This window comes from Pseudomonas sp. GW823-FHT02C02 (assembly GCF_058797635.1).
Window position 1 is genome coordinate 1 of record NZ_JBXAJV010000027.1, and the last position, 56580, is coordinate 56580.

The following is a 56580-nucleotide window of genomic DNA, read 5'->3' on the forward strand; positions in this document are numbered from 1 at the left end:
CCCCCCCTCCCCCCCCCCCCCCCCCCCCCCCCCCCCCCCCCCCCCCACCCTGGCTCCTACAGATACCGTGTTCTACCAGCGAGATATTCACGGCGAACATGAAGCTTTTGTCATGAAACTCAATGCCCTGCGACCGAATGCCACGTGTTTGGCGGGCTGCAGGACTATTGTCGGTTTCGCAAAAATTCGTTACCGAACTCAGTCGTTTACTTAGCAGGCTAACCAAACATATAACAGAGTCCTGCACACGCCTTGCTGCAGATAACAGAGATTGGAGCTAGCAGATGACTGTAAAAGTAACTGAACGCGACGATTCACATAAATCCCATGAAGGCATAGCTGCCGGTATCCGTATCTGGGATGTACATCAACAAGACATGCTGGTGGGGATGTTTCATTCCGAAACCGACGCCCACAGCTACAAGGCTGAACTGGAAAAACAGGAGCAGCAACGAGCGCTCCGATCTGCATAAGCAATGACAGCATTGAAAACGACAAACCCCGCCATGAGCGGGGTTTGTCGTTGTTGAAGCCGTTAAAGGCTTACCACATCAGATCATCAGGGATCTGATAGGCCGCGTATGGATCATCTTCGGCAGCGACTTCTTCAGTCTTGACGTTCAGCTGCACGATGCGCCGAGGATCGCGCTCCTGAATCTTCAGGGCCGCCTCACGCGGGATCACTTCGTAGCCGCCGGCATGGTGCACGATCGCCAGGAAGCCATTGCTCAACTGGTTGCGCATCAGCGTGTTGACGGAGATACGCTTGACCTTCTTGTCGTCAACGAAGTTGTAGTAGTCCTCGGTGGTCAGCTTCGGCAGGCGCGAGACTTCGATCAATTGCTTGATCTGCGCCGCGCGAGCCTTGGCCTCGACTTTCTCCTGTTGCTGACGGTTCAGCTCCTGGTCGCGCTTGACCTTCTCGGCCATGGCTTCCTGGGCGGCACGCTGCTGCGAGTCATCGAGTTCAATCTGGCCTTTATGGGCCAGGCGTTGCTGCTTCTGCTTCTCTTTGCCGACCTGTTTGGCCTGCTTTTGGTTGACCAGCCCTGCTTTGAGCAACTGGTCGCGAAGGGAAATGCTCATGGTGCTTATTTCTCACTTAGGCCACTGCTCAACCGCAGCTGGGCAAATTCTTTTCCTGACGTTTGGCTTCGCCCCACAAGGCGTCCAACTCTTCGAGGGTGCAATCTTCCATGGGACGGTGGGTGTCGCGCAATGCCTGTTCGATAAAACGGAAGCGTCTTTCAAACTTGCTGTTGGCGCCACGCAGTGCAGTTTCCGGGTCGACTTTCAAATGACGCGCCAGATTGACCACGGAAAACAGCAAATCACCCACCTCATCGGCAATCGCTGCCGAGTCATTGTCGGCCATGGCTTCGAGCACTTCATCGAGTTCTTCGCGCACCTTGTCCAGCACCGGCAAGGCGTCCGGCCAGTCGAAACCGACTTGCCCCGCGCGCTTCTGCAACTTCGCCGAGCGGGACAATGCAGGCAGCGCGGCAGGCACATCGTCGAGCAAGGACAGCTGTTCGGGCGCGGATGATTTTTCGGCGCGCTCCTCAGCCTTGATCTCTTCCCAGCGCTGCTTGACCTGCTCTTCACTCAGGCGCGGAACATCCAGCGGCGCGTACAGATCACCGGTTGGAAATACGTGAGGATGGCGACGGATCAGCTTGCGGGTGATGCTGTCGATCACACCGGCGAATTCGAAGCGCCCCTCTTCCCGGGCCAACTGACTGTAATAAACCACCTGGAACAGCAAATCACCCAACTCGCCCTGCAAGTGATCGAAGTCACCGCGCTCGATGGCGTCAGCGACTTCATAGGCTTCCTCAAGGGTGTGCGGGACGATGGTGGCGTAGGTTTGCTTGATGTCCCACGGGCAACCGAACTGCGGGTCGCGCAGACGGTTCATCAGGTGCAGCAAGTCTTCAAGTGAATACATCAATCAATCTCTACATCTGCAATGCGGTATGTCGGCCCAACCGTGCCCCTGTAGGAGCGAGGCTTGCCCGCGAAGGCGTCATACCTGACACACCGCCATCGCGGGCAAGCCTCGCTCCTACAGGGATCATCATCACGGTGTACGGTTACGCCGGGTTTCGATGATGTTCGGCAACTGGGAAATCCGTCCCAGCAACCGCCCCAATGCATCCAGCCCCGGAATCTCGATGGTCAGGGACATCAGCGCGGTGTTGTCCTCCTTGTTCGAGCGGGTGTTGACCGCCAGCACGTTGATCCGCTCGTTGAGCAGCACCTGCGACACGTCACGCAGCAAACCGGAACGGTCGTAGGCGCGGATGATGATGTCCACCGGGTAGGTGAGTACCGGCACCGGGCCCCAGCTGACCTGAATGATCCGCTCCGGCTCGCGCCCTCCCAGTTGCAGCACCGAGGCACAGTCCTGACGGTGAATGCTCACGCCACGGCCCTGGGTGATGTAACCGACAATGGCATCACCCGGCAACGGCTGGCAGCAACCGGCCATTTGCGTCATCAGGTTGCCGACACCCTGAATCTGAATGTCGCCGCGCTTGCCCGGTTTGTAGCCGGTGGCTTTGCGCGGGATCAGCTCCAGCTGCTCATTGCCGCGTTCCGGCTCGACCAGTTGTTGCGCCAGGTTCACCAGTTGCGCCAGGCGCAGATCGCCCGCGCCCAACGCGGCGTACATGTCTTCGGCGGTCTTCATGTTGGCCTTGTCGGCCAGCTTGTCGAAGTCCACCGCTGGCAAGCCGAGACGACTGAGCTCACGTTCGAGCAGGGTTTTACCGGCCGCGACGTTCTGATCACGCGCCTGCAACTTGAACCAGTGAACGATCTTTGCCCGTGCCCGCGAGGTGGTGATGTAACCCAGGTTCGGGTTCAGCCAGTCGCGGCTCGGAGTGCCGTGCTTGCTGGTGATGATCTCGACCTGTTCACCGGTTTGCAGGCTGTAGTTGAGCGGTACGATGCGCCCGTTGATCTTCGCGCCACGGCAGTTGTGACCGATTTCGGTGTGCACGCGGTAGGCGAAGTCCAGCGGGGTCGCGCCCTTCGGCAGGTCGATGGCGTGACCGTCCGGGGTGAAAATGTAGACCCGGTCCGGCTCGATATCGACCCGCAGCTGTTCAGCCAGACCGCCGATGTCACCCAATTCTTCATGCCACTCGAGGACCTGGCGCAGCCAGGAAATTTTCTCTTCGTAGTGGTTGGACCCGGATTTGACGTCGGTGCCCTTGTAGCGCCAGTGCGCGCAAACGCCCAGCTCGGCTTCTTCGTGCATGGCGTGGGTGCGGATCTGCACTTCCAGCACCTTGCCCTCGGGGCCGATCACCGCGGTGTGCAGCGAGCGGTAGCCGTTCTCTTTCGGGTTGGCAATGTAGTCGTCGAATTCCTTCGGAATGTGCCGCCACAACGTATGGACGATGCCGAGCGCGGTGTAGCAGTCGCGCATTTCCGGCACCAGCACACGAACGGCGCGCACGTCGTAGATCTGGCTGAACTCCAGCCCCTTGCGCTGCATTTTGCGCCAGATCGAATAGATGTGTTTGGCCCGGCCGCTGATGTCGGCGTCGATGCCGGTGGCCTGCAACTCGACTTTCAGCTGGTTCATCACATCGGCAATGAAACGCTCGCGATCCAGACGCCGCTCGTGCAGCAACTTGGCGATCTGCTTGTACTGATCGGGCTCAAGGTAACGGAAGGACAAATCCTCCAGTTCCCATTTGATATGACCGATACCGAGACGGTGAGCCAGCGGCGCGTAGATGTCGAAGACTTCACGGGCAACGCGATTACGCTTTTCGTCGTCAGCGGTTTTCACCGCACGGATCGCGCAGGTGCGCTCGGCCAGTTTGATCAGCGCGACGCGCACGTCGTCGACCATGGCCACCAGCATTTTGCGCAGGTTTTCGACCTGGCCCTGGGTGCCCAGCACCAACGATTGACGGGGGCTCAGGCTGGCGCTGATCGCCGCCATGCGCAACACGCCGTCGATGAGTTTGGCGACCACCGGACCGAAGCGCTGGCTGACCGCCGGCAGTTCGATCTGGCCTTCGCGCACGCCGCGGTACAGGACCGCTGCGACCAACGAATCCTGATCGAGTTTGAGGTCGGCGAGAATCTCGGCGATCTCAAGGCCGGTGCGGAAACTCGAGGTCCCTTCGGACCATAGATTCTTCGCCGCATTGGCCTGTTGTTCAGACACGCGAGCGAACTCGCACGCTTCCTTCAAGGCTTCGCGATCCAGTGCCAGATCGACACTGACCGCATGATCGAGCCAAGCCTCGAGATTGATACTGCCGTCAGTGTTGATCGGCTGGTGTGCTCTCACCTGTACCATCTTGCTTACCTTCCCTACGACGCAGATTCAATGCGTCAATTCGCTGACCTTCATTGCCCGATTGCCCTCACGGGGCTACTGCAAGAGCGGCACGGGCGGCCAGTCGGACCAGACGAGCCGTCCTAGCTCGCTTCAAATAACGCCATGGCCTCGACATGTGCCGTCTGAGGAAACATATCGAGAATCCCGGCACGTTTTAACCGGTAGCCCTGCTTGATCAATTCGACCGTATCGCGCGCCAGCGTTGCCGGGTTGCACGATACGTACACCAACCGTTTGGCGCCCAGGGACGCCAGCTTGCGCACGACCTCGAAAGCACCGTCACGCGGTGGGTCCAAGAGTACCGCACAAAAGCCTTCGCGCGCCCATTCGGCATCGGTCAAAGGCTGGGATAAATCGGCCTGAAAAAAAGTCGCATTATGAAGATTGTTGCTAGCTGCATTCGCGGCTGCTCGCTCGACCATCGCCTGCACACCTTCCACTGCCACCACTTCGCGAACGACCTTGGCCAGCGGCAATGCAAAGTTACCCAACCCACAGAATAGATCGAGAACCCGTTCCTCCGCTGTCGGCTTCAGCCACTCCAACGCCTGGGCGATCATCGCTTCATTGACCCCGGCGTTGACCTGGATGAAATCTCCCGGTCGGTACGCCAGATTCAAGTTCCACTGTTCAAGTCGATAACCCAACGACTGGTCAGTCTCGACCGGTTGCGGTTCACCGTCTCCGTGCAGCCACAGTTGGGCTTCATGGAACGCGCAGAAATCCTTGAGGATCGTCATGTCGGCGTCGGACAGCGGCGCCATGTGCCGCAGCAACACCGCCAACGACGAACCGCTGAACAATTCCACATGCCCCAGCGCCTGAGGTTTGCTCAAGCGTCGAAGCATTTCCGGCAAGCGGGTCATGATCGGCTGCAAGGGCTGGACCAACACCGGGCATTCGTTGATGGCCACGATGTCCTGACTGCCCGCCGCGCGGAAACCGACTTCGAGCTTCTTCGCTTTCATGTCCCAACGCACCGCCACTCGAGCGCGACGGCGGTAACCGAATTCCGGACCGCTCAACGGCGCTGCCCACTCTTGGGGTTCGACACCGGCGACCTTGGACAGTTGTTCGGCGAGCATGCGCTGTTTCAGGGCAAGTTGTTCAGTGTGCGGCAGATGTTGCACGCTGCAACCGCCACAGCGGCCGGCATGCGGGCACGGCGCCGGACGACGCAACTCGCTGGCCTGGAACACCCGTTCGGTGCGCGCCTCGACCACTTTGCCGTGGGCACCCAACACGCGCGCCTCGACGTCTTCGCCCGCCAGCGCGCCGAGGACGAACCAGGTGCGACCTTCGAAAAACGCGATACCGCGACCGTCATTGGCCAGGCGCTCGATGCTCAAGCGCTGCTTTTTGCCGGTCGGAATTTGCGGGGCCTTGCTGCCGCCAGTGGGTTGGAAGCGCAGGCCTCTCTCTTGCTTGGCCATCAGTTGGGCGCGTCGAAAATGCCGGTCGACAAGTAACGGTCGCCACGGTCGCAAATGATCGCGACGATCACCGCGTTTTCAACTTCCCGGGACAGGCGCAGCATCGCTGCCACCGCACCGCCTGAGGAGACGCCGCAGAAGATACCTTCTTCGCGGGCCAGACGACGGGTCACGTCTTCAGCTTCGCTTTGCGCCATGTCGACAATGCGGTCGACACGATCGGCTTGATAAATCTTCGGCAGGTATTCCTGCGGCCAGCGACGGATACCCGGAATCGCCGAGCCTTCCATCGGTTGCAGGCCGATGATCTGCACGTTGTCGTTCTGCTCTTTCAAGTAGCGCGAGACACCCATGATGGTGCCGGTGGTGCCCATCGAACTGACGAAATGAGTGATGGTGCCCTCGGTCTGGCGCCAGATTTCCGGGCCGGTGGTGGTGTAGTGTGCTTCGGGGTTATCGCCGTTGGCGAACTGATCGAGCACCTTGCCACGGCCTTCGGCTTCCATTCGCTGAGCGAGGTCGCGCGCGCCTTCCATGCCTTCTTCCTGGGTGACCAGGATCAGCTCGGCGCCATAGGCCGTCATCGCGGCCTTACGTTCAGCGCTGGAGTTGTCCGGCATGATCAGGATCATCTTGTAACCCTTGATCGCGGCAGCCATGGCCAGCGCGATACCGGTGTTACCCGAAGTCGCTTCGATCAGCGTATCGCCGGCGTGGATCTGCCCACGCAATTCAGCGCGGGTAATCATCGACAGCGCCGGCCGGTCCTTGACCGAACCCGCCGGGTTATTCCCTTCGAGCTTGAGCAAAAGGGTATTGCTGGTGGCGCCAGGCAGGCGCTGCAAACGGACCAGCGGGGTGTTGCCGACGCAATCGGCGATGGTTGGGTACTGCAAGGTCATGGCGTATTCGCAATCCAGACTGCGGGGGCGCCTATCATACCGGCAAACGCGAGCAGGCCATATCACGCAAAGTGCGGTGCTTATGGCTTATGGGAATAAGGGGCTGTTTCAGCGTTACGCTCCCACAGGGTGCGGGGCCGATCAGACGATTTGTGGTCGGCAAAGATCCACTGTGGGAGCGAGCCTGCTCGCGATGGCGTCGTCACTGACGCCATCACTCTCAGCCACTAACCGAATATTTAGCCGCAGCCCACGCCCAGTGTTCTGTGCCCAAAGACTCCCGCCCTGACGTTTCACAGCATTCCTCGCAATGCTCAACCCCAAGCCGAATCCGCCATCCCCCGGCCGCGAGCCGTCGAGTCGAATGAACGGACAGAAGATCCGCTCCAGATCCGCCTCAGCCACTCCTCCACCCTCATCTTCCAGCCACAAATGCCAGAAGTCGCCGTCACGTTGCCCGCTGAAACGAACGATACCGCCACTCGGCGAATGACGAATGGCATTGCGCAGAATGTTCTCCAGCGCCTGCGCCAAGGTGTTGAGATTGCCCCGAACCCAACAGGACGAATCCACCGCGCACTGCAACTGGCTCGCCGGCCAGGTACTTTCATAACAAGCGTTTTCCGTGAGCATTTCCCACAGCGCCTGGACCTGGATCGCTTCGTCGGGCAACGGTGCGCGCTCGGTGTCGAGCCAGGCCAGTTGCAGAGTGTCTTCTACCAGCCGCTGCATGCCATCGACTTCCCGCCCGATGCGCTCGCGCAATTGCGCCAGCCCCTGCTCGCTTTCGCTGGCGACCCGCAGACGGCTCAGCGGCGTGCGCAGTTCGTGGGACAAGTCGCGCAGCAATTGCTGCTGCAGGGCCACAGTGCTTTGCAATCGCTCGGCCATGTGGTCGAAGGCCCGACCCAGCTCTCCGAGTTCATCCGAACGCTTGGTGGTGCTGCTCGACAGACGCACATTCAACTGGTCGGCGCGCCAGGCATTGGCCTGCTCGCGCAATTGATTCAACGGTACGACCAGCAGCCGATACAGGCCGACGCACAGCAACAGCGTGAACAATCCCGGGATGATGCCGTTGGTGATCACGCGCCAGAACAGCCTGTATTGGCCGGGCATGAAGCGCTGGGGCAGTTCGATGACCAGGCTGCCAGCCGTCGAATCGCCGGGAAACGGCACGCGCAGCCACGGCAGGCGTTTCTTGTGAATGGGCCAATCCAGGCCGCGCAGGAAAGTCAGTCGCTCGATTTCCTGGTCAGTGAGCGGCTGGCTGCTTAGGGACTGCAAATCACCGCTGATGACGCCAACCCAGCCTGTTTCACGCTGTTTCATGCCTTGCAGCCAGGCATCGACGCCCGCGCTCTGCTCCGAACGCCACGCCTGCTCGGCCTCGGCGGCATACCCCGTCAGCGTGACTCGGGCCTGATCCGACAGAAACTGGTTTCGCTGCTCCATGTAGCGCCCCCAGGACCAGCTCAGCCAGATCATCAGCAGACAGAACGCCACTAACAGACACGCCAGTTTCCAGAACAGCGAGTGTCGGCCCGGCAAGTCAGACCATTTCATCGCCGGCACTCAACACGTAACCCTTGCCCCAGACCGTACGCACTTGCCGCTCGGTGTAGCCGATGCCTTTGAGTTTGCGGCGGATCTGACTGATGTGCATGTCGAGGCTGCGGTCATGGGCGGCAAAACCGCGTTGCAGCACGTGCTGATAAAGGAAGGCTTTGCTCAGCACTTCATCGCCATTGCGATTCAAGGTGTCCAGCAATCGATACTCGCTGCGGGTCAGGCCGGCGGCGAGTTCGCCATAGGAAACGTCACAGAGTTCGTCATCAAAACGCAGGCTGTCGACCGAGGACGTCGCCGCTGCCGGCTCCGGCCGGCGGTCGAGCGCCACCCGGCGCAGGATCGCTTCGATGCGCACACGCAACTCGGCCATGCTGAAAGGCTTTGGCAGGTAATCATCGGCCCCCAGGCGAAAACCGCTGATGCGATCCGCCTCGGCGCCCAGCGCCGACATCAGCACCACCGGGGTCGAATGGCTCTGGCGCAGTTGCGTCAGCACGTTCAACCCGTTCAGCCCTGGCAGCAAAATGTCCATCAGCACCACGTCGAAGGGTTGCTGGCGGGCAATGTCCAGGCCTTCCTGGCCGTTCTGGCACCAGGTCACCTGAAAACCGCACCGGCCCAGATGCTCGTGCACATAAGCGCCGAGCACGAGATCGTCTTCAATGGACAGGATGCGGGGATGGCCAACAGAGATGGGAGTCATGAGTATCTGCAAATAATTCTCAGTTGGCGATTATTCAAGATTGCCTGACGTTGGGCAACCCAAGGTTTGCCCGTGGGGCGAAAGCGCCGGTCCGGCCGAAGAATGACGACATCAATTTTACGAAGATTGCCTGCCTGCAAATCGCTACACTGGCCCGATGGCACGTGCCGGACGCACGTGCAGGTCAATCAATAGCTGGATGCAGGAGAGATGCGTGCTCAAGAAACTGGGAATTAAAGGCCGCGTGCTGTTGCTGACCCTGTTGCCGACCAGCCTGATGGCGCTGATCCTGGGTGGCTATTTCACCTGGATGCAGCAATCCGACCTGCAAACCCAACTGATGCAGCGCGGTGAGATGATCGCCGAACAGCTCGCGCCCTTGGTGGCCCCGGCCATGGGCCGCAAAGACAACGAGCTGCTGGAGCGTATCGCCACCCAGTCGCTGGAAACACCGGACGTGCGCGCCGTGACCTTCCTCGCCGCCGACCGTACGCCCGTAGCCCACGCCGGCCCGACCATGCTCAACCCGGCGCCGTTGGGCAATGGCTCAAAGATGCTGCGCCACAGTGGCAACGATGCGACACGCTATCTGCTGCCGGTCTTTGGCAAGCACCGCAACCTTGCCGGCGACCTGATACCGGATGAAGCCGACCGACTGTTGGGCTGGGTCGAACTCGAACTGTCCCACAGCGGCATGCTGCTGCGCGGTTACCGCAGCCTGTTCGCCAGCCTGCTGCTGATCGGCGCGGGCCTGGCTGGCGCGGCGCTGCTCGCCTTGCGCATGGGCCGGACCATCAACCGGCCGATCAGCCAGATCAAACTGGCGGTAGCGCAACTCAAGGACGGCCATCTGGAAACCCGTCTGCCACCCCTTGGCAGTCAGGAACTGGATGAGCTCGCGTCCGGCATCAACCGCATGGCCGGCACGTTGCAAAACGCGCAGGAAGAGTTGCAGAACAGTGTCGATCAGGCCACCGAAGACGTGCGCCAGAACCTGGAAACCATCGAGATCCAGAACATCGAACTGGACCTGGCGCGCAAGGAAGCCCTGGAAGCGAGCCGGATCAAATCCGAGTTCCTGGCCAACATGAGCCATGAAATCCGCACCCCGCTCAATGGCATTCTCGGCTTTACGCACCTGCTGCAAAAAAGCGAGCTGACCCCGCGTCAGCTCGACTACCTGGGCACCATCGAAAAGTCCGCCGACAGCCTGCTGGGGATCATCAACGAGATCCTCGACTTCTCGAAAATCGAGGCCGGCAAGCTGGTGCTCGACAATATTCCGTTCAACCTGCGCGACCTGCTGCAGGACACCCTGACCATCCTCGCCCCGGCCGCCCATGCCAAACAGCTTGAGTTGGTGAGCCTGGTGTATCGCGACACGCCGTTGTCGCTGGTGGGCGATCCGCTTCGGCTCAAGCAGATCCTCACCAACCTGGTGAGCAACGCGATCAAGTTCACTCGCGAAGGCACCATCGTCGCCCGGGCCATGCTCGAAGAAGAACACGAAGACAGCGTGCAACTGCGCATCAGCATTCAGGACACCGGCATCGGCCTGTCGAACCAGGATGTGCGCGCGCTGTTCCAGGCGTTCAGCCAGGCTGACAATTCGCTGTCCCGACAGCCAGGAGGCACGGGCCTGGGTCTGGTGATTTCCAAGCGCCTGATCGAACAGATGGGCGGCGAGATCGGTGTCGACAGTACGCCGGGCGAAGGTTCGGAATTCTGGATCAGCCTCAGCCTGCCCAAGACCCGCGACGACGCCGAAGACCTGCCCGGCCCGCCGCTGCTCGGGCGCCGCGTCGCGGTGCTGGAAAACCATGAACTGGCCCGTCAGGCCTTGCAGCATCAGCTGGAAGATTGCGGCCTGGCTGTCACGCCGTTCAATACCCTGGAAAGCCTGACCAATGGCGTGACCGGCGCGCATCAGACCGATCAGGCGATCGATCTGGCGGTGCTCGGCATCACCAGCAACGACATGCCACCGGAGCGCCTCAACCAGCACATCTGGGACCTCGAACACCTGGGCTGCAAAGTGTTGGTGCTGTGCCCGACCACCGAACAGACACTGTTCCACCTCTCGGTGCCCAACCCGCACAGTCAGCTTCAGGCCAAGCCGGCCTGCACCCGCAAGTTGCGTCGGGCATTGTCCGATCTGGTCAACCCGCGCCAGCAGCGCAGCGAGCCCGGCGAACCGGTATCGAGCCGCGCGCCGAAGGTGCTGTGCGTCGACGACAACCCGGCCAACTTGTTGCTGGTGCAAACCCTGCTCGAAGACATGGGTGCCAAGGTGCTCGCGGTCGAAAGCGGTTACGCGGCAGTCAAAGCAGTGCAAAGCGAGACTTTTGACCTGGTGCTGATGGACGTGCAAATGCCCGGCATGGACGGGCGTCAAAGCACCGAGGCGATTCGTCAGTGGGAAAGCGAGCGCCATTGCACGCCGCTGCCGATCGTCGCCCTCACCGCCCACGCCATGGCCAACGAAAAACGCGCGCTGCTGCAAAGCGGCATGGACGACTACCTGACCAAACCGATCAGCGAACGGCAATTGGCCCAGGTGGTGTTGAAGTGGACAGGCCTGGCGTTGCGCAATCACGGGCCGGAGCGCTCCAGCGACAGCCATGGCGGCGCCCATGAATTGCAGGTGCTCGACCACGACGAAGGCTTGCGCCTGGCCGCCGGCAAGGCCGATCTGGCCGCGGACATGCTGGCGATGTTGCTGGCCTCCCTGGAAGCTGATCGCGAGGCCATTCGCCTGGCCCGGGAAACCAATGACAACAACGCCTTGATCGAGCGTGTCCACCGCCTGCACGGCGCGACTCGTTATTGCGGCGTCCCGCAACTGCGTGCCGCCTGCCAGCGCAGCGAAACCCTGCTCAAGCAACAGGACCCCAAAGCCCCCGGTGCCCTGGAAGAACTCGACCGAGCGATCAACCGCCTGGCCGCCCATGCCCGGATAAACGCTTGATGCAGCGCAATGGCGCCGGCCAGCATCGGCGCTAAGCTCACCGGGTTCTGTTCGTAGCGGCATCATTCCAGGTGTGGGAGCCCCTCGCCACAGCCGTTCGCACAATGGAACGGTGCGCGGCCACACAGGACTCGAAAAATATCAGGAGGACTGTATGCGCACGATTCTTTTCAGCAGCCAGACCTACGACCGTGACAGTTTTCTCGGCACCGAACTCCCTGCCGGTATCGAGCTGCACTTTCAATCGGCGCGGCTGAGCCTCGATACGGTGGCGCTGGCGGAGCATCACGAGGTGGTCTGCGCGTTCATCAATGATGACTTGAGCGCGCCGGTGCTGGAACGTCTGGCAGCGGGCGGCACACGCTTGATCGCCCTGCGCTCGGCCGGTTACAACCATGTCGATCTCGCGGCGGCGAAGCGTTTAGGGCTGTCAATTGTGCGGGTCCCGGCATACTCGCCGCACGCGGTGGCCGAGCACGCGGTGGCGCTGATCCTGGCGCTCAACCGCCGCCTGCACCGTGCCTACAACCGTACCCGCGAAGGGGATTTCAGCCTGCACGGCCTGACCGGTTTCGATTTGGTGGGCAAGACGGTCGGCGTGGTCGGCACCGGGCAGATCGGCGCAACCTTCGCGAAAATCATGAACGGTTTCGGTTGCCGGTTGCTGGCCTACGACCCCTACCCCAATCCGCAGGTCGAAGCCCTCGGCGCCCGCTACCTGAGCTTGCCGCAATTGCTGGCCGAGTCGCAGATCATCAGCCTGCACTGCCCGCTCAATGAGCAGAGCAAACACTTGATCAACCGTGAATCACTGGCGCACTTGCAGCCCGGCGCGATGTTGATCAACACCGGACGCGGCGGCCTGGTGGACACGCCGGCGCTGATTGATGCACTGAAGGACGGCCAATTGGGGTATCTGGGGCTGGATGTCTATGAAGAGGAAGCGCAGCTGTTCTTCGAGGACCGCTCCGACCTGCCGCTGCAGGACGATGTGCTGGCGCGGCTGCTGACCTTTCCGAACGTGATCATCACCGCGCACCAGGCCTTCCTGACGCGCGAAGCGCTGGACGCAATTGCCACGACCACCCTGCAGAACATCGCAGCATGGGCCGCTGGCACGCCGCAGAATCAGGTCGAGGGCTGAGCCGGTCAGGCCTTGGACAAGAGAATCATCAGGCCCAGCCAGCCGAAACCCAGCAAGCGTTGCCCCACGGAATGCCCGCGACGCAGCAGGAACCAGACAAAAAACGGCGGCAGGAAAAAAATCATCAGCTTCAGCCACAGTTCCACCGGACGCACGCCGTTGGAGGCGGGCATCGGCGCCGCCATCTCGATTGGGGCTTCGGTTTTGCGTTTACGCCCGAATGCGGCCGGGGTCACCCTGGCCACTTTCTCATCCTCCGGTAAACGCCCGAAAGAAAGGGGTGCCTGCACAGGCGCTGCCGTCGAAGTGGCCGCTTGCACCGTTCCCGCCGGTGCACCGCAATGAATGCAAGCAGGCGCCGTGGAGCTGATACGTTGCTTGCACTCATAACATTCGATTAACGCCATGTCCGTTCCTTAGAAATGCAAAAGCGGCAGTGTGCCATGAGTCGACCGGTGATTTGAACCAGATCGAAGGTCATCTGCGCGCGCCATGCTGCGAGCAGGCCCGTGATAGCATACCGCGCATATTTGGAGGACCCATGGTCGAACACGATTTCCGCTATAGCCTGATGAACCCGCAACACACCCTCACCGAATGCCGCGCCCTTGTGCCGGGGCGTTATCAAGTCACCGGCAACGGCGGCTCGATTCGTAATAACGACGTGCTGGTCGTGACCCTCAAAGGTGCCAAGGACCTGTCCATGCGCCTGACCGTGGAAACGGTTCGCCACTTGATCAACCCGCCCGGCCAATGGGTCGCAGTGGCCAGTGGTCCGGTGTTCGGCGAATTGGCGATCCACACCTGGAAAGTCAACTGCGACAGCTGCGCCAAAGAGCTGAGCTTTGAGTTTGCGGTCGATGCCAAACTGGGCAACAAGGCAGAAAAACCTGCCGCCACTGCGCGGATTGCCGAGCTGGGCTGGACCACCGTTGGCGAGAAGCACCTGTGCCCGACCTGCCAGGAGCCCGCGTGATGAAACACCTCGCCCTGACCGCCCTGGTTGGTGCCAGCCTGCTGGGCTGCGCCGCCGAGCCGGTGAAATTGCAACAAAACCGCAGCTACATCCTGGAATGGATCGGCGAACGTCCACTGATGGATTACAGCCACCTGACCATCACCCTCGGTGAAGACGGTCGGGCTTACGGCAATGGCGGCTGCAACCACTGGTTTGCACCGTACACGCTCGAAGGTGACAAGCTGAGCTTCGGCAAGATCGGCAGCACCCGCAAAATGTGCGCACCCGCCGTGATGGAGCAGGAAAAGCGCTTCATGCAGGCCCTGGAAAATGTGCAGCGCTGGGATGTTTCGCCGATCGAACAGATGCGCTTCTGGCCGGCCGAAGGCAAGCCGTTGCGTTGGTGGCTTGAAGAGGGTTGATAACCCCGAGCTGTGGCCAAGTGAATACCTGTGGCGAGGGAGCTTGCTCCCGCTGGGCTGCGCAGCAGCCCTAAAACCCGTCACCTCGGTTCATCAGGAACACCGTTTGTACCGGTTTTGCGACTGCTGCGCAGTCGAGCGGGAGCAAGCTCCCTCGCCACAAGATCCATGCGCAGTCACTTGACCGCTTGCAACGCCTCAAGCTTGGCCATCACCCCCGCCGCCGTCTGCTCGCCCATCAACTGCTCGCGCACCTTGCCCTTGTTGTCGATGATGTAGGTCACCGGCAACGCTTCGCTGCGCGGCAACTCGAAAAGATCCGCCGGGTCCGACGCCAGCACGGTGAACTTGATCCCCAGTTTCTCGCTGGCGCTTTTCAGCTCTTCCCCCTGCACATTGTCGAAATTGACCCCGAACACACCAATCTTCTTGTCCTTCAGCTGAACGGCCAGCTCATTCAACTCCGGGATTTCGGTACGGCACGGGCCACACCATTCCGCCCAGTAGTTGAGTACCACCCATTGGTTGTCCAGACGTTCGGCGGCGACTTTCTGGCCGTTCTGGTCGATGCCATAGTCGTTGCCACAGCCCCCCAGCATCAACGCACCGATGATCGCCAATGCTGCTGCCAGTCGTCTTGTCATGTCGTAATCCTTGTTCAAAATTGAATGCGCCTGCGACCCATCGCCTCCCGAGGTTCTGGATTACGCGCTGCACAGTTAGAATAGCCGCCACCTTACGCAAGATGCGACCCGCACATGACCGATCTGACGCTTTATCACAACCCGCGCTGCTCGAAATCCCGCGGTGCGCTCGAACTGCTGGAAGCCCGTGGCCTGACCCCGACCGTGATCCGCTACCTGGAAACGCCGCTGGACGCCGCGCAAATCCAGAGCCTGCTGACCAAACTCGGCATCAGCGCCCGGCAACTGTTGCGCACCGGCGAGGACGAATACAAGACTCTCAACCTGGCCGACAGCAGTTTGAGCGAGGAGCAATTGATCGCCGCCATCGCCGCCAACCCGAAACTCATGGAGCGACCGATTCTGGAAGTCGGCGACAAAGCCATCATCGGCCGTCCGCCGGAGAATGTGCTGGAGTTGCTGCCGTGAGCGCGCCGTACATTCTGGTTCTGTATTACAGCCGCAGCGGTTCGACCAATGAAATGGCCCGGCAAATTGCCCGTGGTGTCGAGCAGGCCGGGATGGAAGCGCGCTTGCGCACGGTGCCGCCGATCTCCACCGAATGCGAAGCCGTGTCGCCGGACATCCCCGATGAAGGCGCGCTGTACGCCAGCCTCGACGACCTGAAGCACTGCGCGGGCCTGGCCATGGGCAGTCCGACCCGATTCGGCAACATGGCCGCGCCGCTCAAGTACTTCCTCGACGGCACCAGCAATCTTTGGCTGACGGGGGCGCTGGTGGGCAAACCGGCCGGGGTATTCACCTCCACCGCAAGCCTGCACGGTGGTCAGGAAACCACGCTGCTGTCGATGATGTTGCCGTTGCTGCACCACGGCATGCTGATTACCGGCCTGCCGTATAGCGAATCGGCCCTGCTGGAAACCCGTGGCGGCGGCACGCCGTATGGCGCCAGTCATCACGCCGGGGCGGATGGCAAAAGCGGTTTGAACGAACATGAAGTCGCGCTGTGCCGGGCCTTGGGCCTGCGGCTGGCGAAGACTGCGCAGAAACTGGGGAACTGACGTGGCGAAAAAGCCGAAGATTCTGCCCTCGATCGAATGGCTCGAACCGCGGGTCCGGGCGATGCGCGCGATCAGCCTGCTGTGCTTTTTCGGGCTGGTGGGGCTGCTGTGCGCCTATTATCTGGTATTTGCCGACCTGCACGGCGCCCGGCCGTGGGTGATTTTGCTGATCGAACTGGTGCCCCTGCTATTGCTCGCACCGGGGATGATCATCGGCAGCGCACGCGGGCATTCGTGGATGTGCTTTGTGGTGAATCTGTATTTCATCAAGGGCGCACTGGCCGCGTATGACCCCAATCGGCAGCTGTTTGGCTTGCTGGAAATGGGCGCGAGCCTGGCGGTGTTTTGCTCGGCGCTGTTGTATGTGCGGTGGCGGTTTCAGTTGAATCGCAAGTTGGCGGGTGAAGGCGAGATCTCCGCCGCCTGATCTGACGCCTTCGCGGGCAAGCTTCGCTCCTACAAGGACTGCACCGCACCTGTAGGAGCAAAGCTTGCTCGCGAAGGCCACGACTCGGTCTTAATGATTGACGGTGTACGCCAGCATCATCGAAATTTGGCTCATCGGCCGGCCGCCACTCTGTTCATGCCACTGGTTGAACACATCCTGCACCAACGCCAGGTCCCGCTGGCTGGTCGGCACCTTGTCGACGATCTTCTGCGCGTTCAGCCCCGCCACCACGTCATAGCTCGGCACAAACGTATCCTTGCCGACCATGCGCAAGAAACGCGGCGCCGACAACCCGCCCAATTGATGGCCGCGCTTTTTCAGATACGTCCACAGCCCGACGATGTCCGTCACCGGCCAATCGGCGATCAATGCGCCGAAGCTGCCCTTCTCATGCGCCACGTCCAGTACGAACTGCGCATTGCGCGGCACGCTCTTGAGCTTGCCCAGGTGTCGGATGATCCGCGCGTCCTGCATCAGGCGCTCAAGGTGTTCGGCGCTCATCAGCACCACCTTTTCCGGGTCGAACTTGAAGAACACTTCTTCGAACGACGGCCACTTGGCGTCCACAAGACTGTGTTTGAGGCCGGCGCGAAACACGCGCAGGGCCATGGTCGAGAGATAACGATCGTCGCTGATCTTGCGCAGTTGCGCCGGGGTCTTGGGAACGGGCAGATGGGCTTCCAGTTCAGCTGCTGAACCGAAGCGATTCAGACAGTATTCGTGCAGCCACTTGTAATCGCGCATGCCCTCTCCTGGAGGTTGAAACAAAAAACAATTGCAGGAGTGAGCCTGCTCGCGATAGCGGTGTGTCATTCAACGTTGATGTCGACTGACACGACGCAATCGCGAGCAGGCTCGCTCCTACAGTTTCTGATTAGAGGTTGACCACGTTGACGAACCGCGAGGCGGCGGTTTCGTCGATCTTGAGGCTGGTGAAGTCGAACAGGTTACGGTCCGCCAGTTGCGACGGTTGCACGTTCTGCAAGCTGCGGAAAATGCTTTCGGTGCGGCCCGGGGTCTTGCGTTCCCACTCTTGCAGCATGTCCTTGACCACCTGACGTTGCAGGTTTTCCTGGGAGCCGCAGAGGTTGCACGGGATGATCGGGAATTGCTTGAAGTCCGAGTAGGCCTGAATGTCTTTTTCGTTGCAGTAGGCCAGCGGCCGGATCACCACGTTGCGGCCGTCGTCGGCGCGCAGCTTCGGCGGCATGGCCTTGAGCGAACCGTTGAAGAACATATTAAGGAAGAACGTCTCGACGATGTCGTCGCGGTGGTGACCGAGGGCCATTTTGGTCGCGCCGATTTCGTCGGCAAAGGTGTAGAGCGTGCCGCGACGCAGGCGCGAGCACAACGAGCAGGTGGTCTTGCCTTCCGGGATCAGCTCCTTGACCACCGAGTAAGTGTCTTTCTCGACAATGTGGTACTCGATGCCCAGCGTTTTCAGATAGGCCGGCAACACGTGTTCAGGGAAGCCTGGCTGTTTCTGGTCCATGTTCACGGCCACGATCTCGAACTTGATCGGAGCGACCTTCTGCAAGTGCAAGAGCACGTCGAGCATGGTGTAGCTGTCCTTGCCACCGGACAGGCAGACCATGACCTTGTCGCCGTCTTCAATCATGTTGAAATCGGCAACAGCCTCACCCGCCTGACGGCGAAGGCGCTTTTGCAGTTTGTTCTGGTTGACCGTGAGAGTGCCCATGACGCGAAATCCGTAAGGTGTGACGAAAGGCCGGCATTTTACGCAAAAACCCACCGTCGGCGAAGTGCCTGGCGACTGCACTTTATCTGAGCTGAGCATACCCCTGTGGCGAGGGAGCTTGCTCCCGCCGGGTCGCGCAGCGGCCCCAAAACCATCCTGCACCATCGGGTCAGTCAAACCCCGTCGGCCGTTTTTGCGACGGCTGCGCAGCCGAACGGGAGCAAGTTCCCTCGCCACATAGGTCGCGCAAGACCCTGCGGCGATTAACAGCGGGGTTTACAGCGCAATTTGCTCTAACGCCCTACAACCTGCGCCGTGAAGACCTTTCTATACTGCGACATAAGGTCGCATACATATCCAGACCTTTTACTTACTTGGCCACTTTGGCCTGTAGGCGCTCCACTGGGGGGCGACGGTAAAAACAAGAGGAGTGACTGGCATGATCCATCACGTAGTGGGGCTCTTCACCCACCCCGACCAGGAATGGAAAGAAATCCGTGGCGACCAAGAGGAAAGCATCAGCCACATGTACCTGACTCACACGCTGATTCTGGCGGCAATTCCCGCTGTGTCGGCGTTTATCGGCACCACTCAGGTCGGCTGGGTCATCGGCAATCGAGCGCCGGTCATGTTGACCCAGGAAAGCGCGCTATGGATGACGATCATGTCGTACCTGGCGATGCTCGGCGGCGTCGCGGTCATGGGCGCATTCATCCACTGGATGGCCCGTACCTATGACGCCAATCCAAGCCTGGCCCGCTGCGTTGCATTTGCGACCTATACCGCGACCCCGCTGTTCATCGGCGGTCTGGCGGCGCTGTACCCACATATGTGGCTGGGGATGATCGTCGGAACGGCGGCCATCTGCTACACGGTGTACTTGCTGTATGTGGGGCTACCCACTTTCATGAACATTCCATCAGACGAGGGCTTCCTGTTTTCCAGTTCGGTACTTGCCGTAGGCCTGGTGGTGCTGGTCGCCATCATGGCGTTTACAGTGATTGTCTGGGGACTCGGCGTGGGGCCGGTCTACACCAATTAGCAACTCACCACCCAAAAACAAGATCTGCCAACACAGGCCGCCGCAAGGCGGCCTTCTAATGTGTGAGGGGTAACGACCATTCGGCGCCTCGGCGATTCGCAAGGCCCCGGGGTTGCGGCATACTCGACGTCTCTGGAGATCCATCAAGCATGCCCGAGCAACTCAATACCCGCGTCGAAGACTGTTATCAGCTGGCCGAATCCTTTTTCAAACGAACTTTCAAACGCCCCGTGGTGAGCCTCAAGCTGCGCGGTCAAAAAGCCGGTGTCGCGCATTTGCACGAGAACCTGCTGCGCTTCAATCCGCAGCTGTACCGGGAAAACACTGAAGACTTCCTCAAGCAGACCGTGGCCCACGAGGTCGCGCACCTGATCGCCCATCAACTGTTCGGCGACCGCATTCAGCCGCACGGTGAAGAGTGGCAATTGATCATGCGCGGCGTGTACGAACTGCCGCCCAATCGCTGCCACACCTACGACGTCAAACGCCGCAGCGTGACGCGCTACATCTACAAATGCCCGTGCGTCGACAGCGATTTCCCGTTTTCGGCCCAGCGCCATGGTCTGGTACGGCAAGGGCGGCGGTATTTGTGCCGGCGGTGCCGCAGCACGTTGGTGTTCAGTGGGGAGATGCGGGTCGAGTAGTCAGATTTGTGGAGTCTGGTCTGGCCTCATCGCGGACAAGCCCGCTCCCACAGGTATTGATTTCGAGCACAAGCTTTGTGAACGACACAGATCCTGTGAGAGCGAGGCTTGCCCGCGAAGAGGCCGGGACAGACGCTAGAGAATCACCTTGGCACGGCGCAATTCTGCAATCCGCTCAGCACTCATCCCCAACTCCCCCAACACCTGATCCGTATGCTGTCCCAACACCGCGCCGATATGCCGCGGCTCCGGCAATCCCTCTGAGAATTTCAACGGGCACGCCATCTGCGCCTGCGCAGAACCGTCCCCCCGCGGCACCTGCGTCACCAACTCCCGCGCCTGCAACTGCGGATGCTGCACCGCCTCGGCCAAACTCAGCACCGGCTCGACACACGCATCGACCCCGGCAAACAACTCGCACAGTTGCGCAAAGTCATGTTTCTCGAATTCGGCTTTCAACTCATTCTTCAGTACCTGTTGCTCGGCGGGTTTGGGCGACAGGCCCTTGGCCGCCAGCTCCGGCCGCCCCAGCGCGCTGCACAGTTGCTGCATGAAGGCCGGTTCCAGACTGCCCACCGATAACCAGCGCCCGTCCCGCGAACGGTAGTAGTCGTAGAAGCTGCCGCCATTGAGCATCTGATCCTCCCTGCCCGGCTCCACACCACAGGCCAGGTACCCGGCGCCGGCCATGGCGTTCAGGCTGAAGGCGCAGTCGGTCATGCTCACATCCAGATGCTGCCCCACCCCGCTGTGCTGGCGAGCGATCACCGCCGCCAGCAACCCGATCACTCCGTGCAACGAGCCGCCGGCGACATCTGCCACCTGCATGCCCAATGGCAACGGCCCGCTCTCGGTGCGGCCGGTGTAGCTCGCCAGCCCTGCCAGCGCCAGGTAGTTGATGTCGTGACCGGCGCGGTCCTTGTAGGGGCCGCTCTGGCCATAACCGGTAATCGACACGTAAATCAGCCGAGGATTGATCGCCTTCAAGGCTTCATAGCCCAGGCCCAGGCGTTCCATCACACCTGGGCGGAACTGTTCCAGCACGATGTCGTGGTCCGCCAGCAATTGCTTGATCACCTCCAGCGCCTCGGGCTGCTTGAGGTCCAGCGCCAGGCTGCGCTTGTTGCGATTGAGGTAGGCGTGGCTGGCCGACACCCCGTGATCGTGCGGCGGCAACACCCGGAGCAAATCCATACGGGTCGGCGATTCGATGCGCAGGACTTGCGCGCCCATGTCCGCCAGCAACAACGAGGCAAACGGCCCCGGCAGCAGTGTCGAGAAATCCAGAACCTTGAGTGATGCCAGTGGACCGGGCATGAGCGACCTCCGTGAACGATGCCTTCAGCCTAGGCAGGCAAACGCATTGCAGCAATCACCTGAAGTGTCAGCAGCTGTGACCGTTACGCTCAAATCCCGGGCAAGAAAAAACCCGCCGAAGCGGGTTTTTCAGTGCAACCAGTCTTACTTGACGCTGCTTGGGGTTGGGCCTTCGGCCACGCCCAGGTCGTCTTCTTCACGGGTGTCGGAGATACCGCGACCACCGGAAGCCAGCTCGACTTGCAGCTTGTCTTCGTCCAGCTCTTTCACCCACTTGGCCACGACCAGGGTCGCAACCGCGTTACCGACCAGGTTGGTCAGCGCACGGGCTTCGGACATGAAACGGTCGATACCCAGGATCAGCGCCAGGCCGGCAACCGGCAAGTGGCCAACGGCCGACAGGGTTGCTGCCAGCACAATGAAACCACTGCCGGTCACGCCTGCAGCGCCTTTGGAGGACAACAGCAACACCAGCAACAGGGTGATCTGGTGGGTGATGTCCATGTGGGTGTCGGTCGCCTGAGCGATGAACACAGCGGCCATGGTCAGGTAGATCGACGTACCGTCGAGGTTGAACGAGTAGCCAGTCGGGATTACGAGGCCGACAACGGACTTCTGTGCACCCAGGCGTTCCATTTTGATCAGCATGCGCGGCAGAGCGGATTCCGAAGAGGAAGTGCCCAGTACGATCAGCAGTTCTTCACGGATGTAGCGAATCAATTTGATTACGCTGAAGCCGTGCGCGCGGCAGATGCCGCCCAGTACCACGAGCACAAACAGGATGCAGGTGATGTAGAAGCAGATCATCAGCTGACCGAGTTGCACCAGCGAACCGACACCGTAGGCACCGATGGTGAAGGCCATCGCACCGAACGCGCCGACTGGAGCGAGCTTCATGATCATGTTGATGATGTTGAACATCACGTGGGCAAAGCGATCGATGAAGTCCAGAACCGGCTTGCCGTAGGCACCCAGGCGATGCAGGGCGAAACCGAAGATCACCGAGAACATCAGCACTTGCAGGATGTCGCCGTTGGCGAAGGCGCCGACGATGGTGTTCGGGATCACATTGAGGATAAAGGCAACGATGCTCTGGTCTTTACCGGCCGAGATGAAGCCAGCGATTTTGCTGGTGTCCAGAGTCGTCACATCGATGTGCATGCCGGCGCCCGGTTGCACGACGTTGACCACGACCAGACCGATCAGCAAGGCAATGGTGGAGACGATTTCGAAGTACAGCAGCGCATAGCCACCGGTCTTGCCGACCGATTTCATGTTCTGCATGCCGGCGATACCGCTGACGACCGTACAGAAGATGATTGGCGCGATGACCATTTTGATCAGTTTGATGAACCCGTCACCCAGTGGCTTGAGGGCCACACCGGTCTGCGGATAGAAGTGACCGAGCAGGATGCCGATGGCGATAGCAACGATCACCTGGAAATACAGGGATTTATACAGTGGCTGACGAGTCGTCATTGCAAAGTTCCTCAAGAGTGCCCCGTGACAACATCCGTCTGTTGCCCAAGACACTTCAATTGCGAACCCTCCTGCACTGGAGGGATTTGTTTTGTCGAGCTGCGCAACGGCAGGCATCTGCTCGTTGTATCGCAAGGCCCGTGCCACCTTTAAAAAAATGCCTGCATGCCTTTTGACATCAAGGGTTACAGGTCCAGCCTTGCCACTGACGGGTTACCACAATGTGGCGGATTTCCGCCCATCGACCAGGTCTCGTCCTACAATTTGGCGGATATCCGCCTGTTCATAACGAGGGTCGACAGCTACCATCCGTCGTTCATTGGGTCGGACCTGCCTGCCATGCGTGAACGCACCATCGCCAGTCATTTCGCCCGTGCCGCATTAGGTGGCGCGCGTCGGTTGGGTTATGACTATTCAAATCTGCTGCAACAACTCGGCATCAGCCCCGAGTTGCTGGATGAGCCACGGGCGCGAATTGCGCCGGAGCAGTTCACGCGATTGATCCAGGCGTTGTGGCTGGCCCTCGACGACGAATACCTCGGTTTCGGGCCGACGCCCAGTAAAACCGGGACCTTCGCAATGATGTGCCACGCCGTGATCCACTGCCGCAACCTCGATAAGGCGCTGCATCGCGGCTTATTGTTTTACAGCCTATTCCCTGACGGTCCGCGCCTGACCCTGACCCGCGAAGACGAATGGGTCCGCCTGAGCCTCGACGATTCGAAGTTCCAGGACCCTGATCATTTCCTCACCGAAAGCCAACTGATGGTGTGGCACCGCCTCGGCAGCTGGCTGATCGGCCAGCGCATTCGGCTGGAGCAGGCGACGTTCAGTTATCCAAAGCCCGAACACGGCGCCGAATACGATTTGCTGTTCCCCTGCCCCATGGAGTTTTCCACGGCGCAGAGCAGTTTGCTGTTTCACAGCCGCTACCTGCACATGCCGTTGTTGCAGGACGAACGCACACTCAAGCATTTCCTCCAACATTCTCCCGCCGACCTGCTTTCGCGCCCGGATGACGGCGACAGTCTGAGCAGCCAGTTGCGCCGCTTGCTCAGCCGCGACAGTGCACGCTGGCCGGACCTGGAAGCGGTGGCTGCGCACCTGCACATCAGCCCGCAGACGTTGCGTCGGCACTTGCGCGAAGAAGGGTCGAGTTTTCAGGAATTGAAGGATCAGTTGCGCCGGGACATTGCGATTTATCACCTGGGGCGAGCAGATCTGTCGTTACAGCAGATTGCCGAGCAATTGGGGTTTTCCGAGCCTTCGGCGTTTCATCGGGCGTTCAAAAAATGGACCGGGTTGACGCCGGGCGCCTATCGCGCGCAAGAGAACTGAATCTGCGTTGAATTGGCCGGCCTCATCGCGAGCAGGCTCGCTCCTACAGGTGATCGGTGTGAACGCAAATTATGCATTCACCGAAGATCTCCTGTGGGAGCGAGCCTGCTCGCGATGAACGATGATGCGGTCTGCCTGAACGAACGACTACGGCGGATCAAGCCTGTCCAGCATCTGAAACTGGTTTTTGGGTTGAATTGACCGGCCTCATCGCGAGCAGGCTCGCTCCTACAGGTGATCGGTGTGAACGCAAATGATGCATTCACTGAAGATCTCCTGTGGAAGCGAGCCTGCTCGCGATGAACGATGACGCGGTCTACCCGACTGAACGACTACGGCGGATCAAGCCTGTCCAGCATCCGAAACTGATTTTTGGGTTGAATTGACTGGCCCCATCGCGAGCAGGCTCGCTCCTACAGGTGATCGGTGTGAACGCAAATGATGCATTCACTGAAGATCTCCTGTGGGAGCGAGCCTGCTCGCGATGAACGATGACGCGGTCTACCTGACTGAACGACTACGGCGGATCAAGCCTGTCCAGCATCCGAAACTGATTTTTGGGTTGAGTTGACTGGCCCCATCGCGAGCAGGCTCGCTCCTACAGGGGATCTGCGGAGCATGCACTTTTCGCGAGCGCCGCAGATTCAATTGTAGGAGCGAGCCTGCTCGCGATGAGGCCCGAAAAAACACCGCCAACCCCTCGATCAAACCACCGGAAAATGAATCCGGAACGCCGCCCCGCCCATCGGCGAATCCCCCAGCGTCAGCTTCGCGTTGTAGCTCTCGATAATGTCCTTGACCACCGCCAACCCGATCCCCTGCCCCGGGTGCTGGCGATCCAGCCGCTCGCCCCGTTGCAGAATCCGCGCCCGCTGATCCGGCGGCACGCCCGGCCCGTCGTCTTCAACGCACAACTCGACCCCGCTCAGGGTTTCGCGCACGCTGATGCGCACTTCGCTCAGGCACAGGCGATAGGCGTTTTCCAGCAGGTTGCCCATCATCTCCAGCAGCGCGCCCTGTTCGATCGGCACGTAACACGGCTCCGGCAGGTTGAAAGCAACGCGCACGCGCTTGTCGCGATAGACCTTGTCCAGCGTGTCGCAAAGACTTTGCAGCACCGGCTGCAGGCGCACCTGGTGGCGTACCAGCCCACTTTTACGCAGGCTGGCGCGTTGCAGTTGATAGCCGATCTGCTGGCTCATGCGCTCGATCTGGGTTTGCAGCAACCAGGCCTGATCTCGGTTTTCCGGGCGCTGGGCCATGTCTTCGCTGACGCCCTGCAGCACGGTCAGCGGGGTTTTCAGGCTGTGGGCCAGGTCGTCGAGGGAATCTCGGTAGCGGCTGCGCTGCTCGCGTTCGCTGTGCAGCAAGCGGTTGAGGGAGCCGGTCAGGCGCAGCAGCTCACGCGGGTGTTGTTCGCTGAGGCTTTCGCGGGCGCCGCTTTCGATTTCGTCCAGCTCCTGACTGAGCCGACGCAAGGCCTGCAAGCCCCAGGTCAGGCCGATCCACAGCAGCGCCAGCAGCACCAGCAACGCGGCACCGAAACCGAGGTAGAGGTTTTCGCGCAGGCCTTCGAGGGTGACTTCGTACTCGTGCACCGGTTGCAGGGCGACGATGCTGAACGCCGCGCTTTTGCCGCTGAGCAGTTTGACTTCGACGTCGTAGACGAAGAATTCCTGACCATCGGCCTCGCGAATGCGCGCGAATTCGTTGCCGCGTCCGTCGTAACGCGGTTTGTAGTTGATCTTCTCTTCGCCGGTGGCCTTCGAGCGCCAGACCAAATGACCTTCGCGGTCATAGATGTAACCGAGCAAGCGGCTGTCAGTCAGGTTGAAGCGCTCATCGGGCAACTGCGCCGGCATCTGCAGGGCGTTGTTTTCCACCCGCGCGGCGGAAATCAACGTGTTTACGTCCGACGCCAGGCGTTGCTCGATGGAATCCTGCAACGCCAGGCTGAACGCGCCCTGCATCGCTGGCAGCAACGCCAGCATGAACAGCACCGCCAGGGTGGCGGCGGCCAGCATCAAGCGGACACGAAGGGAGCGAATCAAGTGCAGCGCTCATTGAACAGGTAGCCGAGGCCACGCACAGTGTCGATCGGTTTGAAACCTGCCGGGCCTTCGAGTTTGCGGCGCAGACGGCCGACCAGCACTTCGATGACGTTCGGATCGCGCTCGTCGTCGTCCGGGTACAGCTGCTCCATCAAGCGGTCCTTGGCCACCACTTGCTGGTGATGCCGCATCAGGTACTCGAGGATTCGATACTCGTAGGCGGTCAGCGCCAGCGGTTGTTCATCGAGGGACGCTTGTTTGCGATTGAGGTCGAGCAGCAGCGGCCCGGCGACGATGGTCGACTGGGTGAAACCGCTGGAGCGGCGCAGCAAGGCATTCAGGCGCGCATCGAGCTCTTCGAACTGGAACGGCTTGACCACGTAATCGTCGGCGCCGGCGGCGAGGCCTTCGACCTTGTCTTGCCAGTTGCCACGCGCCGTGAGGATCAGGATCGGGAAGGCCTTGCCACGCGAGCGCAGATGACGGATCAGGTCGAGCCCGCTCATGCCCGGCAGGCCGAGGTCGATCACCGCCAGGTCGTGGTTGAACTGCTCGGTCTGGTACAACGCCTCCTCGGCGTTGGCCACGGACTCGACCACGTGGCCGCTGTCCGTCAGGCGGGTTTGCAGGTGATGGCGCAACAGCGCTTCATCTTCGACGACCAGCAGTTTCATAACGCTCTCCTAGGCAAATCGTTATCTCCAGCAGCACAGTTCTCAGTCACACCGCAGAACCCTGTAGGAGCGAGCCTGCTCGCGATGGCGCCAGCACATTCGACATTGATGTCGACTGACACGCCGCTATCGCGAGCAGGCTCACCCCTACCGGGATTGCACTTATCAGAAAGCGTAGTTCGCCGACAGGTAGGTCTGGGCGCTGCTGGTCAGGTCCAGCGAACCCTGCTTGCTGCCACCGCGCTCGCTCATCTCGGTGCTGGCGTTGCTGCGCAGGTAACGGTAACCCAGTTCGACCGAGGTGTTTTGCGACACTTGCTGCAATACGCCAACCTGGCCGCCAATGGCGTAGCCGATGTTGCTGTCGCGGCTGAACCCTGGGGACTCCTGAGTCATTTTGGTCAGGCCGGCCGTAGCACCGCCGAACAATTTGGTGCTGGCGCCTACCGGGTAGAACAGATCGTAGCTGCCCAACAGGTTTTCCTGACGCAGTTTAATGCCATTGTGCGAACCCGACACGTTGTCGTAAGTGGCGTAGTAGCGGCCCTCGCTGTTTTGCTGGCCCAGACGCACACCCCAGGTGGTGTCCTTGCCGATCACGCCGTCGGCGTTCGGGCGGTTGAGGTTGTCGTTCAGGGCGTGGGACTTTTTGACTTTGTCGCTGGTCTGTCCAAGAGTAAGGCTGGCGAAATTATCGTTGGAAGCGAAAGCCGCGGTGCTTGCGCCCATGACGGTGAAAGCCAGAAGCAGTTTTTTGAAGTGAGTCATTGGGGAATTTCCTCATGCGCTATTTGCTTTTTGGGTACGGGGCAAGGTTACGCACCCACCCCTGAACTCCCCCTGAACGCACTCTGAACCTAAGCTGAATCAACTCCACCCGGCTGTTTTGATGACTTTTATGCAGGAGATCCGACCATGCGCGTTTTCCTCGCCCTCCTATTACTGGCCTTGAGCGGGCTCAGCCACGCCGAGATCAAGACTCAGGAGATTCCCTATCAGAGCCCCGACGGCACGAAGCTGATCGGCTATTACGCTTACGACGATGCTATTAAGGGTCAACGTCCGGGCGTGGTGGTGGTGCATGAATGGTGGGGCCTCAACGATTACACCAAGCGCCGCGCCCGTGATTTGGCCGGACTGGGTTACAGCGCGCTGGCCATTGATATGTATGGCGATGGCAAGAACACCGAGCATCCCAAGGACGCCATGGCCTTCATGCAAGCGGCGTTGAAAGACAGTGCCGCGTCCAGCGCCCGCTTCCAGGCCGGGCTCGATTTGCTGAAGAAACAGCCACAGACCCATCCGGATAAAGTCGCTGCCATCGGTTACTGCTTCGGCGGTGCCGTGGTGCTGAATGCAGCGCGTCAAGGCGTTCCGCTGGCGGGCGTGGTGAGTTTCCACGGGGCGCTGGCGACCAAAACGCCCGCAACACCGGGCAGCGTGAAAGCGAAAATCCTGGTGGAGCATGGTGCGCTGGACAGCATGGTGACGGCGGACAACGTCGCGGCGTTCAAGGCTGAGATGGACAAGGCCGGGGCCGACTATCAATTCGTCAGCCTTGAGGGCGCCAAGCATGGGTTCAGCAATCCAGATGCGGATCGGTTGGGCCATGGCGATCATGGTGGGCCGGATATCGGGTACAGCAAGGCGGCGGATGAAAAATCCTGGGCGGATATGCAGGCGTTCTTCAAAAAAATCTTCGGTTAAGCAGAAGACCGAGGCGTGGCCTTCGCGGGCAAGCCTCGCTCCTACAGGGCTTGTGTCGTTCCGCCATTTCGTGATCGGCTCAAACCTGTAGGAGCGAGGCTTGCCCGCGAAGAACGATAACGCGGTCTACGTCAGGGCTACCCAGCCCGAAGGCAACCCGGCAAAATGCGCGACATGAATTCCACCCCCGCCCTGCCCGTCTGCTGCACCCCGCTCGATGCCCATTGGCCGCTGCCGTTTGTGCTGCCTGATACGGTGCTATTGAGCACGCACTTCGATACCTCGCAACTGGCCCTCGATGATTTCACGCGCAGCGCCATCGAGCCGCCAGCGAGCATCCAGCGCTCGGTTGCCAAGCGTCAGGCCGAGTTTCTGGCCGGTCGGGTCTGTGCCCGGGCGGCGTTGCAGAAGCTGGAAGGGCTGAGTTTCAGCCCGGCCATCGGCGAAGACCGGGCACCGGTCTGGCCTGCGCATATCAGCGGCTCAATCACCCACAGCACCGGCCGGGCCGCAGCGATTGTCGCGAACAAGACCCACTGGCGTGGATTGGGGATGGACCTGGAAAACCTGCTAAACCCTGAACGGGCCGAACGCCTGGCCGGGGAAATCCTTACCCCGGCGGAATTGCAGCGCATGGCCGCAGGTCATCGTGATCAGTTGGCGATGCTGGTCACGCTGACGTTTTCGGTGAAGGAGAGTCTGTTCAAGGCGCTGTATCCGATTGTTCGGCAGCGGTTTTATTTTGAACATGCGGAAGTGCTGGAGTGGAGCGAGAGCGGTGAGGTGCGGCTGCGATTGCTGACAGATCTGTCCAGCGAGTGGCGCAATGGCACTGAGCTGGATGCGCAGTTTGCGGTAGTGGATGGGCAGTTGTTGAGTCTGGTCAGCATCAGGGCCTGAGGATTTTTGGTGTTGGCTCGGGCCTCATCGCGAGCAGGCTCACTCCTACAATGGATCTGTGCAACACCGAAGATTCCCTGCAGGAGTGAGCCTGCTCCGGGCGGCGTTCCGACGATGAGGCCAGTACAGACGCCGCAAATCTCACCGCCTCTCCTGATTCCTCGGCCAACTCAGGCTGAAGCACGCCCCGCCCAGACTCTTGCTCTTGCTGATCAACGCCCGCCCGTCATGCCAATGGATAATCCGCCGCACAATGGACAGTCCCAAGCCATGCCCGCCCGACGCCCGGGTACGGCTGTCATCGAGGCGCAGGAACGGCGTGAAGATTTTTTCCCACGCCGACTCTGGCACGCCCGGCCCGTCATCTTCGATGTCCACCCGGCAACGCTGCTGCCCCACCTGATAACTGACCGTCACCCGCGACGAGGCATGGCGCATGGCATTGCTCACCAGGTTCTGGATCGCCCGGTGTAAATAGCGCGGCTCGGCCTCGACCCAGGCATCGTCACAATCGGCGGCGGACAGGCACAACCCGCGCTGCACGGTGACGTCGGCGCGTAGCGGTGCCAATTCCTCGATCACTTGATTGACCAACGCATCCAGATCGATCCGCTGGAAATTCAGCGCGGGCGAGCCTTGCTCCAAACGCGCGTAGGTCAGCATTTCGTCCACCAGCTTGTCGAGGTCCTCGATGTCGTGGTCCATGCCTTCGCGGTATTTCTCCAGGGCCTGTGGCGTGGTGGCCGAGCCGATCATCTCCAGGCCAAAACGCAGGCGCGCCACCGGGGTGCGCAATTCGTGGGACACCGCGCGCACCAGTTCACGCTGGATCGCCAACAACTGTTGCAAGTGCTCGGCCATGCCATTGAACGCCGAGGCCAGCCGCCCCACCGAATCCGCGCCGCGCGCCGGCACGCGGGTTTCCAGGCTGCCCTTGGCAATACGCGTGGCAGCGGCTTCGAGGCCACGCAAGCGACGCTCAAGTTGTCGCACCAATAGATAGACGATCAAGCCGATCAGGCTCAAACCAAGGGCCGCGATCAGCACCAACCATTCGGGCGGATAAGGATTCATCTGGTACAGCGGGCCGATTTCCAGGACCCACGGCGTGCCGACCATGCCGGCAAACACCCGGATCGAGTCACCGCCCTTGCCCAATGCCATCACCGTGTCGCCTTCGGAGATCCGGCGGCTCTGGTCCTCGTCCATGTCCGCCTGGTCGACGGTGACCAGGCGCAAGTCGAAACCGAAGCCTTTGTCTTGTTTCAATTGCGCCAGGCGCTTGGGCTGCTCAGCCACCGGCACGCGCACCAGTTCGTCGGCCAGCAGATAGATAGTCGCTCGCGCCAGTTGCTCGCTGATCTGCTGGACTTCTCCCGTCAAAACCAACTGTTCCTTGTCGCTGACCAGCCGATACACCTTCGCTGCATGCGGGCCGGTCTGTTCCACCAGCGCCTGGCCGCGCAGCACGCGGGTACGCTGCGTCAGGTCGAGGTCGGTCTGGGCGAAGGTCTTCAGCGCCAACGGAATCCCCAGCAAACGCTCCCACACCAGCAAGGCCCGGTGGCGTTCGGTTTCGTTCATCGGTTGCAGGTTGTCGGCCATCAGCGAGAAGGTGCCGTGGGCCAGGCGTTCGCGGTATTGCTCACTGCGCACCTGGTTGAGCAGGTGCAAGGCCAGTACGCCGAGCACCGCGACCAGAATCAGCGCCGCACACATGCCGCCGTAGATGCGCAGGAAGATCGAGTTCACAGGGTGCAGGCTTCCGGAACGAACAGATACCCTTTGCTGCGGATGGTCTTGATCAGTCGTGGATGCTCCGGATCGTCGCCGATTTTGGGACGGATGCGCGAGATGCGCACGTCGATGGAGCGATCCTGGCCGTCATAGCCGATGCCGCGCAGGGCGGTGAAAATTTCTTCCCGGGACAGGATGCGCCCGGCGTTGGCCACCAGCAGCCACAGCAGATCGAATTCGGCGCTGGTCAGCTCGATGCCGTTGTCATTCAGCCAGGCCTCGCGCAATGCGTTGTCCACCACCAGCGGGCCGAACTGCAGGCGTCGTTGTTTTTCCGGGGCCACCTCAGGGGCTTCACTGCGGCGCAACAGCGCCTGGATGCGCGCCAGCAGCAGGCGCGGACGCACTGGCTTGCACACGTAATCGTCGGCCCCCAGGTCCAGGCCAAGAATCTGATCGGTATCGTCGGTGCGGGCGGTGAGCATCAGGATCGGGCCGTCATATTTATTGCGCACCTTGCGGCAGATGCTCAGGCCATCTTCGCCCGGCAGCATCAGGTCGAGGATCACCAGGTCCGGCTTTTCATTAATGATGCGGGCCGCGGCCAGGGCGCCATTGCCCTCGATCGATACGCGCAGGCCATTGGCTTCCAGGTAATCGCGGGTCAGTTCGGCCAGACGCTGGTCGTCCTCCACAATCAATATCTGCCAGGCTTCTTGCTCCACGGTGACCTCTGCTTGCCAACAACACTTATAAGGAAGGATCCGCCCGTCTTTTTGTAATGATTGGGGAGGATAAGAATGCATACACACTGGCCGATTGTATAAACGCCGAACGCCGAGAACACAAGCCGGCAAATGCGTTCGGACAACCCGGATTTTTGTGATAGGGTTCGCGCCCTTAAAAATCCGAATGACTGTTTTCAATCGCTGAAAATCAGTGAAAAACGGTTCGCTCCCGCTAGGTCGCGGCCTACACGCCTGTTCCTTCTTTCACACACAATTTACGCACAGGTTTATCCACAGGTAGTACGTTGCAACACCCTCCAAAACGCATTATCTTGTAGCCCGGCGTCAAAAAAACCCTACATGTAGGGTTTTTGCTTAAAAAGCCTAACCACATTTCAGACCAGAAACTCAAGCGCTTTATTGCTGTTTCCGGTTGAACCAAGCGTGAATTTGAAAGCCCAAACCGCACCTGCGGATGGCACCGTTTTTTGAGGCCAGAACAGCCGGAACGGTACGGGTGTTGCAGTCATTACTGCCACCCTGAATGGAATCCGGTTTCGGGCCCTGGCTCGAGACCAAAGACTTCGGCAAGGAAGCGGCATCATTAGCCTTTTCCTACTGTCCCGAAGTTGTTATGCCCGAGGCCCCTCGGTTGTAGTGCTTCAGGACAGAACGGTGGGCACCATGAAGGTGCTCAAACAAACATAGAGAATGTGGAGACACTCCCCCATGCAAACCGACACAACTCGCGAGAACCCGCAGGGCACCTTGCCGCAGGCCGCTGATTCGACTTCGGATCTGTCCGCCACCGCGCCTGGCCAACTGCGCGTGATCAAGCGTAACGGCACTGTCGTTCCTTATACCGATGACAAGATCACCGTCGCGATCACCAAAGCGTTTCTCGCAGTTGAGGGCGGCACCGCTGCCGCCTCGTCGCGAATCCATGACACCGTTGCGCGCCTGACCGAACAAGTCACCGCAACCTTCAAGCGTCGCATGCCTTCGGGCGGCACCATCCACATCGAAGAAATCCAGGACCAGGTCGAACTGGCCCTGATGCGTGCCGGCGAGCAGAAAGTGGCCCGCGACTACGTGATCTACCGTGACGGTCGTTCGAAAGAACGCGCTGCCCACGCACCGGCCGAAGAAGCGGTCAACGCTCACCCGTCGATCCGCATCACCCGCGCCGATGGCTCATTTGCGCCTCTGGACATGGGCCGCCTGAACACCATCGTCACCGAAGCGTGCGAAGGCCTGGAAGAAGTCGACGGCGACCTGATCCAGCGCGAAACCCTGAAGAACCTGTACGACGGCGTGGCCCTGACCGACGTCAACACCGCCCTGGTGATGACCGCCCGTACCCTGGTCGAGCGTGAGCCGAACTACTCGTTCGTGACCGCTCGCCTGCTGATGGACACCCTGCGTGCCGAAGGCCTGAGCTTCCTGGAAGTCGCCGAAAGCGCGACCCACCACGAGATGGTCGACCTGTACGCCAAGGCCTTGCCTGCGTACATCGCCAAGGGTATCGAATTCGAATTGCTGAACCCGGTCCTGGCCACCTTTGACCTGGAAAAACTCGGCAAGGCGATCAACCACGAGCGCGATCAGCAGTTCACTTACCTGGGCCTGCAAACCCTGTACGACCGTTACTTCATCCACAAGGACGGTATCCGCTTCGAACTGCCGCAAATCTTCTTCATGCGCGTGGCCATGGGCCTGGCGATTGAAGAGAAGCAGAAAGAAGACCGTGCCATCGAGTTCTACAACCTGCTGTCGTCCTTCGACTACATGTCGTCGACCCCGACCCTGTTCAATGCCGGTACCCTGCGTCCACAGCTGTCCAGCTGCTACCTGACCACCGTGCCGGATGACCTGTCGGGCATCTACCACGCGATCCACGACAACGCCATGTTGTCGAAATTCGCAGGCGGCCTGGGCAACGACTGGACGCCGGTTCGTGCATTGGGCTCGTACATCAAGGGCACCAACGGCAAATCCCAGGGCGTTGTCCCGTTCCTGAAAGTAGTGAACGACACCGCCGTCGCCGTTAACCAGGGTGGCAAGCGCAAAGGCGCTGTCTGTGCCTACCTGGAAACCTGGCACATGGACATCGAAGAGTTCATCGAGCTGCGCAAGAACACCGGTGATGATCGTCGTCGTACCCACGACATGAACACCGCCAACTGGATCCCTGACCTGTTCATGAAGCGCGTCTTCGATGACGGCAAGTGGACCCTGTTCTCGCCGTCCGAAGTACCGGACCTGCACGACCTGACCGGCAAGGCTTTCGAAGAGCGTTACGAGTACTACGAAGCCCTGACCGAGTACCCGGGCAAGGTCAAGCTGTTCAAGACCATCCAGGCCAAAGACCTGTGGCGCAAAATGCTGTCCATGCTGTTTGAAACCGGCCACCCATGGCTGACCTTCAAAGACCCGTGCAATCTGCGCAGCCCGCAGCAGCACGTCGGCGTGGTTCACAGCTCGAACCTGTGCACCGAGATCACCTTGAACACCAACAAGGACGAGATCGCCGTTTGCAACCTGGGCTCGATCAACCTGCCGAACCACATCGTCAACGGCAAGCTGGACACCGCCAAGCTGGAACGCACCGTGAACACCGCCGTTCGCATGCTCGATAACGTAATCGACATCAACTACTACTCGGTGCCACAAGCGAAGAACTCCAACTTCAAGCACCGTCCGGTCGGCCTGGGCATCATGGGCTTTCAGGACGCTTTGTACCTGCAGCACATTCCTTACGGTTCCGACGCGGCCGTCGAATTCGCCGACAAGTCGATGGAAGCGGTCAGCTACTACGCGATCCAGGCTTCCTGCGACCTGGCCGACGAGCGCGGCGCCTACGAGACGTTCCAGGGTTCGCTGTGGTCCAAAGGCATCCTGCCGCTGGATTCGCAACAGATCCTGATCGAGCAACGTGGCCAGAAGTACATCGACGTTGACCTGAACGAATCCCTGGACTGGGCACCGGTTCGTGCCCGTGTGCAGAAAGGCATTCGTAACTCCAACATCATGGCCATCGCACCGACCGCGACCATCGCCAACATCACCGGCGTATCGCAGTCGATCGAACCGACCTACCAGAACCTCTACGTGAAATCGAACCTGTCGGGCGAATTCACCGTGATCAACCCGTACCTGGTTCGCGACCTGAAGGCTCGCGGTCTGTGGGACTCGGTCATGATCAACGACCTGAAGTACTACGACGGTTCGGTGCAACAGATCGAGCGCATCCCGCAAGAACTCAAAGAGCTCTACGCGACCGCCTTCGAGGTGGACACCAAGTGGATTGTTGACGCGGCAAGCCGTCGTCAGAAGTGGATCGACCAGGCTCAGTCGCTGAACCTGTACATCGCTGGCGCTTCGGGCAAGAAGCTGGACGTGACCTACCGCATGGCCTGGTACCGTGGCCTGAAAACCACTTACTACCTCCGTGCCCTGGCCGCGACCAGCACCGAGAAGTCGACCATCAACACCGGCAAGCTGAACGCTGTTTCCAGCGGCGGCAACCACGGTGAAGATTCGGTCCTGGCAGCGCCTGCCGGCCCTGCTCCAGTGCCGAAGGCTTGCGCCATCGACGAGCCGGATTGCGAAGCTTGCCAATAAGCTGAGCCGGTGAGCGCCGCAAGGCGCTTACCTGGAGAGCCCCCGATCAGTCCTCTGGATTGTCGGGGGTTTTCTTTTGCCCCAAGGAAAGTGGTGACCGGGCTGACGCCTTCGCGAGCAGGCTCGCTCCTGAACTGGACAGGCGCCGCACTGAAGATCCTTTGTAGGAGCGAGCCCGCTCGCGTAGGGGCCATCACTGACAACGCAACATTCGGCACTCGAGACAAATCCCGCTCATAAAAAAAGCCCCTCTCACGAGGGGCTCTTTATTCAGCGCGAACCAGCATCAGGTCATCTGAATGATGGTCTGCATGATGGTGCTCTGAGTGGAGATGGTCTTGGCGTTCGCCTGGTAGTTGCTCTGCGCCTTGATCAAATCGACCAGTTCGTTGGTCAGGTTGACGTTGGACTCTTCCAGGGAGTTGGACACCACCGCACCCAGCGTACCGGTTTTCGGAGCATCGACACCCGCCTCGCCCGAGGCGAAGGTTTCTTTCCAGCGCGTACCACCGATGGGCTGCAGGCCTTGCTCGTTGGCGAAGCTCGCGACCGCCACCTGGCCGATGGCCTTGGTTTGCTGGTTGCTGAAGTTAGCGGTCATGACACCGGTTTCGTCGATGGTCAGGCTGGAAATCTGGCCAGTGGCGTAGCCGTCCTGAAATTGCTGGGTACGGGCAGTCGGCGAATTGTAAGAGGTGGTCTTGGTCATGTCGAAGGACAGGCCGCCAGTGGCCGCAACCGAACCGTTAGGCCCCCAGACTTTTGGCGTCACGTTGGCATTGGTGACCACGCCCGGCACCCAACCGGTCAACTGGAAGACTTTACCGGTCACAGCAAAGCCAGGACTGCCGGTCATGGTGTTGACGGTACCGTCAGAGTTGAAGGTCACGTTGGCCGTCACTGGCACCGGTGGCTCGGCGGCCGGGTTGGACGGCGAACGACCGTCGACGTAGGTGTACACGGTCCACGCGTTGGTACCGGTTTTCACGTAGTACTGGTCCAGGTTGTGCTGGTTACCCTGGCTGTCATAGATATGCGTGGAGATCGGCTTGTTGTAGCTCAATGGCTCGGCCGGGTTGAACGGTGTAACGGTCGGCAGGGTTTCCGAGGAGTTCAGGTTAATCGTCTGGTCGACGCGAGTGGTGGCCTTGGGCGACAGGCTCGAGGTGTCGATTTTCAGGTCGGTCAGCACGCCATTGATGATCTTGCCGTTGTCATCAACGCCGTAACCTTGCAGGCGGTTGCCGTTGTTGTCGACCACGTAGTTTTCGGCGTCAGTCTTGAACGCACCGGCACGGGTGTAGCTCAGGGAACCGTTGTCGCTGAGGATGAAGAAACCGTTGCCCTGGATGCCCATGTCCAGCACGTTGCCGGTGTTGTTCACGTCGCCCTGGCCGAACTGCTGGGAAACGTTGGCCAGACGCACGCCGTTGCCGACGGTCTTGCTGCCGGTACCCAGGCGAGTGGCCGAGTACACGTCTTCGAATTCTGCACGGGACGATTTGAAACCGGTGGTCGCGACGTTGGCGATGTTGTTGCCGGTCACGTCCAGTTGTTTGTTGGCTGCATAGAGACCGCTAAGGCCGATATTGAAAGACATATTCCACTCCTTTGTGCCGTGTTAGTCGGCTCTATATACCAATGGTCTGTACTTTGGACAGGGCGATACTGCCCAGGCCTGCGAGGTTCAGCATCAACTCACCGCCGGTCTGGCTGATGGTCACGCTGTTGACGGTGGCTGGCAGGTAAGTCACCAGCGCGGTCGCCTTGCTGTCGTAAGTCGCGGTGGCGGCGAATTTGTACGTGCCGGCCTTGGCCACTTCGCCCGCATCGTTTTTGCCGTCCCAGATGAAGCTGGCATTGCCGGCCTGCTGGCTGCCCATGTCGATGGTGCGAATCACTTTGCCATCGGCGTCGGTGATCTTGATCGTCACCGGATCCACCGATGCCGGAACCACGGCCGTGCCGTTGAAGCTCTTGGAGGTATCGACCACCGCTGTGTCGGTCTGCGCGACCACCGAGCGGCCCACCAGCGAAGATGCTTGCAGCGCTTGCGACGAGTTGTAGTTGCCGGCAATGCCGCTGACCGTATCGTTCAGCGTGGTGATGCCTTCCAGGCTACTGAACTGTGCCAGCTGAGCCACGAAGTCACCGTTGTCTTGCGGCTCGAGCGGGTTCTGGTTCTTCAGCTGGGTAACCAGCAATTGCAGGAACGCGTCCTTGCCCAACGCCTTCTTGCCGGTGGCGCTGTTGGTGGCCGAGGCCAGGCCGTCGCTGCTGGTGTTATTGGCCTTGACCGAAGAGTTGGCCAAGACGTCCTTGATGTTCACGCCGCTGGTTGTATCGGTAACACTCATCTGAGTCGCCCCTTATCACTGACCGAGGGTCAGGACCTTCTGCATCATGGTTTTGGCGGTGTTCATCATTTCAGCGTTGGTCTGGAACGAGCGACTGGCGGAAATCATGTCGGCCATTTCTTCGACGACATTGACGTTCGGGTAGTAGACGTAGCCCTTGGCATCGGCGGCCGGATGGTTCGGCTCGTAACGCGCGTCAAGGTTGCTTTGGTCTTCGACCACGCCCAGCACTTGCACGCCTTGGCCGGCGGCGTCCTGGTTCTGGAACAGCGAATCGCTGCCGCCGCTCTGGCCGCCCTGGAACATGGTGGCGAACACCGGGTGACGGGCGCGATAGGTCTGGTCGATGCTCGACGAGACGGTTTCGGCGTTGGCGATGTTCGAGGCCACGGTGTTCAAGCGCGTGGTCTGCGCGCTCATGCCGCTACCGGCAATGTTGAAAACACTGGATAGGGACATGACTTACTCTCCGCGCAGGGCTGACATCAGCCCTTTGAATTTGCTGTTGAGCAGGGTGAAGCTGGCCTGGAAGCCGACGGCGTTTTCCGCGTAGTTCGACTGTTCCAGTTGGGCGTCCACAGTGTTCTGGTCGATCGACGGCTGCATCGGCGTGCGATACATCAGCGACTCGTCGCCATTGCCCAGGCCTTCAGCCTCGATATGGCGGTTGTTGGTCATGTTCAAGGCAAACGTGCCGCCCTTGGTTTTCTCGTTCTGTGCGGCGAGCACTTTGGAGAACTCCAGGTCCCGAGCCTTGTAGTTCGGGGTATCGGCGTTGGCGATGTTGTTGGCCAGGACCTCGGCACGCTGTGCGCGGAAGCCCAGGGCTTGTTCGTGGATACCGAGCGCTTTATCGAAGCTGATGCTCATGTCGGGAAACCTTCGGGTGACCTGATTTTTCGTAACAGAGACATAGCAAGTGGCGTGCCAATTCAAAAAACCCCGGAAACCGGGGCTTTGCCGGCAGTGGCAAGACGGCAATGCCAGAAAAGCGGCAACCGATTTCCGCCGCCTGCCGCTTTTCTGCCGCTTATCACCCTCTAAAGAACACCACCCTCCCCTGTGGGAGCGAGCCTGCTCGCGATGGCGTCGTGTCAGCCAACATCCATGTTTCTGTTACACCGCTATCGCGAGCAGGCTCGCTCCCACAGGGGATCGTGGTGATGTCAGGGCAATCATCGGGCAAAAAAAAACGGGAGCCCCTGAGGACTCCCGTTTTTTGATGCGGCCAACGAATCACTTCGCCTGGTAAATGATCCCCGGGCTGCACTGGACCATCTGGTAATGATCCGGCAAACCGTTCAGCGCTTCGGAGGCGCCGAGGAACAGATAACCGCCCGGCTTGAGCGTGCTGTGAATACGCAACAAGATGTCTTTCTTCACCTCGGCGGAGAAGTAGATCAGCACGTTGCGGCAGAACACAATGTCGAACTTGCCCAGGGCCGCGTAGCTGTCCAGCAGGTTGAACGAGCGAAACTCCACGCGACTCTTGATCGGCGCCTTGATCGCCCAGCGCCCCGGCCCTTTGGGGTCGAAGTAACGCTGAAGACGCTCGGGCGACAGACCACGGCCGATGGCCAGGCTGTCGTACTCGCCGGTCTTGCAGTTGGTCAGCATGGTGCCGGACAAGTCGGTCGCGACGATTTGCGCGCCCATCTTCAACTGGCCCATGTTGACGCGCTCGAACTCATCGATCGACATCGACAGCGAATACGGTTCCTGACCCGACGAGCACGCCGCCGACCAGATCCGCAAGCGCTGGCCGGGGGCCGCCTTGATCGCTTCGGGCAACACCTTGTTCTTCAAGACTTCAAACGGATAGGTGTCACGAAACCACAAGGTTTCGTTGGTGGTCATGGCATCCACCACCATCTCGCGCAAACCGCTGCGCGGCTGGGTCTGGATGCGCTGAACCAGCTCACCCAGGGATTTGATGCCTTGCTGCTCCATCAGCTTGTTGAGACGGCTCGAGACCAGGTACTGCTTGTTTTCACCGAGCAAAATGCCACAGGCTTTTTCCAGGAATACCCGGAACTGTTCGAAATCCAAATTACCCGTAGACAAAGATGCCGCCTCTTAAATCGTGTTAACCGCCAGGGGCAGAAGGCCCCTAGCTGATATCTGCTGCTTTGATCCGGTCGACTACCCGGGATGCCAGGTCATCAGGACGGAATTTTGCCAGGAAGTCGTCCGCGCCGACCTTCTTGACCATTGCCTGATTGAATACACCCGACAACGAAGTATGCAGGATGATATGTAGCTTTTGCATGCGCGGGTCGTTGCGGATCTCGGCCGTCAGGGTGTACCCGTCCATTTCCGGCATCTCGATGTCGGAAATCATCATCAGGAACTCTTCTTCCGGCTTCTTGCCCTCATCGACCAGCTTGCGCAAGTAATCCAGCGCTTGCCTGCCGTCGTTCAATGCCACCACTTCAACGCCGACCGTTTGCAGGCAACGGGTCACCTGCTTGCGCGCCACCGACGAGTCATCGACCGTCAATACCCGCAAGGACAGCGCCTTGTGCTGGGTTTCGACATCCACCACGCCGACCGAAATCGCTTCCGGTGTCGGCGCCACTTCCGCCAGCACTTTCTCGACGTCGATGATTTCGACTAACTGATTGTCGACCCGAGTCACAGCCGTCAGGTAATGATCGCGTCCCGTGCCCTTGGGCGGCGGATGAATCTCCTCCCAGTTCATGTTGACGATGCGCTCCACCGATCGCACCAGGAATCCCTGGGTCTTGGTGTTGTACTCCGTGATGATCACGAAGGGATTGCTTTGATCTTTAAGTGCGCCGGAGCCGGTCGCCATCGCCAGATCAAGAATCGGAATGGTCGCCCCCCGGATATTTGCCACACCGCACACGACAGGACTGGACTTGGGCATCAGGGTCAGTTTGGGGCATTGCAGCACTTCCCGAACCTTGAACACGTTGATCCCATACAGCTGCTGGCCGTCGAGACGGAACAACAACAGCTCAAGGCGATTCTGCCCAACCAGTTGCGTGCGCTGGTTTACTGAATCCATTACACCAGCCATGCACTGACTCCTACACCAACGCTTAAGTGTGTTGCGACGCACATTTATTGCTAAACGGCACGGCGCTTGCTTTTTAACTCTTATGAACACAGAACCGACATTTTTCCGACGCCTGACATCAATTACCCGCAAATTGCTTTGCGCAATGTCGGCCGTCTGCCTGTTCAACGCTGGCAGCCCTGCCCTTGCTGACGCGGTTACCTTGCCTGACATGCTTATCGGCGTCACTCAGGGCTTTCTTGAATTCACCGTAGAAGACTATTTGGCTACCAGTCAAACGGAAGGACGCTACGAAATCGAAGTCAACCAGCTCGATCCGCGACTGCGCATGCCCATGTGCGACAAGGAATTGACAGCCACCCTGGAGAGCCCGGCGACCCCGATCGGACGGGTCACGGTCAAGGTCCGCTGCGACAGCACATCCCCCTGGACAGTCTTCGTACCCGCTCAAGTCCGCCTGTTTCGGGACGTTGTCACCACCACCCGGCCGCTCAAACGCGCCGGGGTCATCGAGCCCGGCGATGTCATGTTGCGCGAGCGAGACATCAGCCTGATCAACCAGGGTTATTTCACCTCCCTGGAACAAGCCGTGGGGCAGAAACTTACCCGACCAACGGTCGCCAATCAGGTCCTAACGCTGGTCCATCTCGAACAGGCGGAAGTCATCAGCAAGGGCGACCAAGTGGTGATCACCGCCCGCAGTGGTACGCTCAGTGTGCGTATGCCGGGCGAAGCCCTGTCCAACGGCGGCCTGCGTGAACAGATTCGTGTGAAAAACCTCAACTCCCAGCGGGTCATCAAGGCGCAAGTCATCGCGCCGGGCCAGGTGGAAGTTGCCATGTAGAACAATCTGCTGGTGAAAGATGGCGCGCCGCCCGGCTGTTCCCTAAACTGTGCCGCAGGCAGGACAAGCGCTGGCGCATGCAAGCTCATTGATAAATGGGCCTAAAGTTTTCGCAGGGAGAGCCGAAAACATGGCAAGCGTCCAAATACCCAGAGGTTTTTTACCATGGTCATCGATTTCAGCCGTTTGAACAGCTCCTCGTCACTTACCGGTAGTACGCGTACCAGCACCGCGAAGGAAACCGCCGAAACCGGCACATCCGCGCCGCTGAATACCCCGGCCGAACAGGCCAGTACCGTCAAAAGCGGGGAATCGGTACACCTCAGCAATGAGGCTCAACAGTTGCAGAAGGTCACTGACAAGCTGCGCGATCAGCCTGCCGTCGACAACGCCCGCGTGGCCGAGTTGAAAGCAGCGATTGCCGATGGCAGCTATAAAGTCGACAGCAACCGTGTAGCCAGCAAACTGCTCAACTTCGAAGCCCAGCGCTAGGCCACGGCCTGCGCCAGGCTTTTGGACGCTTAAACCCCAAGGCCAGCCATGCACGACACTAATTTACTGCAACTGATCACCGACGACTTTGCTCCAGCGCAACGCTTGCTGGAGTTACTGCAAACCGAGTCCCTCGCCTTGCACGGTCGCGACATGCCGCTGCTCGAAGATATTCTGGCGCAGAAGCAGGCAATGATCATTCTGCTTGAACAGCATGGCCGCAAGCGCAGTGAAATCCTCGTCAGCCTCAATCTGCCGGCCGATCGCAGTGGCCTGGAGCAACTTGCCAGCCAGTCGAGCATCGGCGATCAATTGCTGGAACAGAGCGAGAAACTGACCGATCTACTGGCTCAATGCCAGGCAGCCAACGTCAATAATGGCCAGTCGATCCTGGTCCAGCAGGCCGCCACGGCCAATCAGCTGAAAATCCTCACCGGCGGCGAACCGCCAGCGCTTTACGATGCCCGCGGATCAACCTCCAAGCTCGCAAAGCCGCGCCCGCTTAGTCAGGCTTGAGCCTGTTGATGAGCACGCTCTATCAAGACGCCTCACATGCTGGCAGTATGCTGGCAAGTCGCAGTCAAATTTTGCCTGGAGAATGATGAACCGTGTTCAATGCCTTAAACGCGGACGATGCTCCGCAGCCACCCAAGGTGCTATCCACGCCGATGGAAATCGCCGGTAACCTGCGGCAGCTGCAAGAAAGCCATGATCCGCTGATCATCACGTTCCATGAGCGCACCCAACGCTTCCAGAGCTATCTGGTGAACGTTGATCGCGACAGCAATTCGATCGCCCTGGATGAAATGATCCCGCGTGACGGAGAACGTTTTCTGCTGGCCGGAGAACCATTCAAGGTTGAAGGCTTTCATGACGGCGTGCGCATCGCCTGGGAAAGTAACGGTACGCTGACCATCGATGAGTCCGGCGATGCTCGCTGCTATCGTGGCCCACTGCCCGCTGAAGTGATCTATCACCAGCGCCGTAATGCGTTCCGTGCGGCGTTGAAACTGGCGCAACTGGTCAACGTCGAACTGGGCGGTGAGAAACTCAAATCGACCTTGGGCGGCAAGCTGCTGGACATCTCGGCCACCGGCTGCAAACTGCGTTTTGAAGGTGACATCACCGGCAGCCTGCAACTGGGCCAGGTCTATGACCGCTTTGTCGCCGCCCTGCCCTTCGGCAACATGACCGCACCGGTCGAATTGCGTTACCTGCACTTCGAAGAGAGGATCTCCACCACCTTCGCCGGTGTTCGCTTTCATAACATGAGCGGTCTGGTGCAGCGGCAAGTCGAACGGTTCGTCTATCAGCTACAGCGTGAAGCACGCCGTTTCGACAAAGACGACATGTAATACGGTGCTTCAACAAAAAACGGGCAGTCCCTTGCGGTGACTGCCCGTTTTTTTATGCGCGGGTTTAGGGCCTGGCTTCGGTGAAGCTTTGCTCACGACCCGCATCCGGGTCTTCTGATGGTGGATCGGTCTCGGGATCCGGCTCTGGTTCAGGCGCAGGTTCCGGGCTGATCGGATTTTGCATCTGATCCTGCACCACCTGCTCATCGACCCGCGGGTCAAGGCATGCCACCAGTGGCGAACTCGACATGCTGTCCGGCATAGCCACGTGATGCAGCGGCGCATCTTCGACCTGATGCAGGTTGGTGACGGCTTTCGGGCGAATCCGCCACACCAGCACCAACGCGAAGAAGCTGAAGAAGGCATACAGCATGTGGCTGCCGAACAGCTTCATCAGGACCCCGGCCACCAACGGCCCGATGCTGGCGCCCACGCCGTAAGTCACCAGCAACATTGCTGTCAGGGACACGCGACGATCACCTTCGACGTGGTCATTGGAGAAGGCCACCGCCAGCGGATACAGGCAGAACATCACCAGCGAACAGAAGAACCCGGCGACGAACAGAACCTCCAGCGGCACCTGCTGCATGATCGCCAGCGGCAACGCGGTCAGGGCCAGGACCACCGCAAAACAGCGGATCAACAACGCCCGGTCATAACGGTCAGAGAGCCAGCCCAATGGCCACTGCACCAGTAGCCCGGCAAAAATGCAGCTACCCATGAACAGACCGACCTGCTCGGTGGACAATCCTTGCTGCGAGGCATACAGCGGCGCCAGACCGTAGAAGGAGCCAATGATCAGCCCCGCGCCCAGCACCGTGCTCAATGACTGCGGCACGCGCTTGATGAAGAACCGCGGCTCCATCGGCGCCGGATGCAATGGCGCCGGGTGAATCCGCCGGGTCAGGGCCACCGGCACCAGGCACAGCGCGAAGCACAGGGCGACCAGCATCAGCAGTTCCAGGCCCAGGGCCGGGTGCATGACCAGAATCAGTTGGCCCAGCACCAGCCCCAGGTAGGACGCGATCATGTAGCCGCTGAACACCGTGCCACGCTGCGACGCTTCGGCCTGCTCATTGAGCCAGCTTTCGATCACCATGTACTGGCACATCATGCCGAGGCCGACGATCACCCGCAGGAATATCCACGCTGGCAGCCAGTCGACCAGGCCGTGGCCGAGCACCGCCGCGCCGACAATCCCGGCGCAGGCCGAATAGGCGCGAATATGCCCGACCCGGGCGATCAGTCGGTGACCGATCTTGCCACCCAGCACCAGGCCGAAATAGTTGGCGGCCATCAACGCACCCACCCACAAGCTGTCGACGTTATCCGCCGCCAGACGCAAGCCCAGGTAGGTACTCAGCAAGCCTGAGCCGATCAACATCATCAGCGAGGCAAAATAAAGCGCTCGAAAAGGTTTCCAGATTTGGCGCATCGGCGTTCCGAGCGGCTCCTTGCGGTAAGAAACGGGCTATCCGAAAAGATAGCCCGAAGACGACAGGTCGTCAGGCCTGGGTGGCCAGAACACGGCGCTCCCAGGGGGTAATTTCATCAAAGAAGCTGGTCAACTCCATGGTCTTCGAAGCGACGTAGCCTTCGATGAACTCCTTGCCGAACAGTTCCTTCGCCAATTGGCTACGTTTCAGACGTTCAAGAGCGGCATGCAAGGTACACGGCAACGAAAGATTATCCGGGACTTCGAATTCGCCCTGGATCGCCTCGCTCGGCTCCAGTTCGTTCTCAATGCCATACAAACCGGCGGCAAGACTGGCGGCGATCGCCAGATACGGATTCGCATCAGCCCCCGGCAAGCGGTTTTCGACCCGACGGGCGGCCGGTGAACTGGCCGGAATGCGCAATCCGGCGGCCCGGTTGTCGTGGGACCAGCAGGCATTGTTCGGCGAAGCATACGGATGGCACAAGCGCTGATAGGAATTCACGTTCGGCGCAAACAACGCGGTGAAATCCGCCATGCCGGCCTGTTGGCCACCAATGAAGTGACGGAAGGTCGCTGTCGGTTGGCCTGCCGCATCGCTGAACACATTTCGTCCATTGCCGATCTCGACGATGCTCTGGTGAATGTGCATCGAACTGCCCGGCGTGTGCGCCAGCGGCTTGGCCATGCACACCACGCTCAGGCCGTGCTTGAGCGCGACTTCCTTGAGCAGGTGCTTGAACAGGAACGTCTGGTCGGCCAGCAGCAACGGATCGCCGTGCAGCAAGTTGATCTCGAACTGGCTGACGCCCATCTCATGCATGAAGGTGTCGCGCGGCAAACCCAGGGCCGCCATGCATTGGTAGACTTCGCTGAAGAATGGCCGCAGACCATTATTGGAACTGACACTGAACGCGGAATGACCTTCCTCGCGCCGACCGTCCAGGCCCAACGGCGGCTGGAACGGTTGCGTCGGGTCGGGATTGGGCGCGAACACGAAGAATTCCAGCTCGGTCGCCACCACCGGCGCCAGGCCCAGCGTTGCGTAACGGGCGATCACCGCCTTGAGTTGGCCACGGGTCGACAGCTTCGAGCTTTCGCCGGTCAGTTCATCGGCGTCGCAAATGGCCAGTGCCCGCGGTTGCTGGCTCCAGGGCAAGCGGTGGATGTGTGCCGGGTCAGGCACCAGCGCCAGGTCGCCATCATCGCTGCCGTAAAAGCGTGCGGGCGGATATCCGCCCATGATGCATTGCAGCAGCACACCCCGCGCCATCTGCAAACGCCTTCCTTCGAGAAACCCCTCGGCGGTCATTACCTTGCCCCGAGGCACGCCGTTCAAATCCGGCGTGACACATTCAATCTCATCAATGCCCGTCAATCGCTGTGCGAGTGAACGCTGGCCATCGGTTGTCATGACGCAATCCTTTGTAATTGTGCGAGCCGCGAACGGCGACCCGTACAAAATAGGCTCCGCCTGTTCGGAATATCAAGCAGCGCCACACAAAAAGAAACGTCAGGGCAAACAGAGGCTGAACACCCCACCACCCAACGGCCCACCGTTGCTGATCCGGGTGCGTCCTTCCACGCCATTGCGCTGATGCAAGGCGGCGATCCGTCCGGCGAAATACAAGCCCAGGCCTGTGCTGCCGCTGCTGTGGTTGATGCCCTGCACATAATCGGCCTGACGCTCGATCATCTCGACCGGATAACCGTCGCCATCGTCGTTGATGGACAGCACCAGTTCGCCGGCCTCGTCGCCGACACTGATCAGCAATGACTGGCGGGCGTAACGAATGGCGTTGTTGATGCAGTTGGCCAGCACCGAGGCCACCAGCTCGCGATCAAAGAAACCCAAGGGGCTCAACGGGTCGACTTCATAAGTCGCGACAATGCCGCGACTGGCGAACACTTCCTGATGAGCGGCCAGTTGCGCTTCGATGAAATCATCCAGCTCATGGTAGGCCGGCTGCAACGGCATCTGATTGACGCCCAGTTTGTACAGCCCCAGCAACTGCACCAGCATGCCGTTGAGGTGAGCGAACTCGTACTCGATGACGCCCTGCTCCGGGCTGTGCCGTTCGGGATCGGGCAAGCGGGCCAGCCATTGGCTGTGGGCCTGCATCAGCAGGGTCAACGAGTTCTTCATGTCGTGCACGGTGGAGGCAATCACCGTCGAAAAATCCAGTGCAGAGTTGTCTTGGCTCATCCGCTGAACGCCTTGATTTTCAGTTTCTGAAAGCGCGGATACCGCGCGTCGGTGTCGGGCATCATGCCCACCAGTTTCAGGCAGGCCCGGCATTCATCGAGCTCGGCCGACGCTACGCTGGTATCGGTGCCGTGCAGCAGCGATTGCGCCATGTTAAGGGCGATACTGATGTTCTTCGGTTGCAGCGCCAGCGCTTTGCGAAAGATTGCCCGGGCTTCGACCAGATTGCCGGTCTTGTACACCTGCACACCCTGCCGGTTGAGGTCGGAGGCCGCGTTGCTCTGGCTGAGGATCGTCGGGTCGTCGGTCAGTTTGGCGATCCCTTGCATCACCACTGGATCGTCACCGTAGATTTCCGCACAGTTTTTCAACATCGTCGCGCCGGCGCTCGCCTGGCCGAGCATTTGCAGCTGCTTGGCCACCAGCAGCGCGGCTTCGGCGCTCATGAACTGCTCCATGCCATCGAGGCGCATCATCGCCTGCTCGGTGAGCTTCTCGGCGGTTTCGGCGTCGTTGAGCAACAGGCTGGTGGCTTTCATCAGGCGCGCACGAATCTGCAGGCCAGGATCAGACGGGTTTTCCTTGGCCACCAGACTGAGGGTCGTATTGATCTCCAGTCGGGTGCGGGTATCCAGGCCTTTCTCGCTGCCTTTGCTGATCAACGCATGGGCCAGGCCGAGGTTGCTTTCGGCATCCTTGAAGCGTGACTGCGCGCCTTGGGACACGGCCTGGCGATAAGCCTTTGAGGCCGTATCGAAATCTTCGTTGGCCATCGCCAGTTTGCCCAGCAGTGCTTGCCGGCGCACCGCCAGCGGCGACAGGCGAATGGCTTCTTCCAATACTTTCTGCGCGCCCTTGGTATCCCCTTCGGCCACCAGCACATCAGCCATGCCGTCATACAGCGCCGGCATCATCGGAAACACTTTCAGGGCTTTTTCGTAGACGCCCTTAGCCTGGCTGACCTGGCCACGCTTGAACAGCAACTTGCCCAACCCGGCAAACGCCCACGGCAACGGCCGATCGGCAATGATGCTGTCGTAGAGACGTTCCAGCGCTTCGTTTTGATTCAGGTCGCGCAAGGCGTCCGCGCGGTAACGCAGGCACAGCGGCGAATAACGGATGTCCTTCTTGCACAGCTCGATGCAGGCATTGAGCACTTCGAGCGGTTTGCCACGATCGAGCGCTTGCAGGATCGGCTTGAGCAGGTTCTTGCGCTGTTCCAGACGCTCCAGGCGCTGGGCCAGGCCGGAACGGTTGAACGGCTTGGTCAGGTAAGCGTCGGGTTCGTGTTCCAGCGCGCTGAGCACCATGGCCTGGCTGGTTTCGGCAGTGACCATGACGAACACGCTTTCATGGCTGATCAGCTTTTCGATCATCAAGTCTTCGAGGACTTGCTGGCCGTTCTTCTTGCCGTCGCCGAGGTGAAAATCCTGCAGGATGAAATCGTAGGCCTTCTGCGAACACATGCGCAGCGCCTGCTCCCCGGTGTCTGCGGTGTCGACGTCCTTGACCCCCAGTTCACGCAGCATGGACCTGACGGAACTGCGGAAATCCGAGAAATCATCGACGATCAGAAAACTCTTTTGGTGATACGACAGCATCGAAGATTTCCAGGCAATTTGAGAAGAAGACAATGACCGTTCGGGTTATCGGCCAGGAGTGCCGTTCCCTTGAGAACTCCAGCCAATCAAGTGTCTCTAAATATTTGAAGGTGTTATTGAAAAACGGGATTATGCTGCTTTATTGACGCGCTTTTTATAACCGAAGATATCAATAGACCGCAGTCGCCGACTAAGGCAGAAGAAATGACCAGCACCCCCCAGCACTCGGCCCCGGCTCCAGAGCGTAAGGCCCTGAAGCCCAGCACCCTGGATTTTCCAGTGGTAGGCGTTGGAGCCTCGGCGGGCGGGCTGCAAGCCATCAAACTGTTTTTCGAGAACATGCCGCATGACAACGGCATGGCGTTCGTGATCATTCTTCACCTGTCGCCCGATCACCAGAGCATCGCGGACAAGATCATCCAGGAATCGACCCGGATGCCAGTCCTGCAAGTCACCAAAACGGTGCCGATCGAGAAAAACCACGTTTACGTCATCTCGCCGGCTCAGCGGCTGACGATGAATGACGGGGTGCTTGAAGTCAGCAGCAACGACCCGCACGGGTCTCGGCACGCCTCGATTGATCTGTTTTTCCGCGACCTGGCCGAAGTCCACCGCGAGCGCGCTTTCTGCCTGGTGCTGTCAGGCAGTGGCTCCGATGGTGCGGTCGGGCTGTCGCGCATCAAGGAACACGGTGGCATCACCATGGCCCAGGCACCGGAAGATGCCGAGTTTGACGGCATGCCTCGCGCTGCCATCGAAACCGGCAATGTCGATCTGGTGTTGCCGGTGGTGGAAATGCCGCAAAAGCTGCTGGAGCTGTGGCGAAACTCACAGGAAATCAGCCTGCCCACCGCCAACGACCCGGACCTGCAAACGTTCGCCTCCGTGTCCGAGCGTGACGCGGCGCTCGCCGAACAGCTGCTCCATGACATCCTGATCCAGCTGCGCACCGGCACCGGCCATGATTTCAAGCACTACAAGCGCGCGACCGTGTTGCGGCGGATCGAGCGCCGGATGCAGGTCACGGCCCAACCCGACCTGGGTGCCTATTTCCGCTTCCTGCAAAACAATCCCGAAGAAACCAAAGCCCTGCTGGGCGATATGTTGATTGGCGTGACCAACTTCTTCCGTGATCGCGAGGCGTTCGAAGCCCTGGAGCGGAACGTACTGCCGCAACTGGTCAGTGCCGCCGTGTCGGCGCAGCCCGAGAAAGAAGAAATCCGTGTCTGGTCCGCCGGTTGTTCAACGGGCGAAGAAGCCTACAGCCTGGCGATGCTGCTCAACGATCAACTGCAACTGGACGCCAGCAAAGCCTCGCTGCAACTGTTCGCCACCGACATTGACGAGCGCGCCATCAGCATCGGCCGGGCCGGTCTGTATCCGCAAGCGATCGTGACCGATGTGCCGCCGACGCGCCTGCGGCATTACTTCGTCAAGGAAGATGACCACTACCGGATTCGCAAGGAAATTCGCGAAAAGGTCCTGTTTGCCAAACACAGCCTGTTGTCCGATCCGCCCTTTTCGCAGATTGACCTGATCGTTTGCCGCAACCTGCTGATCTACCTGGATCGCGAAGTGCAGCGTGAAATTCTGCAAATGTTTCACTTCGCACTGCGTCCGGGCGGTTTCCTGTTCCTGGGCTCTTCCGAGAGCGCCGATGCTTGCCACGAACTGTTCGCTCCGGTGGACAAGCGCAACCGGATTTTCCGCGCCAAGACCGGCACGGCCAATAGCCGACGTACCCCGACCATGCCCCGTGGCGGTTACGTGCGTACCAGTGTTACCCGCGAGACACCGCAAAGCGCGGTGCAGCGCAAATTGTCCTTCGCCGACATTCATCAGCGCGCCCTCGAACACGCCGCGCCACCGAGCATGATCGTCGATGCCAACGCCGACATCCTGCACATGAGCGAAAGCGCCGGGCGTTTCCTGCGCCATGTGGGCGGTGAGTTGTCGCGCAACTTGCTGACGCTGATCCTTCCCGAGTTGCGTCTGGAGATTCGCACCACGCTGTTTCAGGTCCAGCAGAGTGGCCTGGTGGTCAAATCCCGTGCGGTGCCGATCAGCCGGGACAACCGGCATTACAAAGTCGACCTGATGGCGCAGCCTTATAAGGACGAAGAGTCGGACGGCGAGTTTGTCCTGGTGATTTTCGAAGAGGCCGAAGTCGATCCCTCGGAACAGGCCGCCTCGACCCTGACGCAAACCGAAAGCCAGGTGCTGTCCAACCTTGAACGCGAACTGCAACGCACCAAGTTGCACTTGCAGGACACCATCGAACAATCGGAAGTCTCCAGCGAGGAGCTGAAGGCCTCCAACGAAGAAATGCAGGCAATCAACGAAGAGCTGCGCTCGGCCACCGAAGAGCTGGAAACCAGCAAGGAAGAACTGCAATCAATCAACGAAGAGTTGCTGACGGTCAACTTCGAGCTGAAAACCAAAGTTGAAGAAACCGACAAGATCAACGACTACCTGACCAACCTGATCGCCTCCACCGACATCGCCACGGTGTTCGTTGACCGCAACATGCGGATCAAATGGTTCACTCCGCGCGCCACGGACATCTTCAGCATGTTGCCGGTGGATACCGGACGCTCCTTGCTCGACATCACCCACCGACTGCACTACGACGACCTGGCCCGTGATGCAGCGCTGGTCTTCGAGTCATTGAACATGATCGAGCGCGAAGTCAGCAGCACCGACAAGCGCTGGTACATCGCCCGCCTGCTGCCCTACCGCTCCAGCGAAGACCATATCGACGGGACGGTGCTGACCTTCATCGACATCACCAAACGCCGCGCCGCCGAAGAAGAACTGCGCCTGGGCGAAGAACGCATGCGTCTGGTGGCTGAAAGCACCCGCGATTACGCGATCATCACGCTGGATGAACAAGGGGTGATCACCAGCTGGAACAAAGGTGCCGAGTTGATCTTCGGTTATAGCAAGAGCGAAGCAGAGGGCGCTTATTACGACTTTATTTTCTCTGAAGAGGACCGCGCCAGCGGCGTGCCCGAGAAAGAACTGCAGACGGTGCGCGACCATGGGCGCAGCGAGGACGAACGCTGGCACTTGCGCAAGGATGGCAGTCGGTTCTTTTGCAGTGGTGAGGCGACGTTGCTCAGCGGTGACAACCTCCGAGGCTACGTGAAGATTGCCCGGGACCTGACCGGCCATAAACGTCAGCACGAAGCGCAAAGCCTGGCACTGGCCGAGACCCGCAACACCAATTACCTCAAGGACGAGTTCTTCGCAGTCATGTCCCATGAGCTCAAGCACCCGCTGAACCTGATCCAGCTCAACGCTGAGCTGCTGCGTCGCCTGCCGGTGACCAAGTCCGTGGCTCCGGCCGCCAAGGCCGTCAATACGATCTGCGATGCCGTCAATAGCCAGGCCCGGATCATCGATGATCTGCTGGATGTCGCCCGTGTCCGTACCGGCAAACTCAAGCTGCAACCGGTCGCCACCGACCTGGTCAGCGTGCTGCGTGATATCCACAGCGTCGTGCTCAACGAACGGCACGAAACCACGGTCGAGTTGCATGTGCCTTCAGAGCCGTTGATGGTGCATGCCGATCCGACACGCCTGGAACAGATTATCTGGAACCTGGTGAACAACGCGCTGAAATTCACCCAGCCCAATGGCCACGTGCAACTGATCGCCAGCCAGGACGGGAACAGGGTGCGGCTGGACGTCAAAGACAACGGCACCGGCATTGCCGCCGAGAATCTTGAGCACGTGTTCGATCTGTTCGGGCAGGCAGAGAAGCAACATGCCACGCACAACCGTGAAGGGCTGGGGATCGGCCTGTCGCTGGTCCGCCAACTGGCAGAAGCACAACACGGCTCGGTTGAAGTGAGCTCACCCGGGTTGGGTGCAGGGTGCACGTTCAGTGTCTACTTGCCGATGGCCAAGACTGATCATGACGCTCAAACCGCTACGCAGGTCGACGAGGGGGCCGGACGGCTGAGCGGCTTGACCATTCTGCTGGTCGACGACTCTGCCGAAGTGCTGGAAACCTTGAAGATGCTGCTGGAAATGGAGGACGCGCAAGTGATTGCCTTCGACCGTCCGGTGGCCGCGCTGGACGCCGCAAAAGGCACGCACTTCGACCTGATCATTTCGGACCTGGGCATGCCAGTCATGAACGGTCACGAACTGATGAGCGCTTTGCGGCAACTCCCGCTGCTCAGGGATGTGCCGGCCATTGCGCTGACGGGCTATGGTGCTCAAAGCGATATTCAGAAATCCCGGCAATCGGGCTTCGACCAGCACATCGGCAAACCGGTGTCCTACGATGAACTGATCGAGACCATCGAGGAACTGCGACGCTCCTCGAGCCTGTCGATCGGCAAATGACTCAGCGCAGATAGGCGCGTTGCACACTGATGCGCCGATCAATCGCCTGCCGCAGGCGCTCCTTGTGGTCCGCCCACACCCCGGGGTCGACTTTGGTGGCGCGCATCAGCTCAAGCATCGCGGCTTTGGCCGCCAGGTACTCCGACCAGGCGTCTTCGGAACGGATTTTCAAACGCTCCCGTTCGGTCATCTCCATGCGCCGCAATGCCAGTGTCGGTTCATCGGTAATCACCGGGGCCAACGTCAATTGCACCCGATGCGGCGCGACAAACGCTTGGCTGTCCGCCACCAGCTCTCTTGCCCGCTGAGCGCCCCACTTCAATGCGGAACAATAATATTCACCCACCGCGCGGTCATGAAACTCCTCGCAAATCGCCCCGCCACCGTCAGCGTATATACCGATGAACACCTGCGTGACGCCCCCATGACCGACCCGTGCCTGCACCTCGACCTGCACACCATCGCTGAGCACTTCTTCATGGGTATGGTGAAGTAGCCTGCTGTTGGTCCATAACCAGAAATGTGCACCTCTGTGTCGCATCGCGTCACTCCTTGAATGGTACGAGGAGTAAGGCACAGCAACGATGGACTTGCCATGTAGGTCGTCGGGTCGACGGGCATAAAAAAGCCCCGCTGGAGGATTCTCCGGCGGGGCTTTTTATCACAGCGCAGGGCTGTAAATCAGGTGGTGTCCCAGGGCAGGTTCGAACTGCCAACCTTCCCCTTAGGAGGGGGATGCTCTATCCAATTGAGCTACTGAGACACAGATCGCCCCGCTGGGATGCGGTGCGATAGACGGCGAGCATGTTAACGGCCAGGCCTGCTTTTGTCATGTCGTCCGTAGGGCTTTTTAAGTGTAGGCAGCCGCCCCTTGTCATCGTGGCTTAATTTACCGTGCAAATTGCATCCTCTCAAAATGCCATCATTGCAATTTGCAACGACGGCATCTTTAAGTAATAAGTTAATTCTTTGTTTTTAAAGGATTTAATTGCCGTTAGACTCTTGGCACGCGGGCTGCTTTAGCTGTTCTCACGAACAACCGAGGTTAGCCTCATGAACAGCGTCCTTTTACTCTCGAATGCAATCGCCCTTACCGTCCTGCTGGGTGGTCATTTTGCCGCCGAGAGCGGCGCTGAGCAGGTCGCGCATCGGATGCCGCATTACCTCCAGCTGCAAAAAGCCCCGCAATTGGCGGTCATGAACGATCAGCGCGGCTTTGTTGGCCAGGACGTAAGCCAGCAAAATTATCTTCCGGTGTCTCAGACTTCGGAACGCTTGGTATTTTGAATCACCCTATCAGGAGCACAGCAATGTCCAAATCAGCCGCAGGATTTTTGATCCTTGCCTTACTGAGCGGCATTCTTCATCTGTCATTGGTCCCGGACACGGTTGCCACCGTACCCCTGATCGCCTGCGGCGTTTTCGGCGCGTTGTTCGTGCTGGCGCTGATTATCGGACGCAAAATCAAATTCGATCCGGTTCTGCGCTGACTTTCAGCAATTTCAGAAGATTGGCGACGGTGACGGCAAGCTCGCCAGAGTTGTCGAGTCGATAGATCTGCGAATCACCGAGAGGATCCTCCGTTGTAAATAACCTGTTGCGGCGCAATCTGGCTTCAATTTCTGCAAGGCTCTCACGGCCTCGCTTCATCAGTCGCTCGCGTAATACCTCATCCTGGACCGTCAACAGCACCGGCACCAATGTCGGGTAGCGTTGCAGTGCCTCGGCCAGGTGGCCACGAGAGCCATTGACCAAGACATGACGACCTTCTTCCAGCCAATGGTCGATCTGGACCGGAATGCCATAATCCAGGCCATGAGCGTGCCACGACAGCGCAAAGTCACCCTTGTCGCGGCGTTGTTCGAACTCCTCGCGAGAGACTCCGACGGCATCTTCGCCTACGGATTCAGCCGAACGCGTAATGACCCGTCGTACCACTTCGCCGTTTATCGAGCGTAAAGGTCGTCGAGCCGCTTCGATGAGGCTGTCTTTGCCGGATCCGGAAGGCCCCATCAAGTAAATCAGCCTGCCATCCATCCTGAATCCCCCTCCTGTGCGGGTCTGCCACTAGTAAATCGGCCATTTGCCACTATCCTGTATAAGGTAAGGACCAAGGATCGAATCCGCGTAGCATGCACCTTCAGGCGTCTTCGGGCATCACCTGACGGGAAGAGCACGTGGTCAGCGATACGGGCAGGGACCAAAGTTTTCTAACCAGTCCACATTTTCGATAAAGGTGCTGGCATAACGCCTTTACCCAGCTCAATATTTGTCACAGAATTGACGCCAATGATCTGGCTGCTTTGAGGCATGATGCGAGCCTCTATCAATTCAGGTTGAACATTTGGCCAGAGAGCTTGTCCTATCAGACATCCTGCGGCCAATCCCGAGAACCGCTCCCCTGAACTAACCGGTTAAATATATGCGCCCATTGAAACAGGCAATTTATTCCAGCCGTACGGCTGACAAGTTCGTCGTACGTCTGCCAGACGGAATGCGTGAACGCATTGCCGAGGTGGCTCGCAATCATCATCGCAGCATGAACTCCGAAATCATTGCGCGCCTTGAGCAGAGTCTTATTCAGGAAGGTGCACTGGGCGAAGAGTTGAGCATGCGCCTGGACAGCCCGGAGCTGTCATTGCACGAACGTGAACTGCTGCAACGCTTCCGCCAACTCTCCCACCGTCAGCAAAATGCTCTTGTTTCGCTGATTGCCCATGACGCCGAAATGGCCGCAGACGCTTCCTGATTCGACCCGAAAGCCAAGCCAGCATAATCGCTGGCTTTTTTTTGCCTGAAATTCGGCCATAAAAAACCCGCCGAATTGGCGGGTTTCTTAAAGCAGGTCAGTCAGAGCAGGAAAATCGTTGCCAGCCCGAGGAAGATGAAGAACCCGCCGCTGTCAGTCATGGCAGTGATCATAACGCTGGCACCCATCGCCGGATCGCGCCCAAGCCGCGCCAGAGTCATCGGGATCAAGACCCCCATCAACGCCGCCAGCAACAAGTTAAGCGTCATGGCGGCGGTCATCACCACCCCGAGGGACCAACTGCCATAAAGCAGATAGGCCACAACGCCAATCACGCCCCCCCAGACCAGGCCATTGATCAAACCGACGGCCAGCTCCTTGCGCATCAATCGCGAGGTATTGCCGGTGCTCACCTGGTCCAGCGCCATGGCTCGAACGATCATGGTGATAGTCTGGTTGCCCGAGTTGCCACCGATACCGGCCACGATCGGCATCAATGCCGCCAGTGCCACCAGTTTTTCGATGGAGCCCTCAAACAGGCCGATCACCCGGGATGCGATAAACGCGGTGATCAGGTTGAC

General features: G+C 59.7%; 53 protein-coding genes and 1 tRNA gene (1 of these 54 only partly in view). 22 read left to right on the top strand and 32 right to left on the bottom strand.

Annotation, left to right across the window (positions count from 1 at the left end):
* Positions 1 to 284 precede the first annotated feature (284 nt).
* A complete protein-coding gene (locus AC1ROI_RS31845; protein ID WP_010457086.1) occupies positions 285 to 473 on the top strand; it encodes a hypothetical protein in 189 nt (62 codons plus the stop codon).
* A 70-nt stretch (positions 474 to 543) separates the two neighbouring features.
* Here the strand turns inward: AC1ROI_RS31845 and AC1ROI_RS31850 are convergent, their stop codons facing one another.
* From AC1ROI_RS31850 to AC1ROI_RS31880, 7 genes are all read right to left on the bottom strand, one after another.
* Positions 544 to 1086, bottom strand: coding sequence for a DUF2058 domain-containing protein (locus tag AC1ROI_RS31850; protein ID WP_010457087.1), 543 nt, complete (start codon positions 1084 to 1086; stop codon positions 544 to 546).
* Positions 1087 to 1114: 28 nt separating this feature from the next.
* The gene (mazG, locus tag AC1ROI_RS31855) at positions 1115 to 1948 is read right to left on the bottom strand and encodes a nucleoside triphosphate pyrophosphohydrolase (RefSeq protein ID WP_010457090.1); all 834 of its coding nucleotides are present in this window, start codon (positions 1946 to 1948) and stop codon (positions 1115 to 1117) included.
* 132 nt (positions 1949 to 2080) lie between these two features.
* Complete coding sequence (gene relA, locus AC1ROI_RS31860) at positions 2081 to 4324, bottom strand: GTP diphosphokinase (RefSeq protein ID WP_102595530.1); 2244 nt, start codon at positions 4322 to 4324, stop codon at positions 2081 to 2083.
* Positions 4325 to 4446: 122 nt separating this feature from the next.
* Positions 4447 to 5799, bottom strand: a complete 1353-nt coding sequence (rlmD, locus tag AC1ROI_RS31865; RefSeq protein WP_102595529.1) for a 23S rRNA (uracil(1939)-C(5))-methyltransferase RlmD — start codon at positions 5797 to 5799, stop codon at positions 4447 to 4449.
* Positions 5799 to 6701 (bottom strand): cysteine synthase CysM, encoded by a 903-nt coding sequence (cysM, locus tag AC1ROI_RS31870; RefSeq protein ID WP_042932649.1) that lies wholly within the window; start codon positions 6699 to 6701, stop codon positions 5799 to 5801. The genes rlmD and cysM overlap by 1 nt, the downstream gene beginning before the upstream one ends.
* A gap of 141 nt (positions 6702 to 6842) precedes the next feature.
* A complete protein-coding gene (locus AC1ROI_RS31875; protein WP_102595528.1) occupies positions 6843 to 8267 on the bottom strand; it encodes a sensor histidine kinase in 1425 nt (474 codons plus the stop codon).
* A complete protein-coding gene (locus AC1ROI_RS31880) occupies positions 8254 to 8976 on the bottom strand; it encodes a response regulator transcription factor (protein WP_102595527.1) in 723 nt (240 codons plus the stop codon). Before AC1ROI_RS31880 ends, AC1ROI_RS31875 begins: the two co-directional genes overlap by 14 nt.
* A 214-nt stretch (positions 8977 to 9190) precedes the next feature.
* Between AC1ROI_RS31880 and AC1ROI_RS31885 the strand changes: the two genes are divergently transcribed.
* Positions 9191 to 11944 (top strand): response regulator, encoded by a 2754-nt coding sequence (locus tag AC1ROI_RS31885; protein ID WP_010457103.1) that lies wholly within the window; start codon positions 9191 to 9193, stop codon positions 11942 to 11944.
* A 154-nt stretch (positions 11945 to 12098) separates the two neighbouring features.
* On the top strand, positions 12099 to 13088 hold the full coding sequence (locus AC1ROI_RS31890; protein WP_102595526.1) for a 2-hydroxyacid dehydrogenase: 990 nt from the start codon (positions 12099 to 12101) through the stop codon (positions 13086 to 13088).
* Between the two features lie 5 nt (positions 13089 to 13093).
* Here the strand turns inward: AC1ROI_RS31890 and AC1ROI_RS31895 are convergent, their stop codons facing one another.
* On the bottom strand, positions 13094 to 13495 hold the full coding sequence (locus AC1ROI_RS31895; RefSeq protein WP_010457107.1) for a hypothetical protein: 402 nt from the start codon (positions 13493 to 13495) through the stop codon (positions 13094 to 13096).
* Between the two features lie 134 nt (positions 13496 to 13629).
* Between AC1ROI_RS31895 and AC1ROI_RS31900 the strand changes: the two genes are divergently transcribed.
* Positions 13630 to 14064, top strand: a complete 435-nt coding sequence (locus tag AC1ROI_RS31900) for a hypothetical protein (protein WP_010457109.1) — start codon at positions 13630 to 13632, stop codon at positions 14062 to 14064.
* A complete protein-coding gene (locus AC1ROI_RS31905) occupies positions 14064 to 14468 on the top strand; it encodes an META domain-containing protein (RefSeq protein WP_077749203.1) in 405 nt (134 codons plus the stop codon). Before AC1ROI_RS31900 ends, AC1ROI_RS31905 begins: the two co-directional genes overlap by 1 nt.
* Positions 14469 to 14644: 176 nt before the next feature.
* Here the strand turns inward: AC1ROI_RS31905 and AC1ROI_RS31910 are convergent, their stop codons facing one another.
* Positions 14645 to 15112 (bottom strand): TlpA disulfide reductase family protein, encoded by a 468-nt coding sequence (locus tag AC1ROI_RS31910; RefSeq protein ID WP_102595525.1) that lies wholly within the window; start codon positions 15110 to 15112, stop codon positions 14645 to 14647.
* 114 nt (positions 15113 to 15226) lie between these two features.
* Here AC1ROI_RS31910 and arsC point away from each other — a divergent pair, with 114 nt between their 5' ends.
* From arsC to AC1ROI_RS31925, 3 genes are read left to right on the top strand one after another with little or no spacing between them, the layout of a single operon-like run.
* The gene (gene arsC / locus AC1ROI_RS31915; protein WP_077749201.1) at positions 15227 to 15580 is read left to right on the top strand and encodes an arsenate reductase (glutaredoxin); all 354 of its coding nucleotides are present in this window, start codon (positions 15227 to 15229) and stop codon (positions 15578 to 15580) included.
* On the top strand, positions 15577 to 16173 hold the full coding sequence (gene wrbA / locus AC1ROI_RS31920) for an NAD(P)H:quinone oxidoreductase (RefSeq protein ID WP_010457117.1): 597 nt from the start codon (positions 15577 to 15579) through the stop codon (positions 16171 to 16173). Before arsC ends, wrbA begins: the two co-directional genes overlap by 4 nt.
* Before the next feature lies 1 nt (position 16174).
* On the top strand, positions 16175 to 16600 hold the full coding sequence (locus AC1ROI_RS31925; RefSeq protein WP_010457118.1) for a DUF2069 domain-containing protein: 426 nt from the start codon (positions 16175 to 16177) through the stop codon (positions 16598 to 16600).
* A gap of 90 nt (positions 16601 to 16690) precedes the next feature.
* On the opposite strand, the gene AC1ROI_RS31930 is transcribed toward AC1ROI_RS31925, so the two are convergent.
* Together AC1ROI_RS31930 and ttcA are read right to left on the bottom strand one after the other, a co-directional pair.
* Positions 16691 to 17365, bottom strand: coding sequence for a DNA-3-methyladenine glycosylase I (locus AC1ROI_RS31930; protein WP_077749200.1), 675 nt, complete (start codon positions 17363 to 17365; stop codon positions 16691 to 16693).
* Between the two features lie 130 nt (positions 17366 to 17495).
* The gene (ttcA, locus tag AC1ROI_RS31935; protein WP_010457122.1) at positions 17496 to 18320 is read right to left on the bottom strand and encodes a tRNA 2-thiocytidine(32) synthetase TtcA; all 825 of its coding nucleotides are present in this window, start codon (positions 18318 to 18320) and stop codon (positions 17496 to 17498) included.
* 439 nt (positions 18321 to 18759) lie between these two features.
* Between ttcA and AC1ROI_RS31940 the strand changes: the two genes are divergently transcribed.
* Together AC1ROI_RS31940 and AC1ROI_RS31945 are read left to right on the top strand one after the other, a co-directional pair.
* Positions 18760 to 19362, top strand: a complete 603-nt coding sequence (locus tag AC1ROI_RS31940) for a Yip1 family protein (protein ID WP_010457124.1) — start codon at positions 18760 to 18762, stop codon at positions 19360 to 19362.
* 149 nt (positions 19363 to 19511) lie between these two features.
* Positions 19512 to 20006: a SprT family zinc-dependent metalloprotease gene (locus AC1ROI_RS31945; RefSeq protein WP_010457127.1), complete on the top strand. Its 495-nt coding sequence runs from the start codon at positions 19512 to 19514 to the stop codon at positions 20004 to 20006.
* Positions 20007 to 20141: 135 nt separating this feature from the next.
* Here AC1ROI_RS31945 and AC1ROI_RS31950 read toward each other — a convergent pair whose 3' ends face one another.
* Entirely contained in the window at positions 20142 to 21323 is a 1182-nt protein-coding gene (locus tag AC1ROI_RS31950) for a CaiB/BaiF CoA transferase family protein (protein ID WP_102595524.1), read from the bottom strand.
* Between the two features lie 144 nt (positions 21324 to 21467).
* A complete protein-coding gene (locus AC1ROI_RS31955; RefSeq protein WP_083375942.1) occupies positions 21468 to 22802 on the bottom strand; it encodes a dicarboxylate/amino acid:cation symporter in 1335 nt (444 codons plus the stop codon).
* 339 nt (positions 22803 to 23141) lie between these two features.
* Between AC1ROI_RS31955 and AC1ROI_RS31960 the strand changes: the two genes are divergently transcribed.
* Entirely contained in the window at positions 23142 to 24140 is a 999-nt protein-coding gene (locus tag AC1ROI_RS31960; protein WP_083377274.1) for an AraC family transcriptional regulator, read from the top strand.
* 704 nt (positions 24141 to 24844) lie between these two features.
* Here the strand turns inward: AC1ROI_RS31960 and AC1ROI_RS31965 are convergent.
* The 3 genes from AC1ROI_RS31965 to AC1ROI_RS31975 form a co-directional block, all read right to left on the bottom strand.
* Positions 24845 to 26191 carry an ATP-binding protein gene (locus AC1ROI_RS31965; protein WP_010457134.1) on the bottom strand — a complete coding sequence of 449 codons (1347 nt, stop codon included), beginning with the start codon at positions 26189 to 26191 and terminating at the stop codon, positions 24845 to 24847.
* Complete coding sequence (locus tag AC1ROI_RS31970) at positions 26188 to 26865, bottom strand: response regulator (RefSeq protein ID WP_077749196.1); 678 nt, start codon at positions 26863 to 26865, stop codon at positions 26188 to 26190. The genes AC1ROI_RS31965 and AC1ROI_RS31970 overlap by 4 nt, the downstream gene beginning before the upstream one ends.
* 165 nt (positions 26866 to 27030) lie before the next feature.
* Entirely contained in the window at positions 27031 to 27633 is a 603-nt protein-coding gene (locus tag AC1ROI_RS31975; RefSeq protein ID WP_102595135.1) for a hypothetical protein, read from the bottom strand.
* 147 nt (positions 27634 to 27780) lie between these two features.
* On the opposite strand from AC1ROI_RS31975, the gene AC1ROI_RS31980 reads away from it, so the two are divergent.
* Positions 27781 to 28572, top strand: a complete 792-nt coding sequence (locus AC1ROI_RS31980; protein ID WP_077749194.1) for a dienelactone hydrolase family protein — start codon at positions 27781 to 27783, stop codon at positions 28570 to 28572.
* 174 nt (positions 28573 to 28746) lie between these two features.
* A complete protein-coding gene (locus tag AC1ROI_RS31985; protein ID WP_207235046.1) occupies positions 28747 to 29472 on the top strand; it encodes a 4'-phosphopantetheinyl transferase family protein in 726 nt (241 codons plus the stop codon).
* Between the two features lie 141 nt (positions 29473 to 29613).
* Here the strand turns inward: AC1ROI_RS31985 and AC1ROI_RS31990 are convergent, their stop codons facing one another.
* The gene (locus AC1ROI_RS31990; RefSeq protein ID WP_077749192.1) at positions 29614 to 31224 is read right to left on the bottom strand and encodes an ATP-binding protein; all 1611 of its coding nucleotides are present in this window, start codon (positions 31222 to 31224) and stop codon (positions 29614 to 29616) included.
* Positions 31221 to 31934, bottom strand: a complete 714-nt coding sequence (locus tag AC1ROI_RS31995; protein WP_010457146.1) for a response regulator — start codon at positions 31932 to 31934, stop codon at positions 31221 to 31223. Before AC1ROI_RS31995 ends, AC1ROI_RS31990 begins: the two co-directional genes overlap by 4 nt.
* A gap of 732 nt (positions 31935 to 32666) precedes the next feature.
* Here AC1ROI_RS31995 and AC1ROI_RS32000 point away from each other — a divergent pair.
* A complete protein-coding gene (locus AC1ROI_RS32000; RefSeq protein ID WP_010457148.1) occupies positions 32667 to 35561 on the top strand; it encodes a ribonucleoside-diphosphate reductase subunit alpha in 2895 nt (964 codons plus the stop codon).
* A 286-nt stretch (positions 35562 to 35847) separates the two neighbouring features.
* On the opposite strand, the gene flgE is transcribed toward AC1ROI_RS32000, so the two are convergent.
* From flgE to AC1ROI_RS32030, 6 genes are all read right to left on the bottom strand, one after another.
* Positions 35848 to 37161 (bottom strand): flagellar hook protein FlgE, encoded by a 1314-nt coding sequence (gene flgE / locus AC1ROI_RS32005; RefSeq protein ID WP_077749191.1) that lies wholly within the window; start codon positions 37159 to 37161, stop codon positions 35848 to 35850.
* A gap of 31 nt (positions 37162 to 37192) precedes the next feature.
* Positions 37193 to 37918, bottom strand: coding sequence for a flagellar hook assembly protein FlgD (gene flgD, locus AC1ROI_RS32010; protein ID WP_077749190.1), 726 nt, complete (start codon positions 37916 to 37918; stop codon positions 37193 to 37195).
* A 15-nt stretch (positions 37919 to 37933) separates the two neighbouring features.
* Entirely contained in the window at positions 37934 to 38377 is a 444-nt protein-coding gene (flgC, locus tag AC1ROI_RS32015) for a flagellar basal body rod protein FlgC (protein WP_010457154.1), read from the bottom strand.
* A 3-nt stretch (positions 38378 to 38380) separates the two neighbouring features.
* Entirely contained in the window at positions 38381 to 38788 is a 408-nt protein-coding gene (flgB, locus tag AC1ROI_RS32020) for a flagellar basal body rod protein FlgB (protein ID WP_010457156.1), read from the bottom strand.
* Positions 38789 to 39154: 366 nt separating this feature from the next.
* Positions 39155 to 39982 (bottom strand): protein-glutamate O-methyltransferase CheR, encoded by an 828-nt coding sequence (gene cheR, locus AC1ROI_RS32025; protein WP_010457158.1) that lies wholly within the window; start codon positions 39980 to 39982, stop codon positions 39155 to 39157.
* Between the two features lie 46 nt (positions 39983 to 40028).
* Positions 40029 to 40961 (bottom strand): chemotaxis protein CheV, encoded by a 933-nt coding sequence (locus AC1ROI_RS32030; protein WP_010457160.1) that lies wholly within the window; start codon positions 40959 to 40961, stop codon positions 40029 to 40031.
* 82 nt (positions 40962 to 41043) lie between these two features.
* Between AC1ROI_RS32030 and flgA the strand changes: the two genes are divergently transcribed.
* The 4 genes from flgA to AC1ROI_RS32050 all read left to right on the top strand — a co-directional run bounded on the left by flgA (position 41044) and on the right by AC1ROI_RS32050 (position 43652).
* The gene (gene flgA / locus AC1ROI_RS32035) at positions 41044 to 41805 is read left to right on the top strand and encodes a flagellar basal body P-ring formation chaperone FlgA (RefSeq protein ID WP_077749189.1); all 762 of its coding nucleotides are present in this window, start codon (positions 41044 to 41046) and stop codon (positions 41803 to 41805) included.
* Between the two features lie 165 nt (positions 41806 to 41970).
* Positions 41971 to 42297, top strand: a complete 327-nt coding sequence (gene flgM, locus AC1ROI_RS32040) for a flagellar biosynthesis anti-sigma factor FlgM (RefSeq protein ID WP_010457164.1) — start codon at positions 41971 to 41973, stop codon at positions 42295 to 42297.
* A 48-nt stretch (positions 42298 to 42345) separates the two neighbouring features.
* On the top strand, positions 42346 to 42813 hold the full coding sequence (locus tag AC1ROI_RS32045) for a flagella synthesis protein FlgN (protein ID WP_010457166.1): 468 nt from the start codon (positions 42346 to 42348) through the stop codon (positions 42811 to 42813).
* A gap of 92 nt (positions 42814 to 42905) precedes the next feature.
* Positions 42906 to 43652, top strand: coding sequence for a flagellar brake protein (locus AC1ROI_RS32050; RefSeq protein WP_042932643.1), 747 nt, complete (start codon positions 42906 to 42908; stop codon positions 43650 to 43652).
* 64 nt (positions 43653 to 43716) lie between these two features.
* Here the strand turns inward: AC1ROI_RS32050 and AC1ROI_RS32055 are convergent, their stop codons facing one another.
* From AC1ROI_RS32055 to AC1ROI_RS32070, 4 genes are all read right to left on the bottom strand, one after another.
* A complete protein-coding gene (locus tag AC1ROI_RS32055) occupies positions 43717 to 45087 on the bottom strand; it encodes an MFS transporter (protein WP_083375939.1) in 1371 nt (456 codons plus the stop codon).
* A 70-nt stretch (positions 45088 to 45157) separates the two neighbouring features.
* Complete coding sequence (locus AC1ROI_RS32060; protein WP_172962169.1) at positions 45158 to 46399, bottom strand: glutamine synthetase family protein; 1242 nt, start codon at positions 46397 to 46399, stop codon at positions 45158 to 45160.
* 201 nt (positions 46400 to 46600) lie between these two features.
* Positions 46601 to 47293: a sensor histidine kinase gene (locus AC1ROI_RS32065; RefSeq protein ID WP_077749187.1), complete on the bottom strand. Its 693-nt coding sequence runs from the start codon at positions 47291 to 47293 to the stop codon at positions 46601 to 46603.
* Entirely contained in the window at positions 47290 to 48894 is a 1605-nt protein-coding gene (locus AC1ROI_RS32070) for a tetratricopeptide repeat-containing response regulator (protein ID WP_010457175.1), read from the bottom strand. The genes AC1ROI_RS32065 and AC1ROI_RS32070 overlap by 4 nt, the downstream gene beginning before the upstream one ends.
* Positions 48895 to 49098: 204 nt before the next feature.
* Here AC1ROI_RS32070 and AC1ROI_RS32075 point away from each other — a divergent pair, with 204 nt between their 5' ends.
* Positions 49099 to 53250, top strand: a complete 4152-nt coding sequence (locus AC1ROI_RS32075) for a CheR family methyltransferase (RefSeq protein WP_102595131.1) — start codon at positions 49099 to 49101, stop codon at positions 53248 to 53250.
* Between the two features lies 1 nt (position 53251).
* Here AC1ROI_RS32075 and AC1ROI_RS32080 read toward each other — a convergent pair whose 3' ends face one another.
* Positions 53252 to 53791: a hypothetical protein gene (locus tag AC1ROI_RS32080; protein WP_102595130.1), complete on the bottom strand. Its 540-nt coding sequence runs from the start codon at positions 53789 to 53791 to the stop codon at positions 53252 to 53254.
* Positions 53792 to 53936: 145 nt separating this feature from the next.
* Positions 53937 to 54013: transfer RNA gene (locus AC1ROI_RS32085), tRNA-Arg, on the bottom strand.
* A 290-nt stretch (positions 54014 to 54303) separates the two neighbouring features.
* Here AC1ROI_RS32085 and AC1ROI_RS32090 point away from each other — a divergent pair.
* Positions 54304 to 54537 (top strand): hypothetical protein, encoded by a 234-nt coding sequence (locus AC1ROI_RS32090; protein WP_077749184.1) that lies wholly within the window; start codon positions 54304 to 54306, stop codon positions 54535 to 54537.
* Between the two features lie 23 nt (positions 54538 to 54560).
* Positions 54561 to 54740 carry a PA3371 family protein gene (locus AC1ROI_RS32095; protein ID WP_010457208.1) on the top strand — a complete coding sequence of 60 codons (180 nt, stop codon included), beginning with the start codon at positions 54561 to 54563 and terminating at the stop codon, positions 54738 to 54740.
* Here the strand turns inward: AC1ROI_RS32095 and phnN are convergent.
* Positions 54715 to 55287 (bottom strand): phosphonate metabolism protein/1,5-bisphosphokinase (PRPP-forming) PhnN, encoded by a 573-nt coding sequence (gene phnN / locus AC1ROI_RS32100; protein WP_102595129.1) that lies wholly within the window; start codon positions 55285 to 55287, stop codon positions 54715 to 54717. The genes AC1ROI_RS32095 and phnN overlap by 26 nt on opposite strands.
* Before the next feature lie 385 nt (positions 55288 to 55672).
* Here phnN and AC1ROI_RS32105 point away from each other — a divergent pair, with 385 nt between their 5' ends.
* A complete protein-coding gene (locus AC1ROI_RS32105) occupies positions 55673 to 55999 on the top strand; it encodes an Arc family DNA-binding protein (RefSeq protein WP_003178899.1) in 327 nt (108 codons plus the stop codon).
* 101 nt (positions 56000 to 56100) lie between these two features.
* Here the strand turns inward: AC1ROI_RS32105 and mgtE are convergent, their stop codons facing one another.
* Positions 56101 to 56580, bottom strand: partial view of a magnesium transporter gene (gene mgtE, locus AC1ROI_RS32110; RefSeq protein WP_010457218.1) — the final stretch only. 963 nt of this gene lie beyond the right edge of the window; only the last 480 of its 1443 coding nucleotides appear in the window; its start codon lies off the right edge, out of view; the stop codon is at positions 56101 to 56103.

Excerpts from the sequence above, each read along its gene's own strand:
- AC1ROI_RS31845 (WP_010457086.1), top strand. The coding sequence starts at position 285 with ATGACTGTAAAAGTAACTGAACGCGACGATTCACATAAATCCCATGAA.
- AC1ROI_RS31850 (WP_010457087.1), bottom strand. The coding sequence starts at position 1,086 with ATGAGCATTTCCCTTCGCGACCAGTTGCTCAAAGCAGGGCTGGTCAAC.
- mazG (WP_010457090.1), bottom strand. The coding sequence starts at position 1,948 with ATGTATTCACTTGAAGACTTGCTGCACCTGATGAACCGTCTGCGCGAC.
- relA (WP_102595530.1), bottom strand. The coding sequence starts at position 4,324 with ATGGTACAGGTGAGAGCACACCAGCCGATCAACACTGACGGCAGTATC.
- rlmD (WP_102595529.1), bottom strand. The coding sequence starts at position 5,799 with ATGGCCAAGCAAGAGAGAGGCCTGCGCTTCCAACCCACTGGCGGCAGC.
- cysM (WP_042932649.1), bottom strand. The coding sequence starts at position 6,701 with ATGACCTTGCAGTACCCAACCATCGCCGATTGCGTCGGCAACACCCCG.
- AC1ROI_RS31875 (WP_102595528.1), bottom strand. The coding sequence starts at position 8,267 with ATGAAATGGTCTGACTTGCCGGGCCGACACTCGCTGTTCTGGAAACTG.
- AC1ROI_RS31880 (WP_102595527.1), bottom strand. The coding sequence starts at position 8,976 with ATGACTCCCATCTCTGTTGGCCATCCCCGCATCCTGTCCATTGAAGAC.
- AC1ROI_RS31890 (WP_102595526.1), top strand. The coding sequence starts at position 12,099 with ATGCGCACGATTCTTTTCAGCAGCCAGACCTACGACCGTGACAGTTTT.
- AC1ROI_RS31895 (WP_010457107.1), bottom strand. The coding sequence starts at position 13,495 with ATGGCGTTAATCGAATGTTATGAGTGCAAGCAACGTATCAGCTCCACG.
- AC1ROI_RS31900 (WP_010457109.1), top strand. The coding sequence starts at position 13,630 with ATGGTCGAACACGATTTCCGCTATAGCCTGATGAACCCGCAACACACC.
- AC1ROI_RS31905 (WP_077749203.1), top strand. The coding sequence starts at position 14,064 with ATGAAACACCTCGCCCTGACCGCCCTGGTTGGTGCCAGCCTGCTGGGC.
- AC1ROI_RS31910 (WP_102595525.1), bottom strand. The coding sequence starts at position 15,112 with ATGACAAGACGACTGGCAGCAGCATTGGCGATCATCGGTGCGTTGATG.
- arsC (WP_077749201.1), top strand. The coding sequence starts at position 15,227 with ATGACCGATCTGACGCTTTATCACAACCCGCGCTGCTCGAAATCCCGC.
- AC1ROI_RS31930 (WP_077749200.1), bottom strand. The coding sequence starts at position 17,365 with ATGCGCGATTACAAGTGGCTGCACGAATACTGTCTGAATCGCTTCGGT.
- ttcA (WP_010457122.1), bottom strand. The coding sequence starts at position 18,320 with ATGGGCACTCTCACGGTCAACCAGAACAAACTGCAAAAGCGCCTTCGC.
- AC1ROI_RS31940 (WP_010457124.1), top strand. The coding sequence starts at position 18,760 with ATGATCCATCACGTAGTGGGGCTCTTCACCCACCCCGACCAGGAATGG.
- AC1ROI_RS31945 (WP_010457127.1), top strand. The coding sequence starts at position 19,512 with ATGCCCGAGCAACTCAATACCCGCGTCGAAGACTGTTATCAGCTGGCC.
- AC1ROI_RS31950 (WP_102595524.1), bottom strand. The coding sequence starts at position 21,323 with ATGCCCGGTCCACTGGCATCACTCAAGGTTCTGGATTTCTCGACACTG.
- AC1ROI_RS31955 (WP_083375942.1), bottom strand. The coding sequence starts at position 22,802 with ATGACGACTCGTCAGCCACTGTATAAATCCCTGTATTTCCAGGTGATC.
- AC1ROI_RS31960 (WP_083377274.1), top strand. The coding sequence starts at position 23,142 with ATGCGTGAACGCACCATCGCCAGTCATTTCGCCCGTGCCGCATTAGGT.
- AC1ROI_RS31970 (WP_077749196.1), bottom strand. The coding sequence starts at position 26,865 with ATGAAACTGCTGGTCGTCGAAGATGAAGCGCTGTTGCGCCATCACCTG.
- AC1ROI_RS31975 (WP_102595135.1), bottom strand. The coding sequence starts at position 27,633 with ATGACTCACTTCAAAAAACTGCTTCTGGCTTTCACCGTCATGGGCGCA.
- AC1ROI_RS31980 (WP_077749194.1), top strand. The coding sequence starts at position 27,781 with ATGCGCGTTTTCCTCGCCCTCCTATTACTGGCCTTGAGCGGGCTCAGC.
- AC1ROI_RS31985 (WP_207235046.1), top strand. The coding sequence starts at position 28,747 with ATGAATTCCACCCCCGCCCTGCCCGTCTGCTGCACCCCGCTCGATGCC.
- AC1ROI_RS32000 (WP_010457148.1), top strand. The coding sequence starts at position 32,667 with ATGCAAACCGACACAACTCGCGAGAACCCGCAGGGCACCTTGCCGCAG.
- flgE (WP_077749191.1), bottom strand. The coding sequence starts at position 37,161 with ATGTCTTTCAATATCGGCCTTAGCGGTCTCTATGCAGCCAACAAACAA.
- flgD (WP_077749190.1), bottom strand. The coding sequence starts at position 37,918 with ATGAGTGTTACCGATACAACCAGCGGCGTGAACATCAAGGACGTCTTG.
- flgC (WP_010457154.1), bottom strand. The coding sequence starts at position 38,377 with ATGTCCCTATCCAGTGTTTTCAACATTGCCGGTAGCGGCATGAGCGCG.
- flgB (WP_010457156.1), bottom strand. The coding sequence starts at position 38,788 with ATGAGCATCAGCTTCGATAAAGCGCTCGGTATCCACGAACAAGCCCTG.
- AC1ROI_RS32030 (WP_010457160.1), bottom strand. The coding sequence starts at position 40,961 with ATGGCTGGTGTAATGGATTCAGTAAACCAGCGCACGCAACTGGTTGGG.
- flgA (WP_077749189.1), top strand. The coding sequence starts at position 41,044 with ATGAACACAGAACCGACATTTTTCCGACGCCTGACATCAATTACCCGC.
- flgM (WP_010457164.1), top strand. The coding sequence starts at position 41,971 with ATGGTCATCGATTTCAGCCGTTTGAACAGCTCCTCGTCACTTACCGGT.
- AC1ROI_RS32045 (WP_010457166.1), top strand. The coding sequence starts at position 42,346 with ATGCACGACACTAATTTACTGCAACTGATCACCGACGACTTTGCTCCA.
- AC1ROI_RS32055 (WP_083375939.1), bottom strand. The coding sequence starts at position 45,087 with ATGCGCCAAATCTGGAAACCTTTTCGAGCGCTTTATTTTGCCTCGCTG.
- AC1ROI_RS32060 (WP_172962169.1), bottom strand. The coding sequence starts at position 46,399 with ATGACCGCCGAGGGGTTTCTCGAAGGAAGGCGTTTGCAGATGGCGCGG.
- AC1ROI_RS32065 (WP_077749187.1), bottom strand. The coding sequence starts at position 47,293 with ATGAGCCAAGACAACTCTGCACTGGATTTTTCGACGGTGATTGCCTCC.
- AC1ROI_RS32070 (WP_010457175.1), bottom strand. The coding sequence starts at position 48,894 with ATGCTGTCGTATCACCAAAAGAGTTTTCTGATCGTCGATGATTTCTCG.
- AC1ROI_RS32075 (WP_102595131.1), top strand. The coding sequence starts at position 49,099 with ATGACCAGCACCCCCCAGCACTCGGCCCCGGCTCCAGAGCGTAAGGCC.
- AC1ROI_RS32080 (WP_102595130.1), bottom strand. The coding sequence starts at position 53,791 with ATGCGACACAGAGGTGCACATTTCTGGTTATGGACCAACAGCAGGCTA.
- AC1ROI_RS32090 (WP_077749184.1), top strand. The coding sequence starts at position 54,304 with ATGAACAGCGTCCTTTTACTCTCGAATGCAATCGCCCTTACCGTCCTG.
- AC1ROI_RS32095 (WP_010457208.1), top strand. The coding sequence starts at position 54,561 with ATGTCCAAATCAGCCGCAGGATTTTTGATCCTTGCCTTACTGAGCGGC.
- phnN (WP_102595129.1), bottom strand. The coding sequence starts at position 55,287 with ATGGATGGCAGGCTGATTTACTTGATGGGGCCTTCCGGATCCGGCAAA.
- AC1ROI_RS32105 (WP_003178899.1), top strand. The coding sequence starts at position 55,673 with ATGCGCCCATTGAAACAGGCAATTTATTCCAGCCGTACGGCTGACAAG.